We start from the raw sequence: 45,867 nt of genomic DNA on the forward strand, positions 1-45,867 counted from the left end.
TGGGGGGGGGCGTCCGGTGGCGCGGCGGGCGGGGGGGGCTGGGGGGGGCGCCGGCGCCCCGCCGCCCGCCCCTTCGCCACGGCGCCGCGGATCGCCGCCACTTCCGCCGCCAGTTCCTCGCCCTCGGGGAAGTTCTCGTCGCGCTCCAGCAGCACGCCCGGCGGCGCCACGCGCGAGGCGAGGTCGGTCAGGATGTCGAGCACCGGCTGCGGAACGGGGTGGGCGTGGCTGTCGTGCCAGACGCCGTCCCGCTCGAAGCCGCCCGCGACATGGACGTACGCGATGGCCTCCAGGGGCAGTTCGCCGAGCGCCTCGGCCGGGTCCTCACCGAGATTGACGTGGTTGGTGTGCAGGTTCGCCACGTCGATCAGCAGCCGCACCCCGGTCCGGTCGGCCAGCTCGTACAGGAACTGCCCCTCCGTCATCTCCTCGTCGGGCCAGGAGACGAGCGCGGCGATGTTCTCCACGGCGAGCGGCACGGGCAGCGCGTCCTGCGCGACGCGCACGTTCTCGCACAGCACGTCGAGGGCGTCGCGGGTGCGCGGCACGGGCAGCAGGTGCCCCGCCTCCAGGAGCGGGGAGGCGGTCAGCGCCCCGCCCGCCCGGACGAACGCGATGTGCTCGGTGACCAGCGGCGACCCCAGCGCCTCCGCCCGCTCGGCCAGCGCCGTCAGCCGTCCCGCGTCCGGCCGCTCGGCGCCGCCGAGCCCGAGCGAGACCCCGTGCGGCACGACGGTCACCCCGCGCTCGCGCAACCGCAGCAGCGAGTCGGGCAGATGCCCGGGGCAGAGGTTCTCGGCCACGGCCTCGACCCAGTCGATGCCGGGCATCCGCTCAACGACGTCCGCGATCTCCGGACGCCATCCGACGCCCGTTCCCAGTCGCGCCGTACGCGCCGCACTCGCCGTACGCCCCATTCGCTCCATGCTTCCGTCCCCCTCCTGCGAACATGACGGGGATATCGCCCGACCGGCCCGGCCCGAACCGCGGGCAGGCATGTTCAGAGCAACATCTGAGGTTCGCGGCGGCGCCGGACCGTCAGCGCAGGTCGAGCCGCATCAGCACCCGGGGATGACCGGCCAGCACCGACGTGGTGTCGGCGGCGTGGACGAACCCCGCGCGCTCGAAGTTCCTCCGGAGCCCGGCGTACGCCATGGTCAGGTCCACCCTGGCGTCCCCGTTGTCGAGCGGATGCGCCTCGATCGCCGGCGCGCCCTGGGAGCGGGCGAAGTCGACCGCCCCGGCGATCAGGGAGTGCGAGATCCCCTTCTTCCGGTGACCGGGCCGTACGCGGACGCACCACAACGACCAGACCGGCAGATCGTCCACGTGCGGGATCTTGCGGTTGCGGGCGAAGGAGGTGTCCGCACGTGGCGCCACCGCGGCCCAGCCGACCGGCTCGTCACCGTCGTAGGCGAGCACCCCCGGAGGGGGCCCCGTACGGCACAGCTCGGCGACGTAGGCCCCTCGGGCCGGGCCGCGCAGCTCGTTGTTGACCTTGGAGGGGACGCGGTAGCTCAGGCACCAGCAGACGTTGGACGTCGGCGACTTCGGACCGAGCAGGGTCCGGACGTCCTCGAAGACCGAGGCCGGGCGAACGTCGATGGTCATGGCACCACGATGGCACGGCGCCCAGGCCGACGCCGCTGGTTCACCCGCCTCGACGGATCCGCCGGCCTACCGCAGCGCCGGGTGGTCCGCCACCACCGTGCACGACCCCGGTGCGATCTCCGTGTACCCGGCGTCCCGGACCACCGGCAGGCCGCTCGTCGTGAGGCCGCGCCAGCGAGCGGGGTCCGCCGTGCGTACCGCCAGCGGGAAGCCCGCGTCGCGCCACACCGCCCGCTCGCCGTCCGACAGCTCCCACCACGCGAGCTGCGCGCCGTGCCCGGCCTGGGCCATCGCCTTGCCGGCCGACATGCCCAGGTCGGGGTTCATCCACAGCACCGGCGCGGAGAGGTCGGCGTCGACCGGCGGCTCCGGGTCGTCGAGGTCGGTGCCGGAGACCTGGAGGCGGGCCAGATCCTTGGGCCAGCCGTCCAGCGGGACCGGCGGGAAGACCCGGACCTCCGCCGTCTTGCCGGTGACCGTGATGCCGGGCAGCGCCTCGGCCCGCCGCCACTCGGCGCCCCGCGCCCGCCGCACGACCTTGCGGATGCGCGCGTCCTGCCAGTCCCGCATCGCCCGCGCCCACTCGCCGTCGCCGGTCGACCGCTCGTCGCCGAGCATCAACAGCACCGCCCGGGCCGCGGTCTCCAACGCGTCGGTACGCGGCGGCGGCGCCGCCCGCTCGATGCGTACGACCAAGGGCAGCACGAACTGCGGCGCGAGGTCGCGGTCGCCGGGCTCGGGGCGGAAGGGACTGTCGGGGACGGGAGTCGTCGGCTCGTTGCTCACGCCCACCAGTCTGCCAAGCCACGAGCGCACGAGAGGACGACCCCGTGCGACGCGACCAACGGCCCCGCCGAGTCGCTGCTGCCGCGCCTGCTCGGCGGCATCGGCGCCCACCGAGGGCCGGGCGGCCGCCCGCGTACGCCCCCCCCCATGGCGTACGGCGGGCCGTCGGCCTTGGGCGGCCGGGCCGCGTCGATCAGACAGCAGTCGTCGGGGCCGGTGTCCTCGTCGCTGCTCATCTCTCCAGGGCAGGGCAGGCGCGTCAGGCGCGGCCGTTCGCGGCGCCGATCAGCTCCGAGACCTTCACGAAGCGGTAGCCCTGGCGGCGCAGCTCGGGCACGACCCTCCGCACCACCTGTTCGGTCACCGGGGCGGCGCTGCGGGTGCAGTGCATGACGACGACCGACCCAGGCCGCACCCCGTCCAGCACCTGCCGGGCCACCGCGTCGGCGTCCGTCGCGAACGCGTCGCCGCTCACCACGTCCCACTGGACGGCGGTGACGCCGGTGGCGGTCAGTTCCCCGAGGGCCGCCTTGTCGTAACAGCCGCCGGGGAAGCGGAAGTACGGCATGGCGTTCCGGACCCCCGCCTTCTCGAACGCCGCGTACGCCCGCTCCACGTCCGACCGCATCCGCTCCCTGGACACGTTCGGCAGGCCGTAGCAGTCGTCGGTGTAGGCGTAGTGGCTGTAGGAGTGGTTCGCGATCTCGAACCGCGGGTCCCGGCCGATGGACCGGGCCGCGTCCGGGTACTCCTCGGCCCACCGGCCGGTCATGAACACCGTGGCGGGCACTTTCAGTTCCCGCAGGGCCGCGATCAGCCGCGGATTGTCGAACCGTTCGCCCGCCGCCGCACGCGGCCCCTGGTCGGCGGTCATGTCGGCGTCGAAGGTGAGGGCGACCGTCCTGCCGTCCGCGCGCGGCCCGTGCTCGAAGACGGGGGTCAGGCCCGCGGGGCCGGGGGCGAGCGTCGGAGGCCGGGACGGGGCCGACTTCGACGGGGCGGCGGAGGACGCGGTCGGCGCCGGCCGGGGGGCCTGCGGAGCCTCGGCGGTCCCGCAGGCGGCGAGGGCGGCGCCCAGGGCACACAGGGCGGTTGCGCGTCGTACGAGAGTGATCACCGTACGAACATATGAGTGTGTTGTTCTGTATGTACGACTATGGGGGGTGGCGTGCCCGAGGGGTCACCCTCTCGGGTCAGAACGCTTCGGCGGCGGTCAGATGTCCCGCTGCTCCAGCGGCTTCGTCGCCGGGCCCTCGATCACCTTGCCGTCCGTGCCGAAGCGGGAGCCGTGGCAGGGGCATTCCCAGGCGCGTTCCGCCGCGTTGAAGTTGACCAGACAGCCGAGGTGGGTGCAGCGGGGCGAGACGGCGTGCAGCGCCCCGGCCTCGTCCCGGTAGACCGCCAGCCGGTCGCCGCCCGCCCGGACGACGGCACCCTCGCCCGGCGGCAGGGCGTCCACCGGCGGGGAGGGCTTGAGCCGGTCGCCCACGAAGTGGCGGGCGACCTCGGCCTGCGTCTTGAGGAACGCGGGCGCCTCACGCACCGCCGTGCGCAGCCGGCGCGGATCGTACAGCTCGCTCCACGCGCACTCCTCGCCGCTGATCTGCGCGGTGAGCAGCCGGCCCGCCATCATGCCGCCGCTCAGCCCCCAGCCGCCGAAGCCCGTGGCGACGTACGTGTGGTGCGCGCCGGGGTGCAGCGGGCCCACCATCGGCACGGTGTCCGTGGGGTCGATGTCCTGCGTGGCCCAGGCGTACGTGAGGTCGGCGCCGGGGAAGTGCTCGCCGGCCCAGGCGGACAGGCGGTCGAAGCGCTCCCGGGTGTCGCCCGTGCCGGGCGTGAAGTGCTCCCCGGTGACGACCAGCAGCCGGCGGCCCGAGCCGTCGCCGGCGTCGTCCAGGGGCGCCGTACGGACCGAGCGCGTGTTCTCGTCCGGCGTGATGTACATGCCGTCGACGTCGCGGTCCGCCTCGATGCTCCCGGCGACGACCAGTTCCCGGCGCGGGGAGAGGCGGGCGAAGAGCAGGGCCCGGTCGAAGATCGGGTAGTGGGTGGCGACCACCACGTCCCGGGCGGTCACCGTCGCTCCCGCCCCGGTCGACACGCGGCACGGCTCGCCCTCGTCCAGGCCGTGGACGGTGGTGTTCTCGAAGATCCGCCCGCCGTGCGCCTCCAGGTCGTCGGCGAGGGCCAGCAGGTACTTGCGCGGATGGAACTGGGCCTGCCCGGTGACCCGCACCGCGCCCGCGACCGGGAACGGCAGCGCCGTCTCCGTCACGAACGACGCCGGCAGCCCCGCCTCCTTCGCGGCGGCCGCCTCGGCCCGCAGCTCGTCCACGCGGCCCGCGTCGCAGACGTACGTGTAGGCGCTGCGGGTCTCCCAGTCGCAGTCGATGCCCAGCTCGGCCACGATCTCGGCGGCGTGCTCGATCGCCTCGGACTGCGAGCGGGCGTACAGGCGGGCGCCCGCGGGGCCGCGGGTGCGGCGCAGCTTGTCGTAGATCAGCGTGTGCTGGGCGGTCAGCTTGGCGCTGGTGTGGCCGGTGACGCCGGCGGCGACCCGCCCGGCCTCCAGCACCGCCACACTGCGCCCGGCCCGCGCCAGTTCCCAGGCGGTGCTGAGACCGGCGACGCCGGCGCCGATCACGGCGACGTCGACGTCGAGGTCCTCCGCGAGGGCGGGGCGCGGCGCACCGCCCGGTGCCGTCTGAAGCCAGTACGAGCCGTTGACCTGCGGGTTCTCCGTCATGCGGCCCCGAGTACCCCGTAGCCGCGGCTTCAGTGACCGGCGGTGCGCCCGCCCCGGGAGGCTCGCTACCCGCGCCAGGGGCCCGTCACCGCGAACGTCGTCCCGGGCGTGTAGCAGTTGACGTACATCGTGTCGCCGTCGGGGGAGAAGGCGACCCCGGCGAACTCACCCCACTCCGGTTCCTCCGGCGTCCCGATGTTCTGGGCGCCGCGGGCCATCGCGTACACCTCGCCGCGCCTGGTCACGCCGTAGACGTGCTGGGCGCCGTTGCCGTCCTCGCAGACCATGAGACCGCCGCTGGGGGCCAGGCAGATGTTGTCGGGGGACTCGCCGGGGAGCCGCACGTCGGTGTCCGGGCCGAAGACGATCACCAGGGTCAGCCGGCGCCGCTCGGGGTCGTAGCGCCAGATCTGCCCGTAGTGGTCGCCCGCCGAGCCCTCCGCGCTGCGGGCGAAGGACGACACGAAGTAGACGCTCCGCCCGCCCCAGTAGCAGCCCTCCAGCTTCTGCGCGTGGGTGATGCCGCCCCGGCCGAAGTCCTGGTGCCGGATGGGGGTCTCGACGGCCAGCGGGTCGGGTACGTCCACCCACTCGACGCCGTCGAAGCAGGCGCCCGTCTCCTGGATCGAGGACAGGTCGGGCACGCCCGGCACACGCATCGCCTGGAGCCGGCCGCCGGCCCGCAGCGAGCCCGTGCCGCCCAGCGGCTTCTCGGGCAGGAACCGGTAGAAGAGACCGAACGGCCGCTCGAACGCGTCCTCCGTCTCGTACACGACGCCCCGCCGCGGGTCCACGGCGATCGCCTCGTGCTGGAAGCGGCCCATCGCGGTCAGCGGCACCGCGCCGGTGCGCTGCGGGTCGGCCGGGTCGACCTCGAAGATGAAGCCGTGGTCCTTGGTGTAGCCGTTGGTACCGGCCTTGTCCTCGGTCTCCTCGCAGGTCAGCCAGGTGTGCCACGGGGTGGGACCGCCCGCGCAGTTCACCGCCGTACCGGCGATCGCGACCCGCTCGTCGCGGACGTGGCCCCGGGCGTCCAGGGTCAGGGCCGTACAGCCGCCCTTGCCCTCCGGGTCGTACGTCAGACCCTTCACCGTGGGGACGGGGACCTTGCCGTTGGCGCGGTTCTCGTGGTTGCGCACGAGGTGGACGCCGCCGTGGCGCCCGTGGCGGTCCCGGGAACGGGCGGCGAAGGCCGCCATGCCGTCGTGGTTGGACGGGACCGGTCCCTCGCCGGACCGCAGCTCGTCGCCCTCGCGGGACAGGACCCGGTAGCGGAATCCTCTGGGCAGGTCGAGCAGGCCGTCGGGGTCGGGGATCAGAGGGCCGTAGCCGGTGTGACCCAGGGACTGCGCGGCGGCGGTGCCGGCGAAGAGCTCGGAGAGGGCTCCGGTGAAGGCGATGCCTGCGCCCAGGGCTCCCGTGCGGGCGAGTACCTGGCGTCGGGTTGCGGACATGGGGTGACCTTCCTGCTGGCGGACAGGATTGCGACCCCGCCGTGTCTATCACCTGGCGCGATTCTCGGGAACCACGCGCGCTACACGCGTCACATGCCGGCCGGCCGCTCCAGGGTCTGGTCGGGCGGCACCCGCTGCGGGTTCTCCAGGAACCGCAGCAACTCCACCGGGAAGGGCAGTACCAGCGTCGAGTTCTTCTCCGCGGCCACCGCCACCACCGTCTGCAACAGCCGCAGTTGCAGCGCGGCCGGCGTCTCCGACATCTCCCGCGCGGCCTCGGCGAGCACCTTGGAGGCCTGGCGCTCGGCGTCGGCGTTGATGACCCGGGCCCGCCGCTCGCGGTCCGCCTCGGCCTGCCGGGCCATCGAGCGCTTCATGGTCTCGGGCAGCGACACGTCCTTGATCTCGACGCGGTCTATCTGCACGCCCCAGCCGACGGCGGGGCTGTCGATCATCAGCTCCAGGCCCTGGTTCAGCTTCTCCCGGTTGGACAGCAGGTCGTCCAGGTCGCTCTTGCCGATGATGGACCGCAGCGACGTCTGCGCCATCTGGGACACGGCGAACTTGTAGTCCTCGACGCGGATGAGCGCGTACGCGGCGTCGACCACCTTGAAGTAGACGACCGCGTCCACGCGGACGGTCACGTTGTCCCGGGTGATGCCTTCCTGGGCGGGCACCGGCATCGTCACGATCTGCATGTTGACCTTGTGCAGCCGGTCCACCACCGGGACGATCATGGTGAAGCCGGGTTGTCGCACCTCACCGGCGAGCCGGCCGAGCCGGAGGACGACCCCGCGCTCGTACTGCTTGACGATCCGCGCCGCCGAGGCGACATACAGCACCCCGGCGCTTCCGGCGGCGGCAGCCGCGGTCAGCAGCTCCTGGAGCATGGCGACCTCCTCGCCCAGAGGGCCGTTTCGCCTACTCCTGTCACGATATGCCGGAGGCCCGGTCCGAGGCCATGCCTCGGACCGGGCCTCCGGCACATCGACGGGCCTACACCGCCGCCTTCGCCGGTTCGGTGACCTTCACCGGGTCCGTGCCGGTGGCGCTGTGCCGCTCGGCCCAGTTCTCCAGCGCGGTGCGGCAGGCGTGGTCCAGGTGGTGCAGCCCGGTCAGGTCCAGCTCGACCGGGCGGTCCTGCGGCAGCGCCTCCAGGCTCTCCAGGATCTTCGGCAGCCGCAGGAAGGTCGCGTTGCCCGACAGGTGCGCCTGGATGGGGCCGGCGCCCTTGTCGACGATCTCCAGCTTGAGGTGGGAAGCCTCCCAGGCGGTCTTGACCACGGACAGGGCCAGGCCGATCAGCACGCCCTCGAACATGTTGACCGCGACGATCGACACGGCCGTGACCACCAGGATCAGCGCCTCGCCCCGGTGCTCGCGCCACAGCGGCACGATGCCGCGGAACGGGATCAGCTTCCAGCCCGCGTGGACCAGGATGCCGGCCAGCGCGGGCAGCGGGATCAGGGCCAGTACGGACGGCAGCAGCGCGGCGAACAGCAGCAGCCACACGCCGTGCAGCACCCGGGACGCCTTGGTGCGCGCACCCGCGCTGACGTTGGTGGAGCTGCGGACGATGACGGCGGTCATCGGCAGTGCGCCGAGCAGGCCGCACACCGTGTTGCCCGCGCCCTGCGCCATCAGCTCCTTGTTGTACTCCGTGCGCGGGCCCTTGTGCAGCCGGTCCACCGCGGCGGCGCTGAACAGGCTCTCCGCCGAGGCGATCAGGGTGAAGGCGACGATCGTGCCGAGGATGCCCACGCTCGCCAGCTCGCCGAAGGCGTCGGCGCCGGGCGGCTGGATCACGTCCAACAGGCCGCTCACCTCGACGGTCGCCACCGACAGTCCGAAGACCGCCGTGACCGCCGTGGCCAGGCCGACCGCGGCCAGCGCGCCCGGCACGGTCTGCGCCTGCTTCGGCAGCCGCTTCCACAGCACCATCACCGCGACGGTGCCCGCGCCGAGGGCGAGCGAGGTGAGCGCCTCGGTGCTGCCCAGCGCGTCGGCGACGGCCCCGGGCAGCCCGGTGATCTTGTCGAGGCCGGAGGCGGGGGCCTCGAGGCCGGCCGCCGAGTACAGCTGGCCGGCGATGAGCACGAGGCCGATGCCGGCCAGCATGCCCTCGACGACCGACAGGGAGATCGCCCGGAACCAGCGCCCCAGCTTCAGGGCGCCCATGGCGAGCTGGATCAGGCCGGCGGCCAGCACGATCACGCCGAGCGCGGGCAGCCCGTACTCGTCGACCGCGCCGAAGACCAGAACCGTCAGGCCGGCGGCCGGACCGGACACCTGAAGGCTGCTGCCCGGCAGGAGGCCGGTGACGATGCCGCCCACGATGCCGGTGACGAGGCCGAGTTCGGCCGGGACACCGGAGGCGACGGCGACGCCCACGCACAGCGGGAGGGCGACCAGGAAGACGACGAGTGAGGCGGTGAAGTCCTGCCGCAGGTGGGGGAACTTCCGGCGGTTCTCGGATATGGAGTCCATGCCGGCGCTCACAGGGTCTCGAACGTGTCGGTGTCCGCGTGGTGTTCGCGCACGACCCCGGTGTGGACCTCGTAGTACCAGCCGTGCATCCGCAGCCGGCCGTCCGTCAGCCGCCGCTCGACACAGGGGTAGGAGCGCAGTCGCAGCAGCTGCGCCAGGACGTGGTGCTGCACGGCCTCGGCGACCGTGGGGTCGGCGGGGTCGCAGGGCTTCGGTTCGTCCGCGGCGTGCGCCAGCCAGTCGCGCACGGCGGGTACGGCGGACAGGTCGTCGCCGCGCACCAGCGCGCCGACGGCGCCGCAGTGCGAGTGGCCGCAGACCACGATGTCGGTGACGCCGAGCACTTCCACGGCGTACTCGATGGTGGCCGCTTCGCCGGAGGGGCGCTCGGCGCCGTGGGGCGGGACGATGTTGCCCGCGGTGCGCAGCTCGAAGAGCCGGCCGGGCCCGGCGCCCGTGATCAGGGCGGGTACGACCCGGGAGTCGGAGCAGGTGATGAACAGGACTTCGGGCGACTGGCCTTGGGCGTGCCCGGCGAACTCCTCAGGGCGCTGTCCGTACGTGCGGGCGTTGTCGATGAGGGGCTGCATGATGCGGTGATTCCTCCTGGCGCGCTGTGGGGGGCGCGTCGGATGGGCAGGACAGGGGTGGGGATGTTCCGGTCCCTCAGCAGCGGAATACCTGAAGTGCCGCCGGGGAGTGGTCCGGCGCCGGTCTCGGCCGGTGTCCGGTCGCACGGCCGGACGTGGCGGGTTCGGGCACCGCCGGGCCGCGCTGCCGCAGGCACGGCCGTTCGGGGGCCTCGGGCTGGGGCGCGGTGCTGGTGCGGTGCCGGTCGCGGACGCGCGGGGAACCGTTCGGGTTCCCGGACCGGCCTGCGTCGTGGCAGGTGACGATCTCGTCGTGCGATGCCATGCCGGCGAGGGTGGTTCCGGGATGGGCATTGGCCATGGCATCACGGCTCGTATGCGCGGATGCGAAGGGTGTGCTGGGCGCGAAGACCACCAGGGCGATCAGGACGGCGGCGAGGAGCGGAACCACGGTCCGGGCCGTCGTGCCTCGCAACATACGCCCCCCTCCAGGCAGTTCACGCCAGTGGCATGTGCCGACACGTGGTCCAGACAAGGTCAATGCAACGCCAACGCATGGTCAATGCGCGGTCAAGAAACACGTTAACCCTGCGAAGAGCTTTGCAGGGTTAACGTAGCGTTACGAGCTGAAGAGAGCCTGAAAATCGCGGGTGGGTTGGCGGGAACCGGCTGTTCCGCGCTCAGGCGGTGTCGACGAGGCGTGCCGCGTCCCGGGCCAGCGCGGTGAGCCGGGAGATCGCCCGGAAGTACTTCTTGCGGTACCCGCCCTTCAGCATCTCCTCGCTGAAGAGCCGGTCGAAGGGCAGCCCGGAGGCCAGGACGGGCACCTCACGGTCGTAGAGCCGGTCCGCGAGCACCACGAGGCGGAGCGCGGTCGACTGGTCCGGCACCGGGCGCACCCCGGTGAGGCACACGGCCGAGAGGCCGTCGGTCAGGGCGCCGTAACGGCTGGGGTGGACGCGTGCGAGGTGGTCGAGGAGCGCGGGGAAGTCGTCCAGGGAGGCGCCCTCGGCGGCCCGCGCCGCGCGGGTCACCTGCTCGTCGGAGTAGGGTGCCGGTGCCTCGGGCAGGCCACGGTGGCGGTAGTCCTCGCCGTCGATGCGCAGGGCGCGGAAGTGGGCGGACAGGCCCTGGATCTCGCGCAGGAAGTCGGCCGCCGCGAAGCGGCCCTCGCCGAGCTTGCCCGGCAGTGTGTTCGAGGTGGCGGCGAGCGCCACGCCCGCCTCGACGAGCCGGGCGAGCAGGCTGGAGACGAGGACGGTGTCGCCGGGGTCGTCGAGTTCGAACTCGTCGATGCACAGGAGACGGTGCCCGGAGAGGGTCCGCACGGTCTGCTGGAAGCCGAGGGCGCCGACGAGGTTGGTCAGCTCCACGAAGGTGCCGAACGCCTTGCGGGAGGGTTCGGCGGGGGTGGCGTGCCACAGGGAGGCCAGCAGGTGGGTCTTGCCGACGCCGTAGCCGCCGTCGAGGTAGACGCCGCGGGGGCCGGCGGGGGGCTTCGGGGTCTTGCTCCTGCCGAGGCCGAAGAGGCCGCGCCTGCCGGTGGCGGCGGGAGCCCCGTCCAGTCCGGTCGCGAAGTCCTCCAGGACCCGTACGGCCTCGCTCTGGCTGGGCTGGTTCGGGTCCGGGATGTAGGTGCTGAAGCGCACCGAGTCGAAGCGGGGCGGGGGCACCATCTCCGCGACCAGGCGGTCCGCGGGGACGTGCGGCTCGCGGGCGCACAGGGACAGCGGGGCGGAGGCGGGCGCCGTCCCGGCTATCGGGGGGCGACCGGAGGGGGAACCGGGGGCGGGGGAGGAGGACGACACGGGGGTCCATGGTAGAGCCTGTCTTGAGGGTGCCTGTAGCTGTACGAGGGGGCATGGGCCGGTGCGCCGTCCGGATTGCCCGGTGCCGGTGCCGGTGCCGGTGCCGGGTGGGGGTGGGTGGCGCGGCCCGGCGTTGCGGGGTGCCGCCGCGCCCACCCGTGCCGCCCCTGGCGGCACGATTGCCCGCGGATACGGCTGCGGCTGCGGCCGTGCGGAAGTGCGGGCGGTTCGGTTGTTCGGTGCGTGGAACACTGCACGTCATGCGACGCCTGTTCCCCGTGACCCCTGTGACCGATCAGACAGCCGGCCCGGGCTCCGACGGGACCGATCGGGAGTGGAGCCTCGCCGAGCTGGCCGCCGCCTACGCCTATCCGGAGCCGGACGGGGAGCGCGGGGCGTGGCTGCGGGCGAACATGGTCTCCACCCTCGACGGTGCCGCCCAGCACGACGGCCGGTCCCAGCCCATCTCCAGCGCGGCCGACATGCGCGTCTTCGGCACCCTGCGCGCCCTGGCGGACGTGGTGGTCGCCGGGGCCGAGACCGTACGCCAGGAGGGGTACCGCCCGGCACGCTCGCGTGCGGAGTTCGCGGAGCCGCGGCGGGCGGCCGGGCAGAGCCCCGCGCCGGCGATCGCGGTGGTCAGCGCGAGCCTGGAGCTGGATTTCTCCCTGCCGCTGTTCACCTCGCCGCTGGTACCCACCCTGATCCTGACCGGCGCGGCCGCGGCCACGGCCCGGATCGCGGCCGCCGAGAAGGCCGGTGCCCGGGTGGTGATCGCCGGTGACGGCGTCGGCGTGGACCCCGCCCGTGCCGTCGACGAGCTCGTCGGGCTCGGTCACACCCGGCTGCTCACCGAGGGCGGTCCACGGCTGCTGGGGCAGTTCGTCACGGCCGGGGTGCTCGACGAGCTGTGCCTGACCGTGTCGCCGATGCTCACCGCGGGTGACGCGCAGCGCATCGCGGGCGGGCCCTCGGTCGAGATTCCGCGGCGATTCGCGCTGGCCTCCCTGCTGGAGGAGGAGGGGTTTCTCTTCAGCCGGTACCGCCGCGTCTGAGGAAATCGGCGGAATCTCCCGTTCCGCTTAGTCCGAGCCGGGCACACTGAATCCGGCAGTACCCGTGCGATCACGGGGCAGGATGGTTTCCGCAGGGTCCGGTACGGCCTACGGAGGGTGGGCCGTGTACGAGCCCTCGAAGGAGAAGGGGCGCCTGAGTGTTCACAAGCGTTTTGATGATCGAGAAGGCCCTGACGTCCGCCGACGTGGAGTTCGTCACGACCTTGCACGGGGAGGAGGCGGTCGCCTTCCACGTGCTGCTCCAGCCGCGCGGTGATCAGGCGGACAGGCTGCTGAGAGCCATCGACGACGTCGCGCTCGGCGAGCTCGACGACGCCGTACGCGAGGGCGAGACGCCCGAGGGCCAGGAGGCGCAGAGCGTCGGGCAGCGGGCACTGGAGGTGTCGCTCACCGCCCTGCGCGCGTCCGGGGCCGAGGCCGAGGGGCGCCTGATCGAGGACCACCCGCTCGACGAACTCAAGTCCCTGGTCCTGGAGATCGGCGCCGACGAGGTGATCGTCCTGACCGATCCGCACTACGTGGAGGAGTTCTTCCACCGCGACTGGGCCTCACGGGCCCGGCACAAGGTCGGCGTACCGGTCCTGAAACTGTTCTCCCACAGCAAGGCATAGGCTGGGGCCGCGCTCCCGCGCCCGGGGGCGCGCCCACCAGCACGACCACCGCTCGCAGGCACCACGCTCGCAAGCACCACCTCTCGTACCACCCGCCGCACCTCTGGGGAGAACAGCGCATGGCACCCGGCCTTCCTACCGCCATGGACCGACCGCACTTCATCGGCATCGGCGGCGCCGGAATGTCGGGCATCGCCAAGATCCTCGCCCAGCGCGGCGCCGAGGTGGCGGGCAGCGACGCCAAGGAGTCCGCGACCGCCGAGGCCCTGCGCGCGCTCGGCGCCACCGTGCACATCGGGCACGCGGCGGAGCACCTCGCCGACGACGCCACCTGCGTGGTCGTGTCGTCGGCGATCCGCGAGGACAACCCGGAGCTTGCCCGCGCCGCCGAACGCGGCATCCCGGTCGTCCACCGCTCCGACGCCCTCGCCGCCCTGATGAACGGCGCGCGCCCGATCGCGGTCGCCGGCACGCACGGCAAGACCACCACCACCTCCATGCTGGCGGTCTCCCTCTCCGAGCTGGGCCTGGACCCGTCGTACGCCATCGGCGGCGACCTGGACGCGCCCGGCTCCAACGCCCTGCACGGTGACGGCGAGATCTTCGTCGCCGAGGCGGACGAGAGCGACCGCAGCTTCCACAAGTACGCCCCAGAGGTCGCCATCGTCCTCAACGTCGAACTCGACCACCACGCCAACTACGCGTCGATGGACGAGATCTACGAGTCCTTCGAGACCTTCGCCGACAAGATCGTCCCCGGCGGCACCCTGGTGATCGCGGCCGACCAGGACGGCGCCCGGGAGCTGACGCGGCGGCTGGCCGGGTCGGTGCGGACGGTGACGTACGGGGAGTCCGAGGACGCCGACGTGCGGATCCTGTCAGTCGTCCCGCAGGGCCTGAAGAGCGAGGTCACCGTGGTGATGGACGGTGCGGAGCTGACCTTCGCGGTCTCCGTCCCGGGCCGCCACTACGCCCACAACGCGGTCGCCGCCCTCGCCGCCGGTGCGGCACTCGGCATCCCCGCCGCCGAGCTGGCCCCCGCCCTGGCCGCCTACACGGGCGTCAAGCGGCGCCTCCAGCTCAAGGGCGAGGCGGCCGGTGTCCAGGTCGTCGACTCCTACGCGCACCACCCCACCGAGATGACCGCCGACCTGGAGGCCATGCGCGCCGCGGTCGGCGACGCCCGCATCCTGGTCCTCTTCCAGCCGCACCTGTTCTCCCGCACCCAGGAGCTTGGCAAGGAGATGGGCCAGGCCCTGTCGCTGGCGGACGCGTCGGTCGTCCTCGACATCTACCCCGCCCGCGAGGACCCGATCCCGGGCATCACCAGCGAGCTGATCATCGAGGCGGCCCGCGCCGCGGGCGCGGACGTGACGCCGGTCCACGACAAGGACGGGGCGTCCGCGGTGGTCGCGGGAATGGCGAAGGCCGGTGATCTCGTTCTCACCATGGGCGCGGGCGACGTCACCGACCTCGGACCGCGCATCCTGGACCAGCTGTCGAGCACGGGTAAGTAAGGGGCTGAGGACTCATGTCGTACGACGTCGAGAAGCCGGACGAGCAGTGGCGCGCGGAGCTGGCTCCGGCCGAGTACGCCGTCCTGCGCCAGGCCGGCACCGAGCCCGCCTTCACCGGTGAGTACACCGACACCAAGACCGAGGGCGTCTACTCCTGTCGCGCCTGCGGTGCGGACCTGTTCACGTCCACCACCAAGTTCGAGTCGCACTGCGGCTGGCCGTCCTTCTTCGACCCGAAGGACACCGACGCGGTCGAGCTGATCGAGGACCGGTCCCACGGGATGGTGCGTACCGAGGTGCGGTGCGCCCGGTGCGGCTCGCACCTCGGGCACGTGTTCAAGGGCGAGGGGTATCCGACCCCCACCGACCAGCGGTACTGCATCAACAGCGTCGCGCTGCGGCTGGCGCCCACGGAGAGCTGAGTCAGCGGGCGGCGGCCGGGAGCGTCACGGTGAACACCGTCACGCCCGGTTCGCCGCCCAGCTCGATCGTGCCGCCGTGCGCCCGCACCAGCGAACCGGCCACGGCGAGGCCCAGCCCGCTGCCGCCGCGGTCGCGGCTGCGGGCCTTGTCGACGCGGTAGAAGCGGTCGAAGATCTGTTCCCGGTCGGCGGCCGGGATGCCCGGCCCCGTGTCGGCGACGGCCACCCGGACCGCGTCGGCCGTCACGGACACGGCGACCGAGACCTTCGTGCCCGCCGGGGTGTGCACGGCCGCGTTGGTCAGCAGGTTGTCGAGCACCTGCCGGATCCGCTGCGGGTCCAGACGCAGCTTCACCACCGCGGGACCGGCCGTCACCGTCAGCGGATGCTCCGGGTGACCGGCGCGGAAGGCGTCGCCCGCCTGCCGTACCAGCTCCGTCAGATCCGCGTCCTCCCACCGCAGCGGCGCCTCCACCTCGGCCGCGTCCAGCCGGGCGAGCAGCAGCAGGTCGTCCAGGAGCACACCCATCCGGGCCGCCTCGGCGCGCAGCCGGGCCAGATGCCGCTCCCGTTCCCCGGGCGCGTCGGCCGCCGCGTACTGGAACAGGTCGGCGTAGCCCCGTACGGACATCAGCGGGGTGCGCAGTTCGTGCGAGGCGTCCGCGACGAACCGGCGCAGCCGCTGCTCGGCCTCGGCACGCACCGCCAGCGAGTCGTCGATGTGCTCCAGCATCGTGTTGAACGCGGTCCGCAGCTCAGCCACCTCCTGGCCGCCGTCCCGCCCGTCCACGCGCAGCGGCAGCCGGGCGGCGGACTCGGCCAGATTGTGCGAGGCGATGCCGTGCGCCGTGCTCGCCATGTCGCTCAGCGGCTTCAGGCCGCGCCGCAGCATCCGCCGTCCGAGCACCACCAGTGCCAGCAGCGCGAGACCGAAGGCGACGACCTGCACCGTGATCAGCTGCTCCACGGTGTCCTCGACGTCCCCCATGGGCGCGGCGCTCACCAGCACCACCCCGGGCTCCACCTCGCAGGCCCGCAGCAGATAGGGGCCGTGTCCGTCGATCCGCACGGTGCGGGTGAGGTCCGCGTCGGAGCGGGCCATGGTCTGCGCCAGGGCGGTCAGGGCACGGCTGTCCGCCGGCACCTCGGCGGGCGTGCGCAGGTCCACCGAGCCGCCGGAGACGTCGTAGATGGCCGTGTACCAGCCGTAGTAGGGCTTGCGTCGGACCGTGCCGTGCTCCGCCGCGTCCTTGGACTGCACGATCTGCACCAGCTTCATCTGGTCGGCGAGCTGCCGCTCCAGATAGTCCCGCATGTACGCGGTCAGCGCCGTGCCGACCACGGCGAACACCACCAGCGACAGCACCCCGAGGCCCAGCGCCAGCCGGGTCCCGAGCCGCAGCCCGCGGTAGGCGTGCCACAGCCGTCGTATCACCGGGCCGCCTGCCGCATCGCGTACCCGAAGCCCCGCACCGTCCGGATCAGCGGCTCACCGGACCCGTCCGTGTCGTCCGTGTCGTCGAGCTTGCGACGCAGCCGGCTGACGACCAGTTCCACGACGTTGGACCGGCCGCCGAAGCCGTACTCCCAGACGTGGTCGAGGATCTGCGCCTTGGTCAGCACGGCCGGCGACTTGCGCATCAGGTAGCGCAGCACCTCGTACTCGGTCGGCGTCAGCGGCACCCGCCGCTCGCCCCGGCGCACCTCACGGGTGTCCTCGTCCATCGTCAGGTCCGCCACCCGCAGCACCGACCGCTGGAAACCGGGGCCGGCGCTGCGCCGCAGCACGGTCCGCAGCCGGGCCATCAGCTCCTCCACCGCGAACGGCTTGACCAGGTAGTCGTCACCGCCCCGGGTCAGCCCCGCCACCCGGTCGGCCACGCCGTCGCGCGCGGTGAGGAACACCACCGGCACCATCGTGCCCGAGCGGCGCAGCCGGTCGAGGACGCCGAAGCCGTCGACGTCCGGCAGCATCAGGTCGAGCACCACGATGTCCGGCCGGAAGTCACCGGCCAGCCGCAGCGCCTGCTCGCCGGAGTTGGCGGTGACCGCCTCCCAGCCCTCGTAGCGGGCGACGGTGGCCACGAGGTCGGCGATGGGCGGGTCGTCGTCCACCACGAGGAGTCGTACTTTTTCCACGCGCCCATACTGCGCCACCGGTCCTCCGACCTTCGATCGTCCGGCAAAAACGGTTCCGCGACACGGACGTCTAGACTCTCCCGGCAACGACCTGTAGCGACCTGGCCAGAACTTCCGCCCCACCCGAAGGGTATTCGGCGTTTTGATACGGATGGATTCAGTCACCAAGCGGTACCCGGACGGCACCGTGGCGGTCGACAGGCTGTCGCTGGAGATACCGGACCGCTCGATCACGGTCCTCGTCGGACCGTCCGGCTGTGGCAAGACGACGACCCTGCGGATGATCAACCGAATGGTCGAGCCCACCGAGGGCGCCATCCTCCTCGACGGCGCGGACCTCCAGCAGCAGCCGGTCACCACGCTGCGCCGGTCGATGGGATACGTCATCCAGAACGCCGGGCTCTTCCAGCACCGGACGATCATCGACAACATCGCCACCGTGCCCCGCATGATCGGCTGGGGCAAGCAGAAGTCCCGTGAACGGGCGGCGGAGCTGATGGAGCGGGTGGGGCTCGACGCCTCCCTCGGCAAGCGGTACCCGTACCAGCTCTCCGGCGGCCAGCAGCAGCGCGTCGGCGTCGCGCGGGCGCTCGCCGCCGACCCGCCCGTGCTGCTCATGGACGAGCCGTTCTCCGCCGTCGACCCCGTGGTCCGCAAGGGACTCCAGGACGAACTCCTGCGCATACAGGAGGAACTGGGCAAGACCATCGTCTTCGTCACGCACGACATCGACGAGGCCATCAAGCTGGGCACCATGGTCGCGGTGATGCGCACCGGCGGCCGGCTCGCCCAGTTCGCGCCCCCCGCCGAGCTGCTGTCGAACCCCGCGGACGACTTCGTCGAGGACTTCCTCGGCGCCGACCGCGGCATCCGGCGGCTGTCCTTCTTCCCCTCCGCGGGCCTGGAGCTGACGAGCGGCCCGGTCGTACGCGTGGACGCCACGGCCGAGCAACTCGCCGCGCCCGACGCCCCCTACCTGCTGGTGACCGACGGGGAGGACAGGCCGCTGGGCTGGGCCGAACCGCGGGACCTGGGCGCCGGGGACATCGCGGTGGAGGAACTGCTGCCGTACGGGCGGCCGTTCGTGCCCGGCACCGACTCGCTGCGGGCCGCGCTCGACTGCGCCGTCCTCTCGCCCACCGGCTGGGCCGTCGCCGTGGACGCCGACGGCCGGGTGGCCGGTGTCGTCTCCCAGCAGACCATCGGCGAGGCGATCCGCACCGCCCACGGCGCCGGGGAAGGCGACCCGCAGGACGAGGACGCGCCGCAGGCGGGGCCCGCCGGTGTCACGAAGGTCGGCCCGTGAACGGCTTCTTCGACATCCCGAGCGACCTCGACAACACCTACTTCGGTCTGATCGGGCTGCATCTGCGCGAGGCGCTGCTGCCGGTGCTGGCCGGTCTGCTGCTCGCGCTGCCCGTCGCCCAACTCTGTGTGCGGTTCCGCTGGCTGTACCCGCCCGTGCTCGGCGTGACCACCGTGTTCTACGCCATCCCGTCGCTGGCCGTCTTCGTCGTCCTCATCGACTACACCGGCCAGACCGAGCTGACCGTGATGATCCCGCTGGCCGTGTACAGCCTGGTGGTGCTCGTTCCGGCGATCGTCGACGGCGTGCGGTCGGTGCCCGAGGAGACCCTGGCCGCGTCCACCGCCATGGGATTCGGGCCCGTACGGCGCTACCTCCAGGTGCAGTTGCCCATCGCCGTGCCCGCGATCCTCGCCGGCCTCCGGGTGGCCGTGTCGGCGAGCATCTCCCTGGTCAGCGTCGGTGCCCTCATCGGCAACCAGGGCGCCCTCGGCAACCTGCTCGCCGACGCCCAGAAGTACGGCCGGCCCGAACTCGCGGTGAACTCCGTCCTCACCACCGCCGTACTGGCGATCCTGTGCGACGCGGCGCTCGTCCTGGTCCGGAACCTGCTGACGCCGTGGATGCCGCGCGGCACGAGGCGACGCCCGAAGGAGGCCGCCGCGCGGCCCGAGCCCAAGAAGGCGGCCGCCCGGTGAACATACTCGACTTCGTCAACGCCTTCTTCAGCGACAGCGCCCACTGGCAGGGCTACGACGGCATCCCGCGGCGCCTGCTGGAACACGTCCAGTACACGCTGATGGCCCTCGGTCTCGCCGCCGCGATCGGCCTGCCCGTCGGGCTGCTCACCGGGCACACCGGACGCGGTGGCAACGCCGTCGCCTTCGTCGCCACCGCCGCTCGCGCGCTGCCCAGCTTCGGTCTGCTGGTGCTGATCGCCGTCGTGGTCGGCATCGGCCTGCTGCCCGTGATGGTCCCGCTGGTCGTCCTCGCGATCCCGCCGATCCTGGTGACCACCTACGAGGCGGTCCGCTCGGTCGACCCCTCCCCGGTGGACGCCGCGCGCGGCATGGGCATGCACGAGTCCGGCATCCTCTTCCGGGTCGAACTGCCCGTCGCCCTGCCGCTGGTCCTCAGCGGACTGCGCTCGGCGGCCATCCAGGTCGTGTCGACGGCGACCATCGCCGCGTACGTCAGTCTCGGCGGGATCGGCCGGTACATCATCGACGGGCTCTACCAGCGCGACTACGAGAAGGTGGTCGGCGGTGCCACCCTGGTGGCCCTCCTGGCGCTCGTCACGCTCGCCGTCTTCTGGGCGGCGGGACGGCTGGCGGTGTCGCCGGGGGTGCGCAGGCGCTGACGCCGGGACACGGACTCGAACACAGTTGTGAAAACCGTAACCAGGCTGTTCTTGACTGACCGACAAGTGGCTCGTTTGGATCGGTGGATGACTTCTACCGCCAAGAGCAGCAGGTCCAGGACGAGGCACACCGGTGCGGCGGCCGTCGCGCTCACCGCCGCGGCGGCGCTGCTCGCGGGCTGTTCCTCCTCCGACGACACCTCCGACAACCCTCTCGCCGGGGAGAAGGCGGAGGCCGGCACCGTCGTCGTCGGCTCGAACAACTTCGCCGAGAGCACCCTCCTCGCCGACATCTACGGCGAGGCGCTCAAGGCGAAGGGCCTCAAGGTCACCTACAAGCACAACATCGGCAGCCGTGAGACGACGTACGGCCTGATGAAGAACGGCTCGGTCACGGTGCTGCCGGAGTACAACGGCGCGCTGCTCGCCTACCTCGACCCGGAGGCCGAGCAGAAGTCCACCGAGGCGGTCAACACCGCGGCCAAGGCCAAGCTCGACAAGAAGCTGACACTGCTGGAGTCGTCGCCGGCCGAGAACAAGGACTCGGTCAGCGTCAACGCGGAGACCGCGAAGAAGCACGGCCTCACCGCCGAGTCGACCCTCGCCGACCTCAAGGACATCGCGCCGGACCTGGTGATCGGCGGTTCGCCCGAGTTCCAGACCCGGCAGCAGGGTCTGAAGGGCCTGGAGTCCGTGTACGGCCTGAAGTTCAAGACCTTCAAGGCGCTCGACGCGGGCGGCCCGCTGACCCAGTCGGCGCTGACGAAGAACACCGTGCAGGCGGCGGACATCTTCACCACCGACCCGACGATCATCAAGGAGAAGTTCGTCGTCCTGAAGGACCCGGAGAACCTCTTCGGGTACGCGAACGTGACCCCGCTGGTCCACAAGGAGGGCCTGTCCCAGGAGGGCGTCGACACGCTCAACGCGGTCTCCGCCAAGCTGGACACGAAGACCCTCCTCGACCTGGACGCCCAGGTGCAGCTGGACAAGGAGGACCCGCTGGACGTGGCCAAGGAGTGGCTCGCGTCGGCGGGTCTGGTCTGACCCGCCGTACGTTGGTCACGACGCCGCGGCCCCGGCCGCGGCGTCGATCAGCTGGTCGATCAGGGCGATGAGGACGTCCCGGCAGGAGGTCCGCTCCCGCGCGTCGCACAACAGCACCTGCACGTGCTCCGGCAGCGCCAGGGCCTCGCGGATCTCCTCGGCCGGATACGGATGCCGTCCGTGGAAGCCGTTGACGCCGACGACGAACGGAATGCCCCGCCGCTCGAAGAAGTCGATGGCCGCGAAGCTCGACTCGGGCCTGCGCACGTCGATCAGGACCACGGCGCCGAGGGCACCGATCGCCAGGTCGTTCCACATGAACCAGAACCGCTGCTGACCGGGCGTACCGAAGAGGTACAGCACCAGTTCCCGGCCGATGCCGATCCGCCCGAAGTCCAGGGCCACGGTCGTGGCCCGCTTCTCCTCGATGCCGGCGAGGTCGTCGACGTCCAGTCCCGCCGCGGTCAGCGGTTCCTCGGTGCGCAGCGGGGCGATCTCGCTGACCGAGCCGACCATGGTGGTCTTGCCGACGCCGAACCCACCGGCGATCAGTATCTTCACGGCTTCGGGGGCGGCAGCCGGGGGCGCGGTTGCCGTGGGCGCCTCAGCGGCGCGGTCAGAGCCGGCCAAGGCCGTCCCTCACTTTCTGCAGCAGGTCCAGGTCAGGGGTGGCTCGGGAGACCGGGTGCGGGGGCCGGGCGGTGATCCGGTCGGCCTCCAGCAGGTCGCAGAGCAGGATGACGACCACGCTCACCGGCAGGTCCAGGCGGGCCGCGACCTCGGCCACGGCGACGGGCTCGGCGCACAGCCGCAGGATCCGCAGGTGCTCGGGCTGCGGTCGCGCGGCCCGCGTGGGCTGCGGGTCGATCGCGGTCACCGTCGTGATGAGGGTGAAGTCGGCGCGGCTGGGCCGGGTCCGGCCGCCGGTCAGGGTGAACGGCCGTACGAGCCGGCCGCCCGCGTCGCCTCCGGTCACGTCACTCGCCGGGGCCGGCGGTGGCCCGCGGGGCCGCGCTCAGGTGCTCGCCGATCTTCTTCACCAGCATGTTCATCTGGTACGCCACCACGCCGACGTCGGCGTTCGGGCCGGTGAGCACGACGAGGTGGGCGCCGGCGCCCGCGGAGGTGAGTATCAGGTAGCTGTTGGCCATCTCGATCAGTGCCTGGCGCACGGGGCCGCCCCGGAAGTCCATGCTGACGCCTTTGCTGAGGCTCATCAGGCCCGACGCGGTCGCCGCCAGCCGCTCGGCGTCGTCACGCGGGAAGCCGGTGGACTTGCTGACGACCAGTCCGTCCTCGGAGAGCACCACCGCCTGGTTCACGTCGGCGACCCGCTCCACGAGTCCGGTGAGCAGTTGGTCCAGCTCGGTGTGCGTGGCGGGGGAGGGTCGGGTCATCGCGAGTCCTTCGTCGGCGGTCGGCGGTCTGTGGTCGGGGTCGAGGGGGCGGCGGAGGAGAGTACCTGCTCGTCGGTGTCGGTGGCGGTGGCGTCGGTGGCGTCCGTTTCGGCGTCTTCGGCCTGGGCCCGCAGGGTGCCGCTCCGGAAACCGGCGAGGGACGAGGCGGCGCGCTCGGCGGTGAAGTCGACGTGGTCGTCGGACGCGCCCTCCGGTCCGTCCCGGCCGGTTACGGCGTCCTCGTCGCGCAGCTCGGCGGCCAGGCTGGTCTGCGGCACCCGGCGGGGCAGCGGGGCCAGGCCGTTCGGCTCGGAAGCGGACGACGCGGAGGGGGCGGACGACGCGGACGGGGCGGTGGCGCCGGGCCGGCTCGCGGGCACGGGCCGCACCGGCCGTACGGGCCGCTTCGCGGGAGCGGGGTCCGCCTCGGGCAGGGGGGACGCCTCGGGTGTGGGGGATGCCTCGGGCACGGAGGGCGCAGGGACTTCGGGTGTTTCGGGAGACGCCGTGCGGGCGGGCCCGTGGGCCGCGTCGATCGGCTCGCGCACCACGATGTCGTGCGGGATCAGCACGATCGCGGTGGTCCCGCCGTACGGGGAGGAGCGCAGCGTGACGGTGATGCCGTGCCGGTGCGCGAGCCGGGCGACGACGAACATGCCGAGCCGCAGGTCGTCGGCGAGCGCGACCACGTCGAACTGCGGGACCACCGCAAGCTGGGCGTTGAACGAGGCGTAGTCCTCCTCCGACAGGCCGAGCCCGCGGTCCTCGATCTCGACGGCCAGGCCCTTGGCCACCAGCGCCGCCCGCACCCCGACCGGATGAGGGGCGGGGGAGTAGGCGGTCGCGTTGTCGATGAGTTCGGCGAGCAGGTGGATCACGTCGGCCACCGCGGGCGGTGCGAGGGCCACCTCCTCGTCGGTGTGCAGCTCCACCCGCTGGTACTCGGCGACCTCGCCGACGGCACTGCGCAGGATGTCGACCAGCGCGACGGGTTCGCGCCAAGTGCGCCGGGGCTGCTCGCCGCTGATGATGACGAGGTTCTCCTCGTAGCGGCGCAACTGGCTGGCCGTGGAGTCCAGTTCGTACAGCCCTTTGAGGATCTCCGGGTCGGTGTGCTCGCGCTCCAGCGCGTCCAGCTTGCCCAGCTGCATGTTGACGAGGTTCTGGCTCTGCCGGGCGATGCCGAGGATGACCTTCTGGAAGCCGCGCCGGGTGTCGGCGAGTTCCACGGCGGTGTGCACGGCGGTGCGCTGTGCCGTGTTGAACGCCTGCGCGACCTGCCCGAGTTCGTCCCGCCCGTAGTCCAGCGGCGGGGTCGCCGACTCCACGTCCACCTTCTCGCCCCGCTCCAGCCGGGCCACCACGTCGGGCAGCCGTTCCTCGGCCAGGCTCAGGGTGGCCAGCCGCAGACCGCGCAGCCGACGGGACAGCGAGCGGGTGATGCGCCAGGACATGGCGACGCACAGCACCAGGGCGATCAGGCCCCCCGCGCTGAGCGAGGCGGCCGTGATCAGCAGCCCGTGTGCCTCGTCGGCGCTGCGGTCGAGCAGCCCGTCCGTCTGCTGCCGGATCAGCGCCGCGTACTGGTCGGAGACCTTGTCCAGGGCGGTGGTCCAGCGCTGCCGCGCGTCCGGCAGGTCGATCCGGTCGTCACCGTCCGCCGCACGGGCCGCCAGCACCTGGTCCTCGACGGCCCCCAGGGTCTGCCACTCGGGGCTCGCGAGGATCCGCTCGGTCCGCGCCTTCGCGTCGCCGCGCAGCGAGGGGACGATCTGGTCCTGGACGAGCCAGCGCCGGGTGTGGACCAACTGCGCGAACTGCGCCCACTCCTCCTCGCCCATCCGGCCGGACGGCCAGGCCAGGGTGAGCCGGGCGTCCTCCTGGGAGACCAGCTCCGCCGCGTGCTCCAGGGCGACCAGCGGCCCGGCCTGCGAGGTGAGGTCGCCGTCGTCGACCTGGGAGAGCTCCTGGAAGGCGTGGATCTGCTCGTCGATGATCGAGGTGTACTGGTCGAGCGCCTGGTCGGAGGTGATGTCACTGGGGTCGTCCACCTGGTTGCGGTAGTACTCCAGGCTGCCCACCGAGCCGAGCACCGAGTAGAGCCGGTCCGAGACGCGGGCGGGCGCGCTCTCGATCGCGTCGGACTGGCCGACGAGCTGGGCGACGGCCGCGTCCGTCTTCTTCCGCTGGGCGTCCAGTTCCGTCCGGTCGCCGCCGGGCTCGGCCAGATGGGCGGCCGACAGACCGCGCTCCTTCTGCAGCGCGAGCGCCGCCTCGGTGCCCATGGCCCCGGTGTCGCGGCTCAGTTCCGTCTGCGCGCGCAGCCGCAGGCCCTCCGAGAACATCTGGATCGTCGTCACCCCCCACACGGCGGCGAGGGTGACGCCGGGGACGAGGGCCAGGAGGATCAGGGAGAGACGTATGGAGCCGAGGCGGCGCCGGGCACCTGTCCGTGCAGACATCGTGGTCCTAGGCGATCAGTGGGGGAGGATGGCGGTTGTGCGCGGGCGCCGGCGGCCGCGGTGCCCGGTCACCGGGTGCCCCCCGCGGCGAACTTCGCGACCGCGTCGGCGTTCGTCCGGGTCACGAACGCCGGGCCGGTCAGTACGGGTGCCACTCCGCCACCGCTGACGTTGCCGTTGGTGCGGTGCAGCCAGAGCGCGTCCACCGCCAGATACCCCTGGAGGTACGGCTGCTGGTCCACCGCGAACTGCACGTCCCCGCGCTTGACCGCGGCGACGAGGTCCTCGTCGAGGTCGAAGGTGGCGACGTGGGCGCTGCTGCCCGCCTCGTCGACCGACTCGACCGCGGTGAGGGCGAACGCCGCGCCGTTCATGACGACCTCGTCGATGCTGGAGTCCTGCCGCAGCCGAGCGGTGACGGCCGCGCCGACCGCCTTCATGTCGGTGCCCTCGACGTAGAGCATCTCGGTCTCGCCCTCGAAGGTCTTCTTCACGCCGGCGCAGCGGGCCTCCAGGGCGACGTTGCCGCGCTCGTGGATGACGCACAGGGCGTGCTCGGCCTTGAGGGCGTTCAGCTTGTCGCCGACGGCCCGGCCCGCGACGCTCTCGTCCTGCCCGAAGTACTCCAGGAGCCCGGTGGAGCGCCAGGCGTCCATGCCGGAGTTGAGGCCGACCACGGGGATGCCGGCCGCCTTTGCCTCGGCGACCGGCCCCTTCATCGCCTGGGGTTTGGCCAGGGTCACGGCGATGCCGTCGGCCTTGTCGCGGATCGCGTCCCGCACCAGGTCGGCCTGGTCGGCGGTGTCGGCGTCGCCGGCGTACGTCAGGTCGATGCCGTCCTTGGCGGCCGCCGCCTCGGCGCCCTTGCGCACCCGGTCCCAGAAGGCGTCGCCCTCACCGCCGTGGGTGACCATGACGACCTTCATCCGGTCGCCGCCGGACCCGCCCGCGGCGTCCGAGGCCGAGCCGTTCTCCTCCCCGCCGAGGGCCGAGCAGCCGGCCGCGAGCAGACAGACGGCCGCGGCGAGGACCGCGGCGCGGAGACGTCCGGGGGAGTGGGTGGACGGGGCAGAAGTACTCATGGGGGGTGCGGCACCTCGCTGTACGGCCGAGCAGGAGGAACGGGGCGAGGTGGACCGGAGCCGTGTTTCGGTACGCCAACCGGGTGAATCTCGCCTGGCCGGAGCAAACCGTGAGTGACGGCCGGTAGTCAAGTGACCAGCGATCAGGAGTGAGTTGTCGGTGCCGCATCGTGATGAACGGGACGGGCGAAGTACCGGTGAAGCGTGCCTGAAGCGCGCGTACGCACGGAGGTCCGGCGTCCGGCTCCGGGTGCGTGCCGGGGCGCGGACGCCGGTGGCCCGGTGTCAGGCGGGCCCGCCCACCCGCTGTTCCAGAGGCTGCGGGGCCGTGCGCGCGGCCCGGGCCTCCTTCCTGCGGCGTCGGCGGTCGCGGCGCGACTCCTGGTCGGGCAGCCAGCCGAAGACCAGGCAGCTGCCGACGCAACCGAGGAGCAGCCCGACGAGGAACCCGCCCAGGTTGGAGGTGACCCACGTGCCCAGGGAGGCCAGGACGCCGATGAGCGAGTAGAAGAGCCGCTGGGAGGGGTTCACCAGGGCCAGCAGTCCGCACAGCAGCATCACGACCGGCAGCAGGTAGCCGGCCACGCCCTGCATGCCGACGTGCAGCACCACCTTGAAGGACGCCTTCATGGTGAACAGGACCTCGGCCCCGGCCAGCGTGAGCAGCAGCCCGCCCCAGAACGGCCGCCCGGAGCGCCAGCGGCGGAAGCCTGCCCGGAAGCCCGCGCCCCGGTCGCCGGGCATCAGCAGCCCGACCCGCTGAAGCGCAGCTTCAGACCGGGAAGCTTGAACACCCCCGCCGTGGTCGCGTAGTTGGTCTGCCGCAGGTTCTTGATCTGCACGGTGTCGGCCTGCTGGCTGAAGACGCCGATCGGTCCGCGGCCCTTCGGGCCGGCCTTGTCCAGGGTGCTGGCGTCGTTGCCGATCTCGATGTTGTTGAAGGCGGCGTCACCCGACAGGAAGGTCGAGTCGGTGGTCAGGTCGCTCGCGGACACCCTGGTGCTCCCCTCGCCCGCGGTGATGAGCAGGTTGGTGCCGCCCAGGTCGACGCTCTGGCACAGCTTGGTGAGCTTCGCCTCCTTGATCACGGAGGTGACGACCAGTACCTGCCCGCCGGTGTCCCCGGCGTTCGGGCTGCCCTCGGCCATGTTGTCGAGGCCGCCGAACTGGGCGAACCCCTTGCCGTCGAGCTGCGTGGCGGTGACGGTGAAGGGCATGCCGGAGATCGCGAACTGCACGCCCAGGGCGCCCTGGGCGGTGAGTATCGCCAGGCCCGCGGTGACCGCGGCGGCCGGCACGGCCAGCACCGCGGCCCGGCGCAGCCTGACCCGGCCGCGTCTCGTGGGTGCCCCGGCGGCTTCCGGCGCGAAGACGCCTTCGGGGCCGGTCTCGGGTTCGGGGGTGTTGCCGGCGGACGGGGTGACGTCCGAGGACGAGGCCATGTCTGCTCCCAGAGGCATAGTGAATGCGGATCGGGTTTCAGTGGCACGTTCTTGAGCGGCACGTTGTCCTGGCGCGGACAGCGGCTGGTGCGCGCGCCTCCCGGCAACTCCCGGCGGATGCAGGGCCTTTCACGTTACGCACCAGTAGCCAATCGGGAAGTTACCGGTGGTTACACCTCGGGGTCAAGCAAGTTGTGAGTAAAGAGTGGGGGTTGTGTGCCACCTGCCGCCTTTCCGGCCCGGCGCCCGCGAAGACCCGCGATTATTCGCCAACCCCTGCGCGGACGCTTGACGTTGACTGAACGTCAGGTCTACAACTTCCCCTGTTTCCCCGGATCCGTGGCGCCGGATCCGTTCCCGCGGCACCGTCCGCGTTCCCGGCCCCGGGACCCGTCCTCCGGACTGGACCCGGCCCCGCCCCCAACGGGGCACGCCGCACCTCCTGGGCAGGGCCCGCACTCACCGGGCACGGCCTGCCCGCACCCACTGGGCCCGGCCCGTGCCCGACGTCCGACCGGGCACGGCCCGGACCCCGTCGCATCGGCCCGGTCGCGCGTCCGCGGCCGGCCACCCCTGCTTCACCGAACCCCACTTCCGGAAGAGGTAGCCGCATGCGTACTCGTACTCTCCTCACCCTCACCGCAGCCGTCGCCGCGCTGACCCTCCCCGCGGCGGCCCCCGCCGTCGCGGGCACCCCCGAGGCCGACACCCCCGTCCTCACCACCGGCGCCGTCGGCGGCACGCCCGTCGCGGTCGGGGACACCCTCACCGCCTCCCTGGCGAGCGGCACCAGCGCCACGTTCCACTCCAGCGCGACCGGCACCAGCGGCGTCTCGTGCACGTCCTCGCAGTTCACCGTCACCGTCACCGACAACCCGACGGCCCCCGGCACGGCCACCGAGTCACTCACCGCCCACACCTTCGACAGCGGCAGCTGCACCAGCAACGTCACCGGCGTCCTCGGTGTCAACGGCATCACGGTCCACAACCTGCCCTACACCACCACCGTCTCCTCCGACGGTGCCGTCGCCGTCACCCCGCCGAGCGGCTCCACCGTCCGGACCACGGTCGCCCTGCGCACCCTCCTCGGCAGCATCAACTGCGTCTACGAGGCCCCCGGCCTGTCCGGCACGGCGAGCAACGACACCAACTCGATCGCCTTCGCCGACCAGCACTTCACCAAGGTCTCCGGCTCGGGACTCTGCTTCGCCAACGGGTACTTCACCGCCACCTACGCCCCCGTGACCGACGGGAACGCGACGGTGTACGTCAACTGACCCCGTACGGCGGCCCGGCCCGCGCCTCGAAGGGCCGGGCCGGGCCGCTGTGCGCGGGGTCGCAAGAAGGCGGATCTGACGGTGAGTTATCGTGTACAGGGGGTTAAGACAGGCGGCACGGCCTGTTGAGTTCCAGCCCAGGAGAGTCCAGCCGATGGCGAGGCAGCTACGCGCCGAACAGACCCGCGCGACGATCCTCGTGGCCGCCGCCGACCTGTTCGACCGTCACGGTTACGAGTCGACCAGCCTGAGCGAGATCGTGGCCCACGCCGGAGTCACCAAGGGCGCCCTGTACTTCCACTTCGCGGCGAAGGAGGACCTCGCCCACGCCATCATGGAGCTCCAGTCCAGAACCTCGCGCCGACTGGCGAAGGAACTGGACGGCCGGGGCTACACCTCCCTGGAGGCGCTGATGCGCCTCACGTTCGGCATGGCCAGGCTGTGCGAGGAGGGGCCGGTCCTGCGGGCCGGGCTGCGGCTCGCCACCGGGGGAGTACCGGTACGGCCGCCGCTGCCGCACCCCTTCACCGAGTGGCGGGAGATCGCCTCCTCCCGCCTCGTGGACGCCGTCCGCCAGTCCGACCTGCATCCGGACATCGACGTCGACTCCGTCGCCCACACCCTCGTCTGCTCCATCGTCGGGACCCGCGTCGTGGGCGGCACCCTCGAACCGGCCGCGCGACAGCCCCGCCGCCTGGCCGGGATGTGGCACCTCCTGATCCGCGGCATGGTGCCGGTGACCCGCCGTGCCCGCTACCTCACCCTCGCGGCGCGCCTGGAGCGGGAGATGGGCGGGGTCTGATCCGGCGGTAGTGGGTCGCGCCGGGGCGTGGCTGGCTCCCTCGGGGATGTGGGCGGTTCGTGCCGGGGCGTGGCCGGTTCCCTCGGGGATGTGGGCGGTTCGTGCCGGGGCGTGGCCGGTTCCCTCGGGGATGTGGGCGGTTCGTGCCGGGGCGTGGCCGGTTTCCTCGGGGATGTGGGCGGTTCGTGCCGGGGCGTGGCTGGCTCCCGCGGGGATGTGGGCGGCTCGTGCCGGGGCGTGGCTGGCTCCCGCGGGGATGTGGCCAACGCGCGCCAGGACGTGGCCGGCTCCCGCGGGGACGTGGCGGGCTCGCGCCGGGACGTGGCCGGTTCCCGCCGGGATGTGGCGGGCCCCGCCGGGACACGGCCCGCTCCGCCCTCCCACCCCAGGTCGCGCGATACGGTGAGGCGCATGCCCGACACCCCGTCCGAGCCCGCCCCCGCCCCCGTCATCGTCGGCGACGAGCCCGGGTCCTTCCCCCACGGCGTGCTGGCCGAGCGGCACCCCGCCATCATCCGGCAGGTGCGGGAGGCGTTCCCTTACGGCCCCGAACGGCAACGGGCGCTCGACGCGCTGCTCACCAGTTGCCTGAACGGCGTGATCGAGCCACCGCCCGCGGTCGCCGACGCCGGCGACCGGGCCCGCTGGGCGGACTGGGGGATGGACGCGTACGCCGGCCGCTCCTGGTTCGACGTGCCCTGGCTGTGGGCCGAGAGCCACTTCTATCGTCGGCTCCTCGACGCCGTCGGCTACTTCGCCCCCGGCACCTGGCAGGGCATCGACCCCTTCCGGCCCGCCAAGCTCGCCGAACTCGACGCGCCGGAGACGGACGAGGAACTCGCCGCGCTCGACGGCCTCGCCGACCTGCCCGCCGACGACCGCACGCGGGCCCTGCTGCACGGCTCGCTCTGGGGCAACCGCGCGGACCTCGGCTTCCGCCTCTCCGACAGCGGCACCGACCCCAAGGACCGGGTACCGGCCCTGGTCGCGGACGACAGCGACACGCTCTGGTCGCTGCTCCCGCCCCCCGGACAGGGCACGCCCGGTCCGAAGACCCTGTGCCTGGTCGCCGACAACGCCGGCCGTGAACTCGTCCCCGACCTGCTCCTCGTCTCGCACCTTCTCGACGAGGGCCGCGTCGACCGGGCGGTCCTGCACCTCAAGCCGTATCCGTACTACGTCTCCGACGCCACGCCCGCCGACCTGCTCGACGCGCTGCGGCGGCTCGGCGCGGCGGGTGGCGCGGCGGCCGCCCACGGTGAGCGGCTGTGGACCGCGCTGACCGACGGCCGCGTCACCGTCCGCGCCCACCCCTTCTCCTGCGCCCCGCTGCCGTACGCGGACATGCCCGACGACCTGCGCGGGGAGTTCGCGGCGGCCACGGTCACCGTTCTCAAGGGCGACCTGAACTACCGCCGCCTGGTGGGTGACCGGTGGTGGCCCCCGACCACGTCCTTCGCGGACGCCACCGCCTACTTCCCGGGCCCCGTCGCCGCACTGCGCACCCTGAAGTCCGACGTCGTCACCGGCCTGTCCGCGGACACCGAGGCGGCGCTGGTGGCGAGCGGGGAACAGCGCTGGCGGACGAGCGGGACGCACGCGCTGATCCAGGTCAGGCGCTGAGCGTCCGCGTCAGGAGGCGGAGAGACCCCGCCCGTGTCCCCGAGAGGACGAACCGGCGAAGGTTCCCGCGTTCCGCCCCGATTCACGCGATGGTGTGATCATGTCCCAACCCGAGGATGCCCGCGGGGGGCCATGGGTAGTGCCCGGCCATGACGCAACAGCCCTTCGAACTCCCACACTTCTACATGCCGCATCCCGCGCGGTTGAATCCGCATCTCGACGAGGCCCGAGCCCACTCGACGACGTGGGCGCGCGAGATGGGCATGCTGGAGGGCTCCGGGGTCTGGGAGCAGTCCGACCTCGACGCACACGACTACGGCCTGCTCTGCGCCTACACCCACCCCGACTGCGACGGGCCGGCGCTCTCCCTCATCACCGACTGGTACGTGTGGGTCTTCTTCTTCGACGACCACTTCCTGGAGAAGTTCAAACGCAGCCAGGACCGCGTCGGCGGCAAGGCCCACCTGGACCGGCTCCCCCTGTTCATGCCGCTCGACCTCACCACCGACATGCCCGAGCCGGAGAACCCGGTCGAGGCCGGCCTCGCCGACCTCTGGACGCGCACGGTGCCGGCGATGTCGGCCGACTGGCGCCACCGCTTCGCCGTCGCCACCGAGCACCTGCTCAACGAGTCCCTGTGGGAGCTGTCCAACATCAACGAGGGGCGGATCGCCAACCCCGTCGAGTACATCGAGATGCGCCGGAAGGTGGGCGGCGCTCCCTGGTCGGCCGGGCTGGTGGAGTACGCGACCGCCGAGGTGCCCGCCGCCGTCGCCGGGTCCCGGCCGCTCAGGGTGCTGATGGAGACGTTCTCCGACGCCGTGCACCTGCGCAACGACCTCTTCTCCTACCAGCGGGAGGTCGAGGACGAGGGCGAGCTGAGCAACGGGGTGCTGGTCCTGGAGACCTTCTTCGGCTGCACCACCCAGGAGGCCGCCGAACTGGTCAACGACGTCCTCACCTCCCGGCTGCACCAGTTCGAGCACACCGCGTTCACCGAGGTGCCCGCGGTGGCCCTGGAGAACGGCCTGACCCCGGCCGAGGTCACCGCCGTCGGGCTGTACGCGAAGGGGCTCCAGGACTGGCAGTCCGGCGGCCACGAATGGCACATGCGCTCCAGCCGGTACATGAACAAGGGCGCCCGCCCCGCCGCCGGCTGGCAGGCGCTGACCGGCCCCGGCACCTCCGCCGCGGACGTCGGCGCGCTGCTCGCCCGGGCCGCCGCGGAGCGGGCCCGCCCCTACACGTACGTGCCCTTCCAGAAGGTCGGGCCCTCGATCATCCCCGACATCCACATGCCGTTCCCGCTGGAGCTGAGCCCCGCCCTCGACGGAGCGCGACGGCACCTGTTCGAGTGGTCGCAAGCGATCGGGTTCCTCAGTGAGGGCGTCTGGGACGAGGACAAGCTCGCGAGCTGCGACCTTCCCCTGTGCGCCGCGGGCCTCGACCCGGACGCCACCCAGGAGCAGCTGAACCTCGCCTCCGACTGGCTGGCCTTCGGTACCTACGGCGACGACTACTACCCGCTCGTCTACGGTCACCGGCGCGACCTGGCCGCCGCCCGGTTGACCACGGCCCGGCTGTCGGCCTGCATGCCGCTCGACGCCGAGCCGGTCCCGCCGCCCGCCAACGCCATGGAACGCTCCCTGATCGACCTGTGGGCGCGCACGACGGCCGGCATGACACCCGAGGAGCGACGCCCGCTGAAGTCGGCCGTCGACAAGATGACCGAGGCCTGGGTGTGGGAGCTGGCCAACCAGATCCAGAACCGTGTCCCCGACCCGGTGGACTACCTGGAGATGCGGCGCGCCACCTTCGGCTCCGACCTCACCCTGGGCCTGTGCCGAGCCGGACACGGCCCGGCCGTACCGCCCGAGGTCTACCGCAGCGGTCCGGTCCGCTCCCTGGAGAACGCGGCGATCGACTACGCGTGCCTCCTCAACGACGTCTTCTCCTACCAGAAGGAGATCGAGTACGAGGGCGAGGTCCACAACGCGATCCTCGTCGTGCAGAACTTCTTCGGCGTCGACTACCCGGCCGCCCTCGGCGTCGTCCAGGACCTCATGAACCAGCGCATGCGCCAGTTCGAGCACGTCGTCGCGCACGAACTTCCCATCGTCTACGACGACTTCCAGCTGTCGGACGAGGCGCGGGCCGTCATGCAGGGCTATGTGACCGACCTGCAGAACTGGATGGCGGGCATCCTCAACTGGCACCGGGAGGTGCCGCGGTACAAGGCCGAGTACCTGGCCGGGCGCACTCACGGCTTCCTCCCGGACCGGATCCCGGCCGTGCCCGTCCCGAGGTGCTCCGCTCTGCCCGTGCTCGGCTGACCGTCGGTCAGTCTCACTCGTTCGTGGCTCGTCACGCGCCGGTGCGCCGGGTAGAGCACCTGGCGGAGGCGAACCATGGAACAGAGAGGGTTGCGACCCAAGCCGATGCCCGGTCAGGAACCGGGGGCCGGCACCGCGCCCGACGACGTCCGGCGCCCGCACGCCGGGCGCCGGCGCCGCCGCCGGCTCACCACCCTGCTGCTCGGGGTGTTCGCCGCGACGGTCCTGCTCCTGGCGGGCGTGGGACTCGGCACGATGGGCGCCACGGTGATCGGCATGAGCAAGCTCGCCGAACTGCAACGACAGGCGGGCGCCCCGGGGACGGGAGCGGGGGCGCCGACGGGCAGCCGGGCCGCCCCGGCGCAACCGTCGGCCGGTGCGCCCCCGTCCTCGGCACCGGCCGCCGCGACCCTCGGAGTGGAGGCCGTGGACGACGAGAAGCCGGGGGCCCTGGTCGTGGGTGTCCACGTACCCGGCCCCGGGTACGCGGCGGGCCTGGTCCGGGGCGACGTGCTCCTGGCGTTCGGCACGACCCGGGTCGACTCGGCCGCCGACCTCGCCGACGCCGTGGCCCGCGCCCGGCCGGGCAAGGAGGTCAAGGTGACCGTGCGCCACGAGAGCGGCGGCTACCAGCAGCTGACGGCCGTACCGGGGGTCGTCACCTGACCCACGTCACCCGGCCGTCGCGTTCGGTCCCGCCGTCACGTGACCGTACGGAAGTGGCTCGTGAGCCGTCCGGTGTCGTCCAGCACGTGGTAGGCCAGCCCGACCGGGGCGTCCCGGTCCGCGACCCGCTCGCCCTCCCAGGGGAGCCGCAGGGTCCACGTCACCCCGGGGCCGACCGCCAGGGGGCGCCCGGCGAACACCGTGGAGGCGGGCGTGTGCGCGTGTCCCGTGATCAGCCCGACGATCTCGGGCCGGCGGTCCAGCAGCGCGGCAAGGCGTTCCGGGTGCCGCAAGCGGTAGGAGTCGGGCAGCGGGTGGTGCAGGGCCGTCGGCGGGTGGTGGAAGGCGAGCAGGACCGGGCGGTCGCCGCCGAGTTCGTCGAGGGTCGCCTCGATCCAGCCGTACGTCTCTTCGTCCAGCTCCCCCTCGTCGCTCCCCGGGATGCTGGAGTCGCACATCAGCACCGCGCCGCCGTCGAAGACCCGCACGTCGTTGACCGGCCCGTCCGCGGCGGGCCGGCCCAGCAGGGCCTTGCGGTAGGGCGCGCGGCTGTCGTGGTTGCCGGGGCAGGTGAGCACGGGAAACGGTGCGGTGCCGTCGCGCAGCCCCAGGATGCGCGCGGCCTCCTCGTACTCCGCCTCCGTCCCGTGGTCCGCGATGTCCCCGGTCACCAGCAGGGCGTCCACCCGTCCCGGCAGTTCCCGGAGCCGGTCGCGCACCCGCTCGGCGCGCCCGGTCGCCCGAGCGCTCCCGTCCAGGTGCAGATCGCTGATGTGCGCGAGTACGAGCACGGTGCAGTCCCCCTCCGGGTGCCGAAGGGCACGCCTCGTAGCTAACGTCTGCACTGCATCCAACCATTAGTCGCAGTGGTTGATCAATGCCAATCGGCTCGCGTCGCTCCCTCGCCGGGGGCAGGATGCTGCCCGTAGTCCCTTCACCCTTGTCGCCCAGGGAGGCCCGGATGACCGGCAGCGCGCCTGCTGCTTCCTTCACCGCCGACGACTACCGGGCCCGGATGGAGCGTGCCGCGCGGGCGGCCGCCGACGCCGGACTGGCCGGGCTGCTGGTGGCTCCGGGGCCCGACCTCGTATGGCTCACGGGCTACGCGCCCACCGCGGCCACCGAACGGCTCACCCTGCTCGTCCTCGCCGCCGACCGCGCCCCCGTCCTCGTCGTCCCGACACTGGAGGCCCCCGACGCCGAGAAGGCCGCCGGCGCGCCCGCCCTGACCCTGCGCGACTGGACCGACGGCAAGGACCCCTACGCCGCCACCGCCGCCCTCCTCGACGGCTCCGGGCGGTTCGGCATCAGCGACAACGCCTGGGCGATGCACCTGCTGGCCCTCCAGCGGGCGCTGCCCGGCACCTCGTACGCCTCGCTCACCGAGGCGTTGCCGATGCTGCGCGCCGTCAAGGACGCGGCGGAGCTGGAACTGCTGGCGGCGGCGGGAGCGGCCGCGGACGCCGCGTTCGAGGAGATCCGGAAGGTGCGCTTCGGCGGACGCCGCGAATCCGACGTCGCCGCCGACCTCGCCCATCTGCTGCGGCGGTTCGGGCACTCCCAGGTCGACTTCACCATCGTCGCCTCCGGCCCGAACGGCGCCAACCCGCACCACGAGGTCGGCGACCGCGTCATCGAGGACGGCGACATGATCGTCCTCGACTTCGGCGGTCTGAAGGACGGGTACGGCTCCGACACCTCGCGCACCGTCCACGTCGGCGCGCCCACCGACGAGGAGCGGCGGGTGCACGACCTCGTCCGCGAGGCGCAGGAGGCGGGCTTCCGGGCGGTGCGGCCCGGCGTCGCCTGCCAGGAGGTCGACCGGGCCGCCCGCGCGGTCATCGACGGCGCCGGGTACGGCGAGTACTTCATCCACCGCACCGGGCACGGCATCGGCGTCACCACGCACGAGCCGCCGTACATGATCGAGGGCGAGGAGCGGCACCTCGTGCCCGGCATGTGCTTCTCCGTCGAGCCCGGCATCTATCTGCCCGGCCGTTTCGGGGTACGCATCGAGGACATCGTCACGGTCACCGAGGACGGCGGCCGACGCCTCAACGACACCACCCGGGAGATGGTCATAGTGGAATGACCGGCACAGACGTAACCCACGCCCCGGCAGACCCGGAAGACGACGGCGCGACCATGACCCAGGCACCGACACCCACCGCGGACGCCGTCCGCCGACTGGTCCGTTCCCTGCTGGGCGAGAACGCGGAACCCGACGTGCGGCCCGTCGCCGAGGGCGCCGGGCCCGCCACCTGGTGGGTCGGCACCCGGCATGTGCTGCGCCTGGCCCCGGACCGCGAGTCCGCGGTTCGGCAGCGACGCGAACTGCGCCTGCGCGAGCTGGTCCGGCCGTACCTCTCCGTCGCGGTGCCGACGAGTGTGGCGCACGGCGAGTGGGCGCCGGGCCTGACCTACACGCTGGACGCCAAGGTGCCCGGCGGGTCGGGCGAGGACCACGACGTGTCGGCCCTGGGCGAGGCGGACCTCGCGGCGCTGCTCACCGGAGTGCGCGAGGTGCCGGTCCGCCAGGCCGAGACCCTCGGTGCGCCCCGGGCCGCCCCGCGTTCCCTGGAGGCGCTGCGGGAGGCCGCCGAGCGCGCCGCCCGGCGCCTCGCCGAGGCCGACGAGTTCGACGCCGCGCGGCCGGAGCGGCTCACCCGGTCGGCGACGGTCCAGCTCGGCGCCCAGCCCGGCGCGGCGGTCCTGGTCCACCACGGACTGGCCGGCGAGCACCTCGTGGTCAGCGCCGACGGCCGGGTGCGCGGTGTCCTCGGCTGGACCGACGCGGTCCTCGGCGACCCGGCCGAGGACATCGCCGGGCTCGCGCTCTCCGTGGGTTCGCCCGCCGCCGTCCGCGCCGCCACCCTCGCCGGTTACGGCGCCCGGCCGTGCCTGCGCGGCCTGTGGCTGGCCCGCTGCGACACCCTCGTCCACCTCGCCGCTGCCCTCTCCGGCCGGGCGTCCGCGCCGGCGGCCGTGTCCCTGCCCCTGCTGAGGACCCGGCTGCGGCGCGCCTGGGAGCCGATCATGCTGGAACGGGTGACGGAGCTGAGAGGGGACGGCACGGACGACGAACCGTCCTGAGCGCCCGTCACTCCTGTACGAGCACGACGCTCGACTCGCCCGGTACCCGCAGCACCCCGTCCGTCCCCGGCGCCTGCACCGGCTCCCACGCGGCGAGCACGCGCGCGGGGCGGGTACCCAGCGGGATCGCCGCCGGTTCGGCGCCCAGGTTGACGGCCACCCGGATGTCGCCGCGCCGGAACGCCAGCCAGCGCGCCTCGGCGTCGTACGCCACCCTGGTGTCGGCGAGGTCCGGGGCGGTCAGGTCCGGTTGCCCGCTCCGCAGGGCGATCAGCCGGCGGTACCAGTCCAGTACGCGCGCGTGCGGCTCGCGTTCCGGCTCGGACCAGTCGAGGCAGGACCGTTCGCGCGTCGCGGGGTCCTGCGGGTCGGGCACGTCCTCCTCCTTCCAGCCGTGCGCGGCGAACTCACGCCGCCTGCCGCTCCGTACCGCCTGGGCGAGTTCCGGGTCGGTGTGGTCGGTGAAGAACTGCCACGGTGTGCCCGCCGCCCACTCCTCGCCCATGAACAGCATCGGCGTGAACGGCGCGGTCAGCGTCAGCGTCGCGGCGCAGGCCGCCAGGCCGGGTGAGACCAGCGCGGCCAGGCGGTCCCCCTGGGCGCGGTTGCCGACCTGGTCGTGGGTCTGGCTGTAGCCGGTCAGCCGGTGGGCGGCCACCCGGCCGCGGTCCAGCGCGCGGCCGTGACCGCGGCCCCGGAAGCTGGAGTAGGTGCCGTCGTGGAAGTAGCCCCGCGTCAGTGTCTTGGCGAGCGCCGCCAGCGGAGCCCGCGCGAAGTCGGCGTAGTAGCCCTGCGACTCCCCGGTCAGCGCGGCGTGCAGGGCGTGGTGGAAGTCGTCGTTCCACTGCGCGTGCACGCCCAGTCCGCCCTCCGCGCGCGGGGTGATGATCCGCGGGTCGTTGAGGTCGGACTCGGCGATCAGGAACAGCGGACGTTCCAGGTCGGCGGCGAGGCCGTCCACCGCCGTCGACAGCTCCTCCAGGAAGTGGCACGCGCGCGTGTCCACCAGGGCGTGCACCGCGTCCAGGCGCAGTCCGTCGACCCGGTAGTCCCGCAGCCACGCCAGCGCGCTGTCCACCAGATACGCGCGCACCTCGTCCGAGCCGGGCGCGTCCAGGTTCACGGCGACGCCCCAGGGCGTGTGGTGGGTGTCGGTGAAGTACGGGCCGAAGGCGGGCAGGTAGTTGCCGGACGGGCCCAGGTGGTTGTGCACCACGTCGAGGATCACGCCCAGGCCCAGTTCGTGGGCCCGGTCGACGAACCGTTTCAGCGCCTCGGGCCCGCCGTACGGCTCGTGCACCGCCCACAGCGAGACACCCTCGTACCCCCAGCCGTGCCGGCCCGGGAACGGGCACAACGGCATCAACTCGACGTGGGTGACGCCCAGTCCGGCCAGGTGGTCGAGCCGCTCGGCGGCGGCGTCGAGCGTTCCCTCGCGGGTGTACGTGCCCACGTGCAGCTCGTACAGCACACCGCCGGGCAGCGGCCGCCCGCCCCACTCGGCGCGCCACGCGTACCGTCCGTGGTCGACGACCGCGCTGAGCCCGTCCGGCCCGTCCGGCTGCCTGCGCGAACGCGGGTCCGGCAGCACCGGCCCGTCGTCCACCGCGAAGCCGTACCGCGAGCCGTCGCGTGCCTCGGCCTGACCGCACCACCACCCCGGCCGCTCCGGATCGCGCTCCAACGCGCGCGTGACGCCGTCGCACGTCAGCGTCACGCGGCCGGCCTGCGGTGCCCACACCTCGAACTGCACGGACGGTTCCCCTTCGTCTGCTCACCGTGATGTAGCCCGTCCATGGTCCTGCATAAGTGATCTCTGCGCTGCTGAAAGTCTCCGATTGCGGCGGGTGTCGTGCCACGCCACGCGTGTGACGGCGTGCACGGCGCGCGCGTGGCGGCCGTTTTCCCGTCTTCTGGACACTCCGGCCCAGCTGACCGACAATCACCAGCGTGACGTCGTCCTTCGAGTTCAACACGTACCCCGCGCGGTTGTCCGACGCGGAGCGCGACAAGGCGCTGAAGGTGCTCCGGGACGGCGTCGCCATGGGTCGTCTGTCGCACGACACGTTCATCCGCAGGATGGAGCTGGCGTTCGCCGCCCGCCGTCTGGAGGATCTCGCCCTGCTCACCGCCGACCTGCCCACCGAGGGCCGGGTGTCGCGGCTGGTGTTCGGCACCGTCGAGGCGGTGTCCGGGTTCGGCGTACGGCTGCGCAGGGCCTGGCAGGCCGAGCGGCTGCCCAAGCTGCTGCTGCCGCACCCCGGTACCGGACATCCGCTGCGCATAGGGCGCGACCCGGCGAGCGGGCTGCGCCTGACCCACGAGACGGTCTCCCGCGTGCACGCCGAACTGAGCCGCCAGGGCGGCATGTGGGTGCTGCGCGACCTGGGCTCCACCAACGGCACCACCGTCAACGGGCGGCGCGTCATCGGCGCGGCCGTCGTCCGCGAGGGTGACCAGATCGGCTTCGGCCGGATGGCCTTCCGCCTCGCGGTGAACTGAGCCGGAAGAGGGGACGGAGGAGGGGACGGAGCACAGCTCTGGCCTGGGCTTCACTCGAGGTTGTGGATCTCCGTGCGGCATTCGGCGCGGTGTTCGGTGCGGTGTCCCGTGCGGTAAACCCCATTGCTTTTCATGGTGTTGACGTACCCGTCAAGTCGTGACTGACTGTGCGTACACCGAGCACGCCAGGTGAACCGACAGTCCGCATCGTGGAGGTGTGCCCTGCCGCCCCTCCTGCGCTATCCGACCGTGGACGAGCTGGGCGTCCGGGCCGCCGCTCTCGTGGCCCGCCATCCCGGACACGTCCGGCTGCGCCGCGTCGGCACGTCCCGCGCGGGCACCCCGCTGTGGCTGCTCTCCGTCGGCCACGGCAGCCGCCAGGTCCTCGTCGTCGCCGGGCCGCACGCCAACGAGCCCGTGGGCGGCGCCACCGTCCTGCGGCTGGCCGAGCGCGCCCTGGCCGACCCCCGGCTCACCGAGGGCGCCGACGCCACCTGGAACCTGCTGCTGTGCGTCGACCCCGACGGCCTGCGCCGCAACGAGGGCTGGCTGTCCGGCCCGTACACCCTCGGCCGCTACGCCCGGAACTTCTTCCGGCCCGGCTTCCTGGAGCAGCCCGAGTGGCTGCCCCACGGCCCAAACCACGCCGCGCTCCCGGAGACCCGCGCCCTGCTCGCGCTCCAGGACGAACTGCGGCCCTTCCTGCAGTGCTCCCTGCACGGCGTCGACGTCGGCGGCGGCTTCGTCGAGCTGACCCACGAGCTGCCGGGCATCGCCCAGCGCATCGCCCACACCGCGGCCCGGCTCGGCATCCCCCGCGAACTCGGCGCCTACGACACTCTGTACTGGCCCGACCTCGGCCCCGCCGTCTACCGCATCCCGCCGCCCCGCCGCGGCGACCTCACCGCGGCCATCACCGAGGCCGCCGTCGAGTCGACGTGGTGTCACCCGCGGCGGTACGGCACCGTCACCGCGGTCGTCGAGGCGCCCATGTGGGGCGTCGCCGCCGTGGCGGACGGCTCGCCCCCGGCGGACCGGGACGGGGCGCTGCGCTCCGTGAGCCGCACCCTGCGTCACGACACCCGGCGCCTGCACCGCGTCCTGGCCCGGGTCCGGCCGCACCTCGCCACCGTGCCGGAGGCGGCGCACCTCCTCGCGCCGGTCGACGACTACCTGCTGGTCTGCCCCAGGCTGGCCGACGCGTGGGACCCCGACACCGACGACGGCTCGGGACGCTCCCTCCCGCCGATGAGCACCGCCCACCTGGTCGCCCTGCGCCTCGCCGGACGGCGCCTGGCCCTGCGGACCGCGGGGCTGCTGCATCAGCTGGTGACCCGTACCGGAGGCGATCCGGCGGGCGTCCTGCCCGAACTGGACCGGCTGGTCGACGAAGGCTGCGCCGACTACCGCGACGGCTGCGCGGCCCGCTGGATCCCGGTCGCACGCCAGGTGGAGTATCAGACGCGGGTCGTACTCGCCGCGTTCGAACTGGCCGGGCGGCGCCCCACGGCGGGCTCCCGTTCGGGTGAGCCGGGCTGGGGTTCCGAGGCCGCGGTGCCGATGCACCGGGAATGACCCACACCACCACGGCCCGAGCGGCCCGGGCCGGCCTCCTGGCAGCCGCGGCCCTCCTCCTCACCTGCGCGACACCGGCGCGGGCCACCGCGGAGCGGGAACCGGCGAACGACTGGCTCCTGCTCACGGTCACCCAAGGCGATGCCCAGTCAGGTGTCCGGCCCGGCGCTCCGCCGGGTGTCCCGTCCGGCGGCACACGCGGCGCCCTCCTGCTGTGCGACCCGCCGCGGGGCCACGCCCGCGCGGCCCGCGCCTGCGCGGAACTCGACGCGACGGACGGCCGCATCGCCGACATCCCGCCGCGGGACACCCACTGCCCGATGATCTACGCCCCGGTGACCGCCCACGCGCGCGGGCAGTGGCGGGGACAGCCGGTGGAGTACACGCAGACCTTCCCCAACCCGTGCGTGATGGCGGCACGGACGGGGTCGGTGTTCGCGTGGGACACGCAGGGGTGAGCGGACCGGGCCGGAGGCGGGTGAGGCGTCGGTACGCCTCACCCGCCCCCGGCCGCGTCACTGCTGGTGCAGTCCGCGGTTCGACAGGGTCAGGAACGCCTCGCCCACCGCCTCCGACAGGGTGGGGTGGGCGTGGGTGTGGCGGGCCGCGTCGGCGGGCTCGGCGTCCCAGCCGACGATCAGCTGGCTCTCGGCGATCATCTCCGACACGTGCGGCCCCACCAGGTGCTCACCGAGCACCCGGCCGCCCCCGGCCTCGGCGACGACCTTCACCGTCCCGCCCCGCCCGTGCACCGTTCCGGGCGACGAGGTCGGCATCTGCTCCCGAGGGCGGCCCCGGCGCCCGTCCGCCCCGCCGCTCAGCCCCCGTCCCCCTCCTCAGCCCCCGTCCCCCTCCTCCGCCCCCACCCGCTCCAGCAGCGCCACCGGCACCCCCGCGAACAGGTCCTCCACGCGCGCGTGCCCCGTGAACTCGCGCCCGGGCGTCAGCGCGTCGGCCCACCGGCCCGGCGGCAGGGGCAGCGTCGTGCCGTGCCAGCCGCCCGCCTCGGCCAGCCGCAGTGACAGCCGGGTCACGGCTGTCACGACGTCCCCGGAGCGGACGAACGCCACGCAGTGCGCCGCCGCGTGACCCTCGGCGGGCAGCGGCTCGTACGTCGCCGCGTCGCCGAACGCGTCGGGCCGCCGCGCCCGCAGCGCGAGCGCCGCCCGGGTCACCGCGCCCTTCTCACCGCCCTCGCCGCCCTCCCCGAAGTGCACGGGACGGCGATTGTCCGGGTCCACCAGGGCCAGGTACTCGCCCTCGGTGCCCTGGTAGAGGTCCGGCACCCCCGGCATCGTCAGGTGCGTCAGTGCCGTGCCGAGGACGTTGGCCCGGATGTGCGGCTCCAGGGTGTCGCGGAAGGCGACCACCCGCTCTCCCGGCGCGCCGCACGGCCCCGCCGCCACGAACCGGGCCACCGCCTCCTCGTACGGCGGCTCCTGCTCCGTCCAGCTGGTGTACATCCCCGCCTCGCGCACATGCTTCAGCAGCGCCTCCCGCACGCGCTCACCCTCCGCCGGCCCCAGCCCGAACACCGTCTGCCAGGCCGCCCACGCCAGCTGCGCGTCCGGCACGCCCTCGCCGGTGCGGGTGACCTCCGTGAGGACGTCCGTCCACCGCTCGGGGCACTCCGTGAGCACCGCCAGCGCGGCGCGCACGTCGGCGCTGCGCTTGGTGTCGTGGGTCGAGACCACCGTGCCGGTCGAGGGCCAGTCGCGCTGCACGCGCGCGCAGTACGCGTGGAACTCCTCCGGCGACAGGGCCGGGCGCCCCGGGTTCCCGCCCACCTCGGTCGCCGAAAGCAGCGGCACATAGCGGTAGAACGCCGTGTCCTCCACCGACTTGGCGCGCAGCGCCGACGCCGTCTGAGCGAACCGCGTCCGGAACTCCACGTGCTCCGGCCCGTCCCCGAACCGCCCCAGCACCAGGCCCCGCACGACGTCCACCGCGCCGGCCTCCTCCGGCACCGCGAACGCGAGCCGCGCCTCGGCCGCCGCCTCCTCGGTGACGACCGACGCCGCGTCCACCGACGCGTACGGCCGGTACACCTCCAGCCGGACCAGCAGCTCCCGCAACGCCGTGCGCAGCGCCCACGGCGCCCGGTCGCGCAGCGCGGCGTCCGGGGAGGCGACGCACAGGCGGTGGGCTACCCGGGTCAGCCGGTCCATCTCGGTGGCCAGCTCGTGCGTGAGCACCTTGTACGCCGCCCGCCGCACCGTCGCCGCCCAGTCGCCGCCCCGGTCCGTCTGCGGGGCGGCGAACCTGCGGTACTGGCCGAGGAGCTCCCCGTACCCGGCCGGGTCGGTGAAGAGCCCGTCGATGTGCCGCAGCGCGTCGTAGCCGGTCGTGCCCGCGACGGGCCAGGACGCGGGCAGCCGCTCGCCGTCCGCCAGGATCTTCTCCACCACCGTCCACCGGCCGCCACCGGCCTCGTGCAGCCGCCCGAGGTAGGTGTCGGGGTCGGCGAGGCCGTCGGGGTGGTCGACACGCAGGCCGTCGATCACGCCCTCGCGCAGCAGCCGCAGAATCGTGGCGTGCGTCGCCTCGAACACCTCCGGGTCCTCCACGCGTACACCGATGAGCTCGGAGATGCTGAAGAAGCGCCGGTAGTTCAGGTCGGTGCGGGCGAGCCGCCACCACACGGGGCGGTACCACTGCGCGTCCAGCAGCTGCGGCAGCGGCAGGTCAGCGGTGCCGTCCCGCAGGGGGAACGCGTGGTCGTGGTAGCGCAGTACGTCGCCGTCGACCCGCAGCTCGTCCAGCACCTCGCCGACCGGGGCGCCGAGCACCGGCATCAGCACCTGGCCGCCCTGAGCCTCCCAGTCGATGTCGAACCACCGCGCGTACGGCGACTTCGGGCCCTCCCGCAGCACCTCCCACAGGGCGCGGTTGTGCCGGGGCGACATCGCCATGTGGTTCGGCACGATGTCCACCACCAGGCCGAGACCGTACTCCCGCGCGGTGCGCGCCAGCGCCCGCAGTCCCTCCTCGCCGCCCAGTTCCTCACGCACGCGCGCGTGGTCCACGACGTCGTAGCCGTGCGGCGACCCCGGCACGGCCTCCAGCACCGGGGACAGATGCAGGTGCGTGACGCCGAGCGAGGCCAGGTACGGCACAGCCGACGCCGCGGCCGAGAAGGGGAACTCCGGCTGCAACTGCAGCCGATACGTGGCCGAGGGGGCCACGGGGGCCGTGGGGATCGTCGGCGCCGCCGGGTCGGGTCGCTCAGGTGTCATGGAAACCTACGTACCCGCCTCGCCGCCTTTCGTGTCATCGGCCCCTCCACGGGCGTACGCGCGCGTGGCTAGCTTCGAGCGATGGGAAGCGGCGGAGGCACCGGGCGGCGAGGCGCGCTGGAGACGTACCGAGAGGTGATCGGCCTGACCGGGCCGCTGCTGCCGGTGGTGTCCTTCCTGGGACGGCTGCCGACGGCCACGATCCAGTTCGGCAGCGTCCTGCTGGTCGCCCGCACCAGCGGCTCGCTGGCCGTCGCGGGGCTGACCGGGGGAGCGCTCGCCGTCGGCCAGGTCGCCTGCGGCCCGCTGGTCGGCCGGCTCGCGGACCGGCACGGCCAGCGCACCGTCGTCCTGGTCTTCGGACTGGTCAACGCCGTCGCGATCACCGCCCTGGTGGCCGGCGCGCTCGCGGAGGTGCCGACGCCGCTGCTGGCGCTCCTCGGGGCGGCGGCGGGTGCGAGCGTGCCCCTGATCGGCCCGCTGGCCCGCGCCCGCCTGGTGGCGCTCGCCCGCCGGGCCGGCGCCCCCGAGCCCACCGTGGGCGCCGCGCTGTCCTTCGAGAGCACCCTCGACGAGGTCTCCTTCGTCCTCGGCCCGGCCCTGGTCGGCCTGGCGGCGGTCCTCGCCCACCCGGCCTACGCCCTGACCGGCGCCGCCGTACTCGTCGCCGTGTGCGGCACCGCCTTCGCGCTGCACCCCACGGCACGCGCGTCGGCGCCCTCGGCCGCCGGGGCGACGGGCACGCCGGGCGGCTCCCGCGTCCGCCCTCGCACGCCCCGCGCGGTGCACGCCCTGCGGGCCTCGCTCGCCCTCCAGGGGGCGATGTTCGGGGCCTGCCAGGCGGGGATCACCGCGCTCACCGAGCGGCTCGGGCAGCCTGAGCAGGCGGGGCTCGTCTACGCCGCGATGGGAGTGATGAGCGCGATCGCGGGTCTCGCCATGGCCGTCGTGCCCGCCCGGGTCGGACTGCGGGCCCGCTGGCGGGCGGCCACCGCGACCGCGTGCGCCCTGTCGCTGCCGCTGCTGTGGACGGACAGCCTGACCGGCCTGTACGTGGTGGTCACCGTCCTGGGCATCGCCTACGCACCCCACCTGATCACCGTGTTCGCGCTCACCGAGCGGACGGTGCCGCGGGCCCGGCTCGCCGAGGCGATGGCGTTCGCGACCAGCGCGATCGTCGGCGGCCAGGCCCTCGCGGTCGCCGTCACCGGCCGCCTCGCCGAGTCCCACGGCCCGGTCGCGGCGTTCGCGGCGGCGAGTCTGACCGCCGCGCTCGCCTGCGTGATCGCCCTGGCGGCGCGCCCGGCGCCGGGCATCGGACGGCACACCGGAGCGGGGGGCCCCCCCCCCGCCGGGGGGGGGGGCCCCCCCGCCCCCGACGGCGAACAGCCCCCGCGCCACGCCCCGCATCCGG

42 protein-coding genes and 1 pseudogene are annotated in these 45,867 nt (G+C 73.1%); 19 read left to right on the forward strand and 24 right to left on the reverse strand.

The genetic code is table 11. The features are described 5' to 3' along the window. From ACFW48_RS22625 to zapE, 11 genes are all read right to left on the reverse strand, one after another. Positions 1 to 917 (reverse strand): DUF692 domain-containing protein (locus tag ACFW48_RS22625; RefSeq protein WP_386317360.1); only part of this gene is annotated, 917 nt, incomplete at its 3' end. A 121-nt stretch (positions 918 to 1,038) separates the two neighbouring features. Beyond that, a complete protein-coding gene (locus tag ACFW48_RS22630; protein WP_386317263.1) occupies positions 1,039 to 1,611 on the reverse strand; it encodes a GNAT family N-acetyltransferase in 573 nt (190 codons plus the stop codon). A gap of 66 nt (positions 1,612 to 1,677) precedes the next feature. Further along, positions 1,678 to 2,397, reverse strand: a complete 720-nt coding sequence (locus ACFW48_RS22635) for a peptidyl-tRNA hydrolase (protein WP_386317265.1) — start codon at positions 2,395 to 2,397, stop codon at positions 1,678 to 1,680. A 259-nt stretch (positions 2,398 to 2,656) separates the two neighbouring features. Continuing rightward, entirely contained in the window at positions 2,657 to 3,514 is an 858-nt protein-coding gene (locus ACFW48_RS22640; RefSeq protein ID WP_386317267.1) for a polysaccharide deacetylase family protein, read from the reverse strand. 96 nt (positions 3,515 to 3,610) lie between these two features. After that, a complete protein-coding gene (locus ACFW48_RS22645) occupies positions 3,611 to 5,146 on the reverse strand; it encodes an FAD-dependent oxidoreductase (protein ID WP_386317269.1) in 1,536 nt (511 codons plus the stop codon). A 65-nt stretch (positions 5,147 to 5,211) separates the two neighbouring features. After that, positions 5,212 to 6,600 (reverse strand): PhoX family protein, encoded by a 1,389-nt coding sequence (locus tag ACFW48_RS22650; RefSeq protein WP_386317271.1) that lies wholly within the window; start codon positions 6,598 to 6,600, stop codon positions 5,212 to 5,214. 89 nt (positions 6,601 to 6,689) lie between these two features. Continuing rightward, positions 6,690 to 7,490 carry a slipin family protein gene (locus tag ACFW48_RS22655; protein ID WP_386317273.1) on the reverse strand — a complete coding sequence of 267 codons (801 nt, stop codon included), beginning with the start codon at positions 7,488 to 7,490 and terminating at the stop codon, positions 6,690 to 6,692. A 106-nt stretch (positions 7,491 to 7,596) separates the two neighbouring features. Beyond that, positions 7,597 to 9,087, reverse strand: a complete 1,491-nt coding sequence (locus tag ACFW48_RS22660) for a SulP family inorganic anion transporter (protein WP_386317275.1) — start codon at positions 9,085 to 9,087, stop codon at positions 7,597 to 7,599. 8 nt (positions 9,088 to 9,095) lie between these two features. Further along, positions 9,096 to 9,677, reverse strand: coding sequence for a carbonic anhydrase (locus ACFW48_RS22665; protein ID WP_386317276.1), 582 nt, complete (start codon positions 9,675 to 9,677; stop codon positions 9,096 to 9,098). 76 nt (positions 9,678 to 9,753) lie between these two features. Then, positions 9,754 to 10,155, reverse strand: a complete 402-nt coding sequence (locus ACFW48_RS22670; protein WP_386317278.1) for a hypothetical protein — start codon at positions 10,153 to 10,155, stop codon at positions 9,754 to 9,756. Between the two features lie 202 nt (positions 10,156 to 10,357). After that, positions 10,358 to 11,485, reverse strand: coding sequence for a cell division protein ZapE (zapE, locus tag ACFW48_RS22675; RefSeq protein WP_386317280.1), 1,128 nt, complete (start codon positions 11,483 to 11,485; stop codon positions 10,358 to 10,360). A 260-nt stretch (positions 11,486 to 11,745) separates the two neighbouring features. On the opposite strand from zapE, the gene ACFW48_RS22680 reads away from it, so the two are divergent. The 4 genes from ACFW48_RS22680 (at position 11,746) to msrB (ending at position 15,111) form a co-directional block, all read left to right on the forward strand. Further along, positions 11,746 to 12,540: a pyrimidine reductase family protein gene (locus ACFW48_RS22680; RefSeq protein WP_386317282.1), complete on the forward strand. Its 795-nt coding sequence runs from the start codon at positions 11,746 to 11,748 to the stop codon at positions 12,538 to 12,540. A gap of 158 nt (positions 12,541 to 12,698) precedes the next feature. Next, the gene (locus ACFW48_RS22685) at positions 12,699 to 13,172 is read left to right on the forward strand and encodes an indole-3-glycerol phosphate synthase (protein ID WP_310870521.1); all 474 of its coding nucleotides are present in this window, start codon (positions 12,699 to 12,701) and stop codon (positions 13,170 to 13,172) included. 119 nt (positions 13,173 to 13,291) lie between these two features. Then, complete coding sequence (gene murC, locus ACFW48_RS22690) at positions 13,292 to 14,689, forward strand: UDP-N-acetylmuramate--L-alanine ligase (RefSeq protein ID WP_386317284.1); 1,398 nt, start codon at positions 13,292 to 13,294, stop codon at positions 14,687 to 14,689. A 14-nt stretch (positions 14,690 to 14,703) separates the two neighbouring features. After that, positions 14,704 to 15,111, forward strand: a complete 408-nt coding sequence (gene msrB / locus ACFW48_RS22695) for a peptide-methionine (R)-S-oxide reductase MsrB (RefSeq protein ID WP_386317286.1) — start codon at positions 14,704 to 14,706, stop codon at positions 15,109 to 15,111. A 1-nt stretch (position 15,112) separates the two neighbouring features. On the opposite strand, the gene ACFW48_RS22700 is transcribed toward msrB, so the two are convergent. Further along, positions 15,113 to 16,546, reverse strand: coding sequence for a sensor histidine kinase (locus ACFW48_RS22700; RefSeq protein ID WP_386317288.1), 1,434 nt, complete (start codon positions 16,544 to 16,546; stop codon positions 15,113 to 15,115). Beyond that, positions 16,543 to 17,250, reverse strand: coding sequence for a response regulator transcription factor (locus ACFW48_RS22705; protein WP_386317290.1), 708 nt, complete (start codon positions 17,248 to 17,250; stop codon positions 16,543 to 16,545). Before ACFW48_RS22705 ends, ACFW48_RS22700 begins: the two co-directional genes overlap by 4 nt. Before the next feature lie 142 nt (positions 17,251 to 17,392). Here ACFW48_RS22705 and ACFW48_RS22710 point away from each other — a divergent pair, with 142 nt between their 5' ends. The 4 genes from ACFW48_RS22710 (at position 17,393) to ACFW48_RS22725 (ending at position 20,963) form a co-directional block, all read left to right on the forward strand. Continuing rightward, entirely contained in the window at positions 17,393 to 18,556 is a 1,164-nt protein-coding gene (locus ACFW48_RS22710; RefSeq protein WP_386317292.1) for an ABC transporter ATP-binding protein, read from the forward strand. After that, positions 18,553 to 19,254: an ABC transporter permease gene (locus ACFW48_RS22715; protein ID WP_386317294.1), complete on the forward strand. Its 702-nt coding sequence runs from the start codon at positions 18,553 to 18,555 to the stop codon at positions 19,252 to 19,254. Before ACFW48_RS22710 ends, ACFW48_RS22715 begins: the two co-directional genes overlap by 4 nt. Then, positions 19,251 to 19,916, forward strand: coding sequence for an ABC transporter permease (locus ACFW48_RS22720; RefSeq protein ID WP_386317296.1), 666 nt, complete (start codon positions 19,251 to 19,253; stop codon positions 19,914 to 19,916). Before ACFW48_RS22715 ends, ACFW48_RS22720 begins: the two co-directional genes overlap by 4 nt. Positions 19,917 to 20,003: 87 nt before the next feature. Then, positions 20,004 to 20,963 (forward strand): ABC transporter substrate-binding protein, encoded by a 960-nt coding sequence (locus ACFW48_RS22725; RefSeq protein ID WP_386317298.1) that lies wholly within the window; start codon positions 20,004 to 20,006, stop codon positions 20,961 to 20,963. Positions 20,964 to 20,978: 15 nt separating this feature from the next. Here ACFW48_RS22725 and ACFW48_RS22730 read toward each other — a convergent pair whose 3' ends face one another. The 7 genes from ACFW48_RS22730 to ACFW48_RS22760 all read right to left on the reverse strand — a co-directional run bounded on the left by ACFW48_RS22730 (position 20,979) and on the right by ACFW48_RS22760 (position 27,346). After that, on the reverse strand, positions 20,979 to 21,593 hold the full coding sequence (locus ACFW48_RS22730) for an ATP/GTP-binding protein (RefSeq protein WP_386317300.1): 615 nt from the start codon (positions 21,591 to 21,593) through the stop codon (positions 20,979 to 20,981). Next, positions 21,580 to 21,939, reverse strand: coding sequence for a DUF742 domain-containing protein (locus ACFW48_RS22735; RefSeq protein ID WP_386317302.1), 360 nt, complete (start codon positions 21,937 to 21,939; stop codon positions 21,580 to 21,582). The genes ACFW48_RS22730 and ACFW48_RS22735 overlap by 14 nt, the downstream gene beginning before the upstream one ends. A 1-nt stretch (position 21,940) precedes the next feature. Then, on the reverse strand, positions 21,941 to 22,360 hold the full coding sequence (locus ACFW48_RS22740) for a roadblock/LC7 domain-containing protein (protein WP_386317304.1): 420 nt from the start codon (positions 22,358 to 22,360) through the stop codon (positions 21,941 to 21,943). Beyond that, the gene (locus tag ACFW48_RS22745) at positions 22,357 to 24,822 is read right to left on the reverse strand and encodes a nitrate- and nitrite sensing domain-containing protein (protein WP_386317306.1); all 2,466 of its coding nucleotides are present in this window, start codon (positions 24,820 to 24,822) and stop codon (positions 22,357 to 22,359) included. Before ACFW48_RS22745 ends, ACFW48_RS22740 begins: the two co-directional genes overlap by 4 nt. Positions 24,823 to 24,890: 68 nt before the next feature. Beyond that, on the reverse strand, positions 24,891 to 25,904 hold the full coding sequence (locus ACFW48_RS22750) for a substrate-binding domain-containing protein (RefSeq protein ID WP_386317308.1): 1,014 nt from the start codon (positions 25,902 to 25,904) through the stop codon (positions 24,891 to 24,893). A 285-nt stretch (positions 25,905 to 26,189) separates the two neighbouring features. Beyond that, complete coding sequence (locus ACFW48_RS22755; RefSeq protein WP_386317310.1) at positions 26,190 to 26,648, reverse strand: DUF6114 domain-containing protein; 459 nt, start codon at positions 26,646 to 26,648, stop codon at positions 26,190 to 26,192. After that, complete coding sequence (locus ACFW48_RS22760) at positions 26,648 to 27,346, reverse strand: DUF6230 family protein (protein WP_386317312.1); 699 nt, start codon at positions 27,344 to 27,346, stop codon at positions 26,648 to 26,650. Before ACFW48_RS22760 ends, ACFW48_RS22755 begins: the two co-directional genes overlap by 1 nt. Positions 27,347 to 27,957: 611 nt before the next feature. Here ACFW48_RS22760 and ACFW48_RS22765 point away from each other — a divergent pair. From ACFW48_RS22765 to ACFW48_RS22785, 5 genes are all read left to right on the forward strand, one after another. Further along, a complete protein-coding gene (locus ACFW48_RS22765; RefSeq protein ID WP_386317314.1) occupies positions 27,958 to 28,623 on the forward strand; it encodes a Tat pathway signal sequence domain protein in 666 nt (221 codons plus the stop codon). A 154-nt stretch (positions 28,624 to 28,777) separates the two neighbouring features. After that, positions 28,778 to 29,425: a ScbR family autoregulator-binding transcription factor gene (locus tag ACFW48_RS22770; RefSeq protein WP_386317316.1), complete on the forward strand. Its 648-nt coding sequence runs from the start codon at positions 28,778 to 28,780 to the stop codon at positions 29,423 to 29,425. A gap of 411 nt (positions 29,426 to 29,836) precedes the next feature. Beyond that, a complete protein-coding gene (locus tag ACFW48_RS22775; RefSeq protein WP_386317318.1) occupies positions 29,837 to 31,048 on the forward strand; it encodes a damage-control phosphatase ARMT1 family protein in 1,212 nt (403 codons plus the stop codon). Positions 31,049 to 31,197: 149 nt separating this feature from the next. After that, positions 31,198 to 33,381 (forward strand): germacradienol/geosmin synthase Cyc2, encoded by a 2,184-nt coding sequence (gene cyc2, locus ACFW48_RS22780; protein WP_386317320.1) that lies wholly within the window; start codon positions 31,198 to 31,200, stop codon positions 33,379 to 33,381. Positions 33,382 to 33,456: 75 nt separating this feature from the next. Beyond that, positions 33,457 to 34,047, forward strand: a complete 591-nt coding sequence (locus ACFW48_RS22785) for a PDZ domain-containing protein (RefSeq protein ID WP_386317322.1) — start codon at positions 33,457 to 33,459, stop codon at positions 34,045 to 34,047. 35 nt (positions 34,048 to 34,082) lie between these two features. Here the strand turns inward: ACFW48_RS22785 and ACFW48_RS22790 are convergent, their stop codons facing one another. Next, positions 34,083 to 34,838, reverse strand: coding sequence for a phosphodiesterase (locus tag ACFW48_RS22790; protein ID WP_386317324.1), 756 nt, complete (start codon positions 34,836 to 34,838; stop codon positions 34,083 to 34,085). A 170-nt stretch (positions 34,839 to 35,008) separates the two neighbouring features. On the opposite strand from ACFW48_RS22790, the gene ACFW48_RS22795 reads away from it, so the two are divergent. Both ACFW48_RS22795 and ACFW48_RS22800 read left to right on the forward strand, forming a co-directional pair. Continuing rightward, complete coding sequence (locus tag ACFW48_RS22795) at positions 35,009 to 36,139, forward strand: aminopeptidase P family protein (RefSeq protein ID WP_386317326.1); 1,131 nt, start codon at positions 35,009 to 35,011, stop codon at positions 36,137 to 36,139. A 53-nt stretch (positions 36,140 to 36,192) separates the two neighbouring features. After that, entirely contained in the window at positions 36,193 to 37,140 is a 948-nt protein-coding gene (locus tag ACFW48_RS22800) for an aminoglycoside phosphotransferase family protein (protein WP_386317328.1), read from the forward strand. Between the two features lie 7 nt (positions 37,141 to 37,147). On the opposite strand, the gene treZ is transcribed toward ACFW48_RS22800, so the two are convergent. Beyond that, positions 37,148 to 38,893, reverse strand: a complete 1,746-nt coding sequence (treZ, locus tag ACFW48_RS22805) for a malto-oligosyltrehalose trehalohydrolase (protein ID WP_386317330.1) — start codon at positions 38,891 to 38,893, stop codon at positions 37,148 to 37,150. A 197-nt stretch (positions 38,894 to 39,090) separates the two neighbouring features. Here treZ and ACFW48_RS22810 point away from each other — a divergent pair, with 197 nt between their 5' ends. The 3 genes from ACFW48_RS22810 (at position 39,091) to ACFW48_RS22820 (ending at position 41,675) form a co-directional block, all read left to right on the forward strand. Further along, the gene (locus ACFW48_RS22810; protein ID WP_386317332.1) at positions 39,091 to 39,642 is read left to right on the forward strand and encodes an FHA domain-containing protein; all 552 of its coding nucleotides are present in this window, start codon (positions 39,091 to 39,093) and stop codon (positions 39,640 to 39,642) included. Between the two features lie 249 nt (positions 39,643 to 39,891). Beyond that, positions 39,892 to 41,217: a M14 family zinc carboxypeptidase gene (locus ACFW48_RS22815; protein WP_386317362.1), complete on the forward strand. Its 1,326-nt coding sequence runs from the start codon at positions 39,892 to 39,894 to the stop codon at positions 41,215 to 41,217. Then, positions 41,214 to 41,675, forward strand: coding sequence for an SSI family serine proteinase inhibitor (locus tag ACFW48_RS22820; protein ID WP_386317334.1), 462 nt, complete (start codon positions 41,214 to 41,216; stop codon positions 41,673 to 41,675). The genes ACFW48_RS22815 and ACFW48_RS22820 overlap by 4 nt, the downstream gene beginning before the upstream one ends. Positions 41,676 to 41,732: 57 nt before the next feature. Here the strand turns inward: ACFW48_RS22820 and ACFW48_RS22825 are convergent. Both ACFW48_RS22825 and treY read right to left on the reverse strand, forming a co-directional pair. Continuing rightward, positions 41,733 to 41,975, reverse strand: a pseudogene (locus ACFW48_RS22825) (dihydrolipoyl dehydrogenase); the annotation flags it as partial. A gap of 78 nt (positions 41,976 to 42,053) precedes the next feature. Then, on the reverse strand, positions 42,054 to 44,453 hold the full coding sequence (treY, locus tag ACFW48_RS22830; RefSeq protein WP_386317336.1) for a malto-oligosyltrehalose synthase: 2,400 nt from the start codon (positions 44,451 to 44,453) through the stop codon (positions 42,054 to 42,056). 81 nt (positions 44,454 to 44,534) lie between these two features. On the opposite strand from treY, the gene ACFW48_RS22835 reads away from it, so the two are divergent. Next, the coding region (locus tag ACFW48_RS22835; protein ID WP_386317338.1) for an MFS transporter at positions 44,535 to 45,867 on the forward strand (1,333 nt) is incomplete at its 3' end.

Source organism: Streptomyces sp. NPDC058812 (assembly GCF_042744565.1).
GTDB lineage: Bacteria > Actinomycetota > Actinomycetes > Streptomycetales > Streptomycetaceae > Streptomyces > Streptomyces thinghirensis.

What these genes read in the sequence shown, in the direction of transcription:
- ACFW48_RS22630 (WP_386317263.1), bottom strand. Translation starts at nt 1,611, where the DNA reads ATGACCATCGACGTTCGCCCGGCCTCGGTCTTCGAGGACGTCCGGACC.
- ACFW48_RS22645 (WP_386317269.1), bottom strand. Translation starts at nt 5,146, where the DNA reads ATGACGGAGAACCCGCAGGTCAACGGCTCGTACTGGCTTCAGACGGCA.
- ACFW48_RS22650 (WP_386317271.1), bottom strand. Translation starts at nt 6,600, where the DNA reads ATGTCCGCAACCCGACGCCAGGTACTCGCCCGCACGGGAGCCCTGGGC.
- ACFW48_RS22655 (WP_386317273.1), bottom strand. Translation starts at nt 7,490, where the DNA reads ATGCTCCAGGAGCTGCTGACCGCGGCTGCCGCCGCCGGAAGCGCCGGG.
- ACFW48_RS22660 (WP_386317275.1), bottom strand. Translation starts at nt 9,087, where the DNA reads ATGGACTCCATATCCGAGAACCGCCGGAAGTTCCCCCACCTGCGGCAG.
- ACFW48_RS22665 (WP_386317276.1), bottom strand. Translation starts at nt 9,677, where the DNA reads ATGCAGCCCCTCATCGACAACGCCCGCACGTACGGACAGCGCCCTGAG.
- ACFW48_RS22670 (WP_386317278.1), bottom strand. Translation starts at nt 10,155, where the DNA reads ATGTTGCGAGGCACGACGGCCCGGACCGTGGTTCCGCTCCTCGCCGCC.
- ACFW48_RS22680 (WP_386317282.1), top strand. Translation starts at nt 11,746, where the DNA reads ATGCGACGCCTGTTCCCCGTGACCCCTGTGACCGATCAGACAGCCGGC.
- murC (WP_386317284.1), top strand. Translation starts at nt 13,292, where the DNA reads ATGGCACCCGGCCTTCCTACCGCCATGGACCGACCGCACTTCATCGGC.
- msrB (WP_386317286.1), top strand. Translation starts at nt 14,704, where the DNA reads ATGTCGTACGACGTCGAGAAGCCGGACGAGCAGTGGCGCGCGGAGCTG.
- ACFW48_RS22725 (WP_386317298.1), top strand. Translation starts at nt 20,004, where the DNA reads ATGACTTCTACCGCCAAGAGCAGCAGGTCCAGGACGAGGCACACCGGT.
- ACFW48_RS22740 (WP_386317304.1), bottom strand. Translation starts at nt 22,360, where the DNA reads ATGACCCGACCCTCCCCCGCCACGCACACCGAGCTGGACCAACTGCTC.
- ACFW48_RS22745 (WP_386317306.1), bottom strand. Translation starts at nt 24,822, where the DNA reads ATGTCTGCACGGACAGGTGCCCGGCGCCGCCTCGGCTCCATACGTCTC.
- ACFW48_RS22750 (WP_386317308.1), bottom strand. Translation starts at nt 25,904, where the DNA reads ATGAGTACTTCTGCCCCGTCCACCCACTCCCCCGGACGTCTCCGCGCC.
- ACFW48_RS22755 (WP_386317310.1), bottom strand. Translation starts at nt 26,648, where the DNA reads ATGCCCGGCGACCGGGGCGCGGGCTTCCGGGCAGGCTTCCGCCGCTGG.
- ACFW48_RS22760 (WP_386317312.1), bottom strand. Translation starts at nt 27,346, where the DNA reads ATGGCCTCGTCCTCGGACGTCACCCCGTCCGCCGGCAACACCCCCGAA.
- ACFW48_RS22765 (WP_386317314.1), top strand. Translation starts at nt 27,958, where the DNA reads ATGCGTACTCGTACTCTCCTCACCCTCACCGCAGCCGTCGCCGCGCTG.
- ACFW48_RS22770 (WP_386317316.1), top strand. Translation starts at nt 28,778, where the DNA reads ATGGCGAGGCAGCTACGCGCCGAACAGACCCGCGCGACGATCCTCGTG.
- ACFW48_RS22775 (WP_386317318.1), top strand. Translation starts at nt 29,837, where the DNA reads ATGCCCGACACCCCGTCCGAGCCCGCCCCCGCCCCCGTCATCGTCGGC.
- cyc2 (WP_386317320.1), top strand. Translation starts at nt 31,198, where the DNA reads ATGACGCAACAGCCCTTCGAACTCCCACACTTCTACATGCCGCATCCC.
- ACFW48_RS22785 (WP_386317322.1), top strand. Translation starts at nt 33,457, where the DNA reads ATGGAACAGAGAGGGTTGCGACCCAAGCCGATGCCCGGTCAGGAACCG.
- ACFW48_RS22795 (WP_386317326.1), top strand. Translation starts at nt 35,009, where the DNA reads ATGACCGGCAGCGCGCCTGCTGCTTCCTTCACCGCCGACGACTACCGG.
- ACFW48_RS22800 (WP_386317328.1), top strand. Translation starts at nt 36,193, where the DNA reads ATGACCCAGGCACCGACACCCACCGCGGACGCCGTCCGCCGACTGGTC.
- ACFW48_RS22820 (WP_386317334.1), top strand. Translation starts at nt 41,214, where the DNA reads ATGACCCACACCACCACGGCCCGAGCGGCCCGGGCCGGCCTCCTGGCA.
- treY (WP_386317336.1), bottom strand. Translation starts at nt 44,453, where the DNA reads ATGACACCTGAGCGACCCGACCCGGCGGCGCCGACGATCCCCACGGCC.